This is a genomic window from Rhizobium zaerense (assembly GCF_051810725.1).
GTDB lineage: Bacteria > Pseudomonadota > Alphaproteobacteria > Rhizobiales > Rhizobiaceae > Rhizobium > Rhizobium leguminosarum_I.
This window is the reverse complement of the sequence record NZ_CM132690.1, coordinates 3,395,629-3,450,719: the sequence shown is the minus strand read 5'-3', so window position 1 is coordinate 3,450,719 and position 55,091 is coordinate 3,395,629. Positions and strand designations below refer to the sequence as shown.

At 60.6% G+C, this 55,091-nt stretch carries 60 protein-coding genes (2 of these 60 only partly in view); 50 read left to right on the top strand and 10 right to left on the bottom strand.

Features of this window, described 5'->3' with window-relative positions:
• Positions 1 to 4,018, top strand: partial view of a DNA-directed RNA polymerase subunit beta' gene (gene rpoC / locus ACS4RR_RS16835; RefSeq protein ID WP_260110652.1) — the 3' portion only. Its footprint begins 191 nt before the window's first position; the window shows 4,018 of its 4,209 coding nt (coding positions 192-4,209); its start codon lies beyond the left edge, outside the window; its stop codon occupies positions 4,016 to 4,018.
• Between the two features lie 122 nt (positions 4,019 to 4,140).
• Here the strand turns inward: rpoC and ACS4RR_RS16830 are convergent, their stop codons facing one another.
• Positions 4,141 to 4,434: a hypothetical protein gene (locus ACS4RR_RS16830; RefSeq protein WP_003547528.1), complete on the bottom strand. Its 294-nt coding sequence runs from the start codon at positions 4,432 to 4,434 to the stop codon at positions 4,141 to 4,143.
• Between the two features lie 497 nt (positions 4,435 to 4,931).
• Here ACS4RR_RS16830 and rpsL point away from each other — a divergent pair, with 497 nt between their 5' ends.
• From rpsL to ACS4RR_RS16670, 32 genes are all read left to right on the top strand, one after another.
• On the top strand, positions 4,932 to 5,303 hold the full coding sequence (gene rpsL / locus ACS4RR_RS16825; RefSeq protein ID WP_003547537.1) for a 30S ribosomal protein S12: 372 nt from the start codon (positions 4,932 to 4,934) through the stop codon (positions 5,301 to 5,303).
• A gap of 77 nt (positions 5,304 to 5,380) precedes the next feature.
• The gene (gene rpsG, locus ACS4RR_RS16820) at positions 5,381 to 5,851 is read left to right on the top strand and encodes a 30S ribosomal protein S7 (protein WP_011651422.1); all 471 of its coding nucleotides are present in this window, start codon (positions 5,381 to 5,383) and stop codon (positions 5,849 to 5,851) included.
• Positions 5,852 to 5,880: 29 nt separating this feature from the next.
• A complete protein-coding gene (gene fusA, locus ACS4RR_RS16815; protein ID WP_260110653.1) occupies positions 5,881 to 7,980 on the top strand; it encodes an elongation factor G in 2,100 nt (699 codons plus the stop codon).
• 68 nt (positions 7,981 to 8,048) lie between these two features.
• Positions 8,049 to 9,224 carry an elongation factor Tu gene (gene tuf, locus ACS4RR_RS16810; RefSeq protein WP_017963897.1) on the top strand — a complete coding sequence of 392 codons (1,176 nt, stop codon included), beginning with the start codon at positions 8,049 to 8,051 and terminating at the stop codon, positions 9,222 to 9,224.
• Positions 9,225 to 9,378: 154 nt separating this feature from the next.
• Entirely contained in the window at positions 9,379 to 9,687 is a 309-nt protein-coding gene (gene rpsJ / locus ACS4RR_RS16805; protein ID WP_003547547.1) for a 30S ribosomal protein S10, read from the top strand.
• Between the two features lie 39 nt (positions 9,688 to 9,726).
• Positions 9,727 to 10,368 (top strand): 50S ribosomal protein L3, encoded by a 642-nt coding sequence (gene rplC, locus ACS4RR_RS16800; protein ID WP_003547548.1) that lies wholly within the window; start codon positions 9,727 to 9,729, stop codon positions 10,366 to 10,368.
• Between the two features lie 13 nt (positions 10,369 to 10,381).
• Positions 10,382 to 11,002 carry a 50S ribosomal protein L4 gene (gene rplD / locus ACS4RR_RS16795; RefSeq protein WP_017963906.1) on the top strand — a complete coding sequence of 207 codons (621 nt, stop codon included), beginning with the start codon at positions 10,382 to 10,384 and terminating at the stop codon, positions 11,000 to 11,002.
• Positions 10,999 to 11,292, top strand: coding sequence for a 50S ribosomal protein L23 (locus ACS4RR_RS16790; RefSeq protein WP_003547550.1), 294 nt, complete (start codon positions 10,999 to 11,001; stop codon positions 11,290 to 11,292). Before rplD ends, ACS4RR_RS16790 begins: the two co-directional genes overlap by 4 nt.
• Before the next feature lie 11 nt (positions 11,293 to 11,303).
• Complete coding sequence (rplB, locus tag ACS4RR_RS16785; RefSeq protein ID WP_003547551.1) at positions 11,304 to 12,140, top strand: 50S ribosomal protein L2; 837 nt, start codon at positions 11,304 to 11,306, stop codon at positions 12,138 to 12,140.
• Positions 12,141 to 12,155: 15 nt separating this feature from the next.
• Positions 12,156 to 12,434: a 30S ribosomal protein S19 gene (gene rpsS / locus ACS4RR_RS16780; protein WP_003547552.1), complete on the top strand. Its 279-nt coding sequence runs from the start codon at positions 12,156 to 12,158 to the stop codon at positions 12,432 to 12,434.
• Between the two features lie 2 nt (positions 12,435 to 12,436).
• Entirely contained in the window at positions 12,437 to 12,826 is a 390-nt protein-coding gene (rplV, locus tag ACS4RR_RS16775) for a 50S ribosomal protein L22 (RefSeq protein ID WP_003547553.1), read from the top strand.
• Positions 12,826 to 13,557, top strand: a complete 732-nt coding sequence (rpsC, locus tag ACS4RR_RS16770) for a 30S ribosomal protein S3 (protein WP_003547554.1) — start codon at positions 12,826 to 12,828, stop codon at positions 13,555 to 13,557. The genes rplV and rpsC overlap by 1 nt, the downstream gene beginning before the upstream one ends.
• A 36-nt stretch (positions 13,558 to 13,593) precedes the next feature.
• Positions 13,594 to 14,007 carry a 50S ribosomal protein L16 gene (gene rplP / locus ACS4RR_RS16765; protein ID WP_003547555.1) on the top strand — a complete coding sequence of 138 codons (414 nt, stop codon included), beginning with the start codon at positions 13,594 to 13,596 and terminating at the stop codon, positions 14,005 to 14,007.
• 12 nt (positions 14,008 to 14,019) lie between these two features.
• Positions 14,020 to 14,220, top strand: a complete 201-nt coding sequence (rpmC, locus tag ACS4RR_RS16760; protein WP_003558545.1) for a 50S ribosomal protein L29 — start codon at positions 14,020 to 14,022, stop codon at positions 14,218 to 14,220.
• Between the two features lie 12 nt (positions 14,221 to 14,232).
• A complete protein-coding gene (gene rpsQ / locus ACS4RR_RS16755; RefSeq protein WP_003547557.1) occupies positions 14,233 to 14,472 on the top strand; it encodes a 30S ribosomal protein S17 in 240 nt (79 codons plus the stop codon).
• 259 nt (positions 14,473 to 14,731) lie between these two features.
• Entirely contained in the window at positions 14,732 to 15,100 is a 369-nt protein-coding gene (rplN, locus tag ACS4RR_RS16750) for a 50S ribosomal protein L14 (RefSeq protein WP_003547558.1), read from the top strand.
• An 11-nt stretch (positions 15,101 to 15,111) separates the two neighbouring features.
• Entirely contained in the window at positions 15,112 to 15,420 is a 309-nt protein-coding gene (gene rplX / locus ACS4RR_RS16745) for a 50S ribosomal protein L24 (protein ID WP_003547559.1), read from the top strand.
• Positions 15,413 to 15,970 carry a 50S ribosomal protein L5 gene (rplE, locus tag ACS4RR_RS16740; RefSeq protein WP_003547560.1) on the top strand — a complete coding sequence of 186 codons (558 nt, stop codon included), beginning with the start codon at positions 15,413 to 15,415 and terminating at the stop codon, positions 15,968 to 15,970. The genes rplX and rplE overlap by 8 nt, the downstream gene beginning before the upstream one ends.
• 32 nt (positions 15,971 to 16,002) lie before the next feature.
• Positions 16,003 to 16,308 (top strand): 30S ribosomal protein S14, encoded by a 306-nt coding sequence (rpsN, locus tag ACS4RR_RS16735; protein WP_003547561.1) that lies wholly within the window; start codon positions 16,003 to 16,005, stop codon positions 16,306 to 16,308.
• A gap of 12 nt (positions 16,309 to 16,320) precedes the next feature.
• Positions 16,321 to 16,719 (top strand): 30S ribosomal protein S8, encoded by a 399-nt coding sequence (gene rpsH / locus ACS4RR_RS16730; protein ID WP_003547562.1) that lies wholly within the window; start codon positions 16,321 to 16,323, stop codon positions 16,717 to 16,719.
• 42 nt (positions 16,720 to 16,761) lie between these two features.
• Positions 16,762 to 17,295: a 50S ribosomal protein L6 gene (gene rplF / locus ACS4RR_RS16725; RefSeq protein ID WP_017963907.1), complete on the top strand. Its 534-nt coding sequence runs from the start codon at positions 16,762 to 16,764 to the stop codon at positions 17,293 to 17,295.
• A gap of 12 nt (positions 17,296 to 17,307) precedes the next feature.
• A complete protein-coding gene (gene rplR / locus ACS4RR_RS16720; RefSeq protein ID WP_003547564.1) occupies positions 17,308 to 17,670 on the top strand; it encodes a 50S ribosomal protein L18 in 363 nt (120 codons plus the stop codon).
• 131 nt (positions 17,671 to 17,801) lie between these two features.
• Complete coding sequence (gene rpsE, locus ACS4RR_RS16715) at positions 17,802 to 18,371, top strand: 30S ribosomal protein S5 (RefSeq protein WP_017963908.1); 570 nt, start codon at positions 17,802 to 17,804, stop codon at positions 18,369 to 18,371.
• Between the two features lie 14 nt (positions 18,372 to 18,385).
• Positions 18,386 to 18,595, top strand: coding sequence for a 50S ribosomal protein L30 (rpmD, locus tag ACS4RR_RS16710; RefSeq protein WP_003547566.1), 210 nt, complete (start codon positions 18,386 to 18,388; stop codon positions 18,593 to 18,595).
• Between the two features lie 16 nt (positions 18,596 to 18,611).
• A complete protein-coding gene (rplO, locus tag ACS4RR_RS16705; RefSeq protein ID WP_003547567.1) occupies positions 18,612 to 19,088 on the top strand; it encodes a 50S ribosomal protein L15 in 477 nt (158 codons plus the stop codon).
• A gap of 234 nt (positions 19,089 to 19,322) precedes the next feature.
• Positions 19,323 to 20,663, top strand: coding sequence for a preprotein translocase subunit SecY (gene secY, locus ACS4RR_RS16700; protein ID WP_018067985.1), 1,341 nt, complete (start codon positions 19,323 to 19,325; stop codon positions 20,661 to 20,663).
• On the top strand, positions 20,660 to 21,310 hold the full coding sequence (locus ACS4RR_RS16695) for an adenylate kinase (protein ID WP_017963910.1): 651 nt from the start codon (positions 20,660 to 20,662) through the stop codon (positions 21,308 to 21,310). Before secY ends, ACS4RR_RS16695 begins: the two co-directional genes overlap by 4 nt.
• Before the next feature lie 222 nt (positions 21,311 to 21,532).
• Positions 21,533 to 21,901: a 30S ribosomal protein S13 gene (gene rpsM / locus ACS4RR_RS16690; protein WP_003573772.1), complete on the top strand. Its 369-nt coding sequence runs from the start codon at positions 21,533 to 21,535 to the stop codon at positions 21,899 to 21,901.
• 133 nt (positions 21,902 to 22,034) lie between these two features.
• The gene (gene rpsK / locus ACS4RR_RS16685) at positions 22,035 to 22,424 is read left to right on the top strand and encodes a 30S ribosomal protein S11 (RefSeq protein WP_003547577.1); all 390 of its coding nucleotides are present in this window, start codon (positions 22,035 to 22,037) and stop codon (positions 22,422 to 22,424) included.
• Positions 22,425 to 22,521: 97 nt separating this feature from the next.
• A complete protein-coding gene (locus ACS4RR_RS16680) occupies positions 22,522 to 23,532 on the top strand; it encodes a DNA-directed RNA polymerase subunit alpha (protein WP_003547579.1) in 1,011 nt (336 codons plus the stop codon).
• A 177-nt stretch (positions 23,533 to 23,709) separates the two neighbouring features.
• On the top strand, positions 23,710 to 24,132 hold the full coding sequence (gene rplQ, locus ACS4RR_RS16675; protein WP_003558556.1) for a 50S ribosomal protein L17: 423 nt from the start codon (positions 23,710 to 23,712) through the stop codon (positions 24,130 to 24,132).
• An 84-nt stretch (positions 24,133 to 24,216) separates the two neighbouring features.
• Positions 24,217 to 24,633, top strand: coding sequence for a ribosomal maturation YjgA family protein (locus tag ACS4RR_RS16670; protein ID WP_260110654.1), 417 nt, complete (start codon positions 24,217 to 24,219; stop codon positions 24,631 to 24,633).
• Between the two features lie 113 nt (positions 24,634 to 24,746).
• On the opposite strand, the gene msrQ is transcribed toward ACS4RR_RS16670, so the two are convergent.
• Entirely contained in the window at positions 24,747 to 25,403 is a 657-nt protein-coding gene (gene msrQ, locus ACS4RR_RS16665; protein ID WP_222384792.1) for a protein-methionine-sulfoxide reductase heme-binding subunit MsrQ, read from the bottom strand.
• Positions 25,403 to 26,350 (bottom strand): protein-methionine-sulfoxide reductase catalytic subunit MsrP, encoded by a 948-nt coding sequence (msrP, locus tag ACS4RR_RS16660; RefSeq protein ID WP_222384793.1) that lies wholly within the window; start codon positions 26,348 to 26,350, stop codon positions 25,403 to 25,405. Before msrP ends, msrQ begins: the two co-directional genes overlap by 1 nt.
• Before the next feature lie 431 nt (positions 26,351 to 26,781).
• Between msrP and ilvD the strand changes: the two genes are divergently transcribed.
• On the top strand, positions 26,782 to 28,620 hold the full coding sequence (gene ilvD, locus ACS4RR_RS16655; RefSeq protein ID WP_260110656.1) for a dihydroxy-acid dehydratase: 1,839 nt from the start codon (positions 26,782 to 26,784) through the stop codon (positions 28,618 to 28,620).
• Positions 28,621 to 28,676: 56 nt separating this feature from the next.
• Here the strand turns inward: ilvD and ACS4RR_RS16650 are convergent, their stop codons facing one another.
• Together ACS4RR_RS16650 and ACS4RR_RS16645 are read right to left on the bottom strand one after the other, a co-directional pair.
• Positions 28,677 to 29,030 (bottom strand): lysozyme inhibitor LprI family protein, encoded by a 354-nt coding sequence (locus tag ACS4RR_RS16650; RefSeq protein ID WP_222384795.1) that lies wholly within the window; start codon positions 29,028 to 29,030, stop codon positions 28,677 to 28,679.
• 23 nt (positions 29,031 to 29,053) lie between these two features.
• Entirely contained in the window at positions 29,054 to 29,434 is a 381-nt protein-coding gene (locus tag ACS4RR_RS16645; RefSeq protein ID WP_222384796.1) for a YkvA family protein, read from the bottom strand.
• Between the two features lie 146 nt (positions 29,435 to 29,580).
• Here ACS4RR_RS16645 and ACS4RR_RS16640 point away from each other — a divergent pair, with 146 nt between their 5' ends.
• Together ACS4RR_RS16640 and ACS4RR_RS16635 are read left to right on the top strand one after the other, a co-directional pair.
• Positions 29,581 to 30,984: a DegQ family serine endoprotease gene (locus tag ACS4RR_RS16640; protein ID WP_222384797.1), complete on the top strand. Its 1,404-nt coding sequence runs from the start codon at positions 29,581 to 29,583 to the stop codon at positions 30,982 to 30,984.
• The gene (locus ACS4RR_RS16635) at positions 30,981 to 32,297 is read left to right on the top strand and encodes a replication-associated recombination protein A (RefSeq protein WP_222384798.1); all 1,317 of its coding nucleotides are present in this window, start codon (positions 30,981 to 30,983) and stop codon (positions 32,295 to 32,297) included. Before ACS4RR_RS16640 ends, ACS4RR_RS16635 begins: the two co-directional genes overlap by 4 nt.
• Before the next feature lie 13 nt (positions 32,298 to 32,310).
• Here the strand turns inward: ACS4RR_RS16635 and ACS4RR_RS16630 are convergent, their stop codons facing one another.
• Positions 32,311 to 32,619, bottom strand: coding sequence for a DUF1883 domain-containing protein (locus ACS4RR_RS16630; protein ID WP_017963919.1), 309 nt, complete (start codon positions 32,617 to 32,619; stop codon positions 32,311 to 32,313).
• A gap of 396 nt (positions 32,620 to 33,015) precedes the next feature.
• Here ACS4RR_RS16630 and ACS4RR_RS16625 point away from each other — a divergent pair, with 396 nt between their 5' ends.
• Positions 33,016 to 34,011 carry an alpha/beta fold hydrolase gene (locus ACS4RR_RS16625; protein WP_222384799.1) on the top strand — a complete coding sequence of 332 codons (996 nt, stop codon included), beginning with the start codon at positions 33,016 to 33,018 and terminating at the stop codon, positions 34,009 to 34,011.
• Positions 34,012 to 34,054: 43 nt separating this feature from the next.
• Here the strand turns inward: ACS4RR_RS16625 and ACS4RR_RS16620 are convergent, their stop codons facing one another.
• Positions 34,055 to 35,059 (bottom strand): ketopantoate reductase family protein, encoded by a 1,005-nt coding sequence (locus tag ACS4RR_RS16620; RefSeq protein WP_260110658.1) that lies wholly within the window; start codon positions 35,057 to 35,059, stop codon positions 34,055 to 34,057.
• A gap of 349 nt (positions 35,060 to 35,408) precedes the next feature.
• Here ACS4RR_RS16620 and ACS4RR_RS16615 point away from each other — a divergent pair, with 349 nt between their 5' ends.
• Entirely contained in the window at positions 35,409 to 36,383 is a 975-nt protein-coding gene (locus ACS4RR_RS16615) for an alpha/beta hydrolase (protein ID WP_222384814.1), read from the top strand.
• A 70-nt stretch (positions 36,384 to 36,453) separates the two neighbouring features.
• Here ACS4RR_RS16615 and ACS4RR_RS16610 read toward each other — a convergent pair whose 3' ends face one another.
• From ACS4RR_RS16610 to ACS4RR_RS16600, 3 genes are all read right to left on the bottom strand, one after another.
• Positions 36,454 to 37,077: a carboxymuconolactone decarboxylase family protein gene (locus ACS4RR_RS16610; RefSeq protein WP_456189040.1), complete on the bottom strand. Its 624-nt coding sequence runs from the start codon at positions 37,075 to 37,077 to the stop codon at positions 36,454 to 36,456.
• 63 nt (positions 37,078 to 37,140) lie between these two features.
• Complete coding sequence (locus tag ACS4RR_RS16605) at positions 37,141 to 38,676, bottom strand: sensor histidine kinase (RefSeq protein WP_456189039.1); 1,536 nt, start codon at positions 38,674 to 38,676, stop codon at positions 37,141 to 37,143.
• Between the two features lie 252 nt (positions 38,677 to 38,928).
• Positions 38,929 to 39,333, bottom strand: a complete 405-nt coding sequence (locus ACS4RR_RS16600; protein WP_222384803.1) for an Imm6 family immunity protein — start codon at positions 39,331 to 39,333, stop codon at positions 38,929 to 38,931.
• A gap of 373 nt (positions 39,334 to 39,706) precedes the next feature.
• Here ACS4RR_RS16600 and ACS4RR_RS16595 point away from each other — a divergent pair, with 373 nt between their 5' ends.
• From ACS4RR_RS16595 to ACS4RR_RS16540, 12 genes are all read left to right on the top strand, one after another.
• The gene (locus ACS4RR_RS16595; protein ID WP_260110660.1) at positions 39,707 to 40,753 is read left to right on the top strand and encodes a LacI family DNA-binding transcriptional regulator; all 1,047 of its coding nucleotides are present in this window, start codon (positions 39,707 to 39,709) and stop codon (positions 40,751 to 40,753) included.
• 9 nt (positions 40,754 to 40,762) lie between these two features.
• A complete protein-coding gene (locus ACS4RR_RS16590; RefSeq protein ID WP_222384805.1) occupies positions 40,763 to 42,376 on the top strand; it encodes an acyl CoA:acetate/3-ketoacid CoA transferase in 1,614 nt (537 codons plus the stop codon).
• Complete coding sequence (locus tag ACS4RR_RS16585) at positions 42,369 to 43,148, top strand: enoyl-CoA hydratase/isomerase family protein (RefSeq protein ID WP_222384806.1); 780 nt, start codon at positions 42,369 to 42,371, stop codon at positions 43,146 to 43,148. Before ACS4RR_RS16590 ends, ACS4RR_RS16585 begins: the two co-directional genes overlap by 8 nt.
• Positions 43,148 to 44,674 (top strand): aldehyde dehydrogenase family protein, encoded by a 1,527-nt coding sequence (locus tag ACS4RR_RS16580; RefSeq protein ID WP_260110661.1) that lies wholly within the window; start codon positions 43,148 to 43,150, stop codon positions 44,672 to 44,674. The genes ACS4RR_RS16585 and ACS4RR_RS16580 overlap by 1 nt, the downstream gene beginning before the upstream one ends.
• 81 nt (positions 44,675 to 44,755) lie before the next feature.
• Positions 44,756 to 46,018: an ABC transporter substrate-binding protein gene (locus ACS4RR_RS16575; RefSeq protein WP_260110662.1), complete on the top strand. Its 1,263-nt coding sequence runs from the start codon at positions 44,756 to 44,758 to the stop codon at positions 46,016 to 46,018.
• 127 nt (positions 46,019 to 46,145) lie between these two features.
• Entirely contained in the window at positions 46,146 to 47,099 is a 954-nt protein-coding gene (locus ACS4RR_RS16570; protein ID WP_260109481.1) for a carbohydrate ABC transporter permease, read from the top strand.
• Positions 47,096 to 48,067, top strand: coding sequence for a carbohydrate ABC transporter permease (locus ACS4RR_RS16565; RefSeq protein ID WP_456189038.1), 972 nt, complete (start codon positions 47,096 to 47,098; stop codon positions 48,065 to 48,067). Before ACS4RR_RS16570 ends, ACS4RR_RS16565 begins: the two co-directional genes overlap by 4 nt.
• 3 nt (positions 48,068 to 48,070) lie before the next feature.
• Entirely contained in the window at positions 48,071 to 49,186 is a 1,116-nt protein-coding gene (locus ACS4RR_RS16560) for an ABC transporter ATP-binding protein (protein WP_260110664.1), read from the top strand.
• Positions 49,187 to 49,201: 15 nt separating this feature from the next.
• Positions 49,202 to 50,740, top strand: coding sequence for a GMC oxidoreductase (locus ACS4RR_RS16555; protein ID WP_222383744.1), 1,539 nt, complete (start codon positions 49,202 to 49,204; stop codon positions 50,738 to 50,740).
• Between the two features lie 9 nt (positions 50,741 to 50,749).
• A complete protein-coding gene (locus ACS4RR_RS16550) occupies positions 50,750 to 52,405 on the top strand; it encodes a GMC family oxidoreductase (protein WP_222383745.1) in 1,656 nt (551 codons plus the stop codon).
• Positions 52,406 to 52,429: 24 nt separating this feature from the next.
• Positions 52,430 to 53,599 (top strand): Gfo/Idh/MocA family protein, encoded by a 1,170-nt coding sequence (locus ACS4RR_RS16545; RefSeq protein ID WP_222383746.1) that lies wholly within the window; start codon positions 52,430 to 52,432, stop codon positions 53,597 to 53,599.
• Between the two features lie 6 nt (positions 53,600 to 53,605).
• Positions 53,606 to 55,091: the 5' portion of an FAD-dependent oxidoreductase gene (locus ACS4RR_RS16540; protein WP_170277886.1), read on the top strand. It continues 599 nt past the right edge of the window; only the first 1,486 of its 2,085 coding nucleotides appear in the window; its start codon is at positions 53,606 to 53,608; its stop codon lies beyond the right edge, outside the window.

The window sequence follows — 55,091 nt, the reverse complement described above, 5'->3', positions numbered from 1 at the left end:
GCCGATCAAGGACTACGAATGCTTGTGCGGCAAGTACAAGCGTATGAAGTACAAGGGCATCATCTGCGAAAAGTGCGGCGTCGAAGTCACGCTGTCGCGCGTTCGCCGTGAGCGCATGGGCCATATCGAGCTCGCAGCTCCCGTTGCCCACATTTGGTTCCTGAAGTCGCTGCCATCACGCATTTCGACGCTGCTCGACATGACGCTGAAGGATGTCGAGCGCGTCCTCTACTTCGAAAACTACATCGTCACCGAGCCGGGCCTGACCGCCTTGAAGGAGCACCAGCTCCTCTCGGAAGAAGAGTACATGCTCGCTGTCGACGAATACGGCGAAGACCAGTTCACCGCGATGATCGGCGCTGAGGCGATCTACGAGATGCTGGCGTCGATGAACCTCGAAAAGATCGCTGGCGACCTGCGCGCAGAGCTTGCCGACACCACGTCGGATCTCAAGCAGAAGAAGCTGATGAAGCGCCTGAAGATCGTCGAGAACTTCATGGAGTCGGGAAACCGTCCGGAATGGATGATCATGAAGGTCGTTCCGGTCATCCCGCCGGATCTGCGCCCGCTGGTTCCGCTCGACGGCGGCCGTTTCGCGACGTCGGATCTGAATGATCTCTACCGCCGCGTCATCAACCGTAACAACCGTCTGAAGCGTCTGATCGAGCTTCGTGCGCCTGGCATCATCATCCGCAACGAAAAGCGCATGCTGCAGGAATCCGTTGACGCGCTGTTCGACAACGGCCGTCGCGGCCGTGTCATCACCGGCGCCAACAAGCGTCCGCTGAAGTCGCTCTCCGACATGCTGAAGGGCAAGCAGGGCCGCTTCCGTCAAAACCTGCTCGGCAAGCGCGTCGACTATTCCGGCCGTTCCGTTATCGTCACCGGTCCGGAACTGAAGTTGCATCAGTGCGGCCTGCCGAAGAAGATGGCGCTCGAGCTCTTCAAGCCGTTCATCTATGCCCGCCTTGACGCCAAGGGTTACTCCTCGACCGTCAAGCAGGCCAAGAAGCTGGTCGAGAAGGAAAAGCCGGAAGTCTGGGATATCCTCGACGAGGTCATCCGCGAGCATCCGGTTCTCTTGAACCGCGCACCGACGCTGCACCGCCTGGGTATCCAGGCCTTCGAACCTATCCTGGTCGAAGGCAAGGCGATCCAGCTGCATCCGCTCGTCTGCACGGCCTTCAACGCCGACTTCGACGGCGACCAGATGGCCGTTCACGTGCCGCTGTCGCTCGAAGCTCAGCTCGAAGCCCGCGTGCTGATGATGTCGACCAACAACATCTTGCATCCGGCCAACGGCGCGCCGATCATCGTTCCCTCGCAGGACATGGTTCTCGGCCTCTACTATCTGTCGATCCTCAATCAGAACGAGCCGGGCGAAGGCATGGCCTTCTCTGATCTCGGCGAGCTGCATCACGCCCTCGAAAGCAAGGTCGTGACGCTGCACACCAAGATCCGTGGCCGCTTCAAGTCGATCGACGAGGATGGCAAGCCTTACTCGAAGATCTATGAGACGACGCCTGGCCGTCTGCTCATCGGCGAACTGCTGCCGAAAAACGGCAAGGTGCCCTTCGATATCTGCAACCAGGAAATGACCAAGAAGAACATCTCGAAGATGATCGACACGGTCTATCGCCATTGCGGCCAGAAGGACACGGTCATTTTCTGCGACCGCATCATGCAGCTCGGCTTCGCCCACGCCTGCCGCGCCGGCATTTCGTTCGGCAAGGACGACATGGTCATTCCGGACGCCAAGGCCAAGATCGTTGCCGACACCGAAAACCTGGTGAAGGAATACGAGCAGCAGTACAATGACGGCCTCATCACCCAGGGCGAAAAGTACAACAAGGTTGTCGACGCCTGGGGCAAGGCGACCGAAAAGGTCGCCGAAGAGATGATGGCCCGCATTAAGGCGGTCGAATTCGACGAGAAGACCGGTCGCCAGAAGCCGATGAACTCGATCTACATGATGAGCCACTCCGGTGCCCGCGGTTCTCCGAACCAGATGCGCCAGCTGGGCGGCATGCGTGGCCTCATGGCCAAGCCGTCGGGCGAAATCATCGAGACCCCGATCATCTCGAACTTCAAGGAAGGCCTGACCGTCAACGAGTATTTCAACTCGACCCACGGCGCCCGCAAGGGTCTGGCAGACACCGCCCTGAAGACCGCCAACTCCGGCTACCTGACCCGCCGTCTCGTCGACGTCGCTCAGGATTGCATCGTCACGCACGTCGATTGTGGAACGCAGACGGGCCTCACCATGACCGCCATCGTCGATGCCGGCCAGGTGGTTGCCTCGATCGGCGCCCGTATCCTCGGCCGCACGGCGCTCGACGACATCGATCATCCGGTCACGGGTGAGCGGATCGTCGATGCGGGCAGGATGATTCTCGAGCCCGACGTCGTCGAAATCGAGAAGGCCGGCATCCAGTCGATCCGCATCCGCTCGGCGCTGACCTGCGAAATCCAGACGGGCGTCTGCTCGGTCTGCTACGGCCGCGACCTCGCGCGCGGTACGCCGGTCAATATGGGCGAAGCCGTCGGCGTCATCGCTGCTCAGTCGATCGGCGAGCCGGGTACCCAGCTCACCATGCGTACCTTCCACCTTGGCGGTACGGCAACCGTGGTCGACCAGTCGTTCCTCGAAGCCTCGTACGAAGGTACGGTGCAGATCAAGAACCGCAACATCCTGCGCAATTCCGATGGCAACCTCGTTGCCATGGGCCGCAACATGACCGTCCAGATCCTGGACGAACGTGGTGTCGAGCGGTCGTCGCAGCGTGTGGCCTACGGTTCGAAACTGCATGTCGACGAAGGCGACAAGGTCAAGCGCGGCCAGCGCCTGGCAGAGTGGGACCCCTACACCCGTCCGATGATGACGGAAGTGGCCGGTACCGTTCAGTTTGAAGATCTGGTCGACGGTCTCTCCGTTCTGGAAGCGACCGACGAATCGACCGGCATCACCAAGCGTCAGGTTATCGATTGGCGTTCGACCCCGCGCGGCTCGGACCTCAAGCCGGCGATCGTCATCAAGGATGCTAGCGGCAATATCGCGAAGCTGTCCCGTGGTGGTGACGCCCGCTTCTTCCTCTCGGTCGATGCGATTCTGTCGGTCGAGCCGGGCACGAAGGTCTCCCAGGGTGACGTTCTCGCCCGTTCGCCGCTCGAAAGCGCCAAGACCAAGGACATCACCGGCGGTCTGCCGCGTGTTGCCGAGCTGTTCGAAGCCCGCCGTCCGAAGGACCACGCCATCATCGCAGAGATCGATGGTACGATCCGCCTCGGCCGCGACTACAAGAACAAGCGTCGCGTCATCATCGAGCCGGCGGAAGACGGTGTCGAGCCTGTCGAATACCTGATCCCGAAGGGCAAGCCCTTCCACCTTCAGGAAGGCGACTATATCGAAAAGGGTGACTACATCCTCGACGGTAACCCGGCTCCGCACGACATCCTGGCGATCAAGGGTGTGGAGGCTCTGGCCTCCTACCTCGTCAACGAGATCCAGGAAGTCTACCGCCTGCAGGGTGTCGTCATCAACGACAAGCACATCGAGGTGATTGTCCGTCAGATGCTGCAGAAGGTGGAAATCACCGATGCAGGCGACTCGACCTATATCGTCGGCGACAATGTCGACCGGATCGAGCTCGAAGACGTCAACGATCACCTGATCGAGCAGGGCAAGAAGCCAGCCTATGGCGATCCGGTTCTTCTCGGCATCACCAAGGCGTCGCTGCAGACCCCGTCCTTCATCTCGGCCGCGTCCTTCCAGGAAACGACGAAGGTGCTGACGGAAGCTGCGATCGCCGGCAAGACCGACGGCCTGCAGGGTCTGAAGGAAAACGTCATCGTTGGCCGCCTCATCCCGGCCGGTACCGGCGGCACCATGACCCAGATCCGCCGCATCGCCACGTCGCGCGACGAGATGATCCTCGAAGAGCGCCGCAAGGGCACGGGTGCTGCCGTCGCCACGCCGATGCTGCAGGACATGGCCGAAAAGGCTCCGGCTGCGGAATAACCCGCGGCTGAAGTCGACGAATTGAAAAACCGCCCGGAGCGATCCGGGCGGTTTTTCATTTTTTGGTTGCTCTGAGGCTGCTTCCGCTTATGCTGCCTTGAAAGCGCCAGCGGCGGCTCCGTTCAGTTGAACCGGATGATCGCGACTTCGCCTTCGACGGCTCCCTGGTAGGCAGATGCGTGCGGCTCTTCGGCCGGGACCTCGGTCAGCATGCCGATCTGGTCGAGATCGGCCTCGATGAAGCCTTCCTCGGCAAGGGCGTTCAAGGCCTCGCGTACGGCAGTGTCGTCGTCAGGCGCCTTCAGCATGATGTGCAGGTCGATACCTTCGCTGGCGTCGGACTCGTAGCCCTTGCCGATGATGATGAAGATCATCGGGCCGTCGAAATTATTGTCGTTATCAGGTGTCGTGATCATCGCCTGTCCTTCGGCTCTTTGACGATTCGGTCGCTCGAATCCCGCTGTGAGGGCCGAACGTCGCAATTGCTGATTCCTTAACTGCTTTTGCTGCAATGCCCAAGTTTTTATGTTCGAGCACGGCCGTGATTTCGTCTAGAAGAATGAAACAGGGCGTTCGGCCGGCATATCAAGGCGATACGGCGAGTTTATTTCTTAACCGGCCTTGACGAGACGGGTGGAAACCAGTAGTACCCCGGCCATCAGATCCCATGTGAGGCTTGGCTGTTCGGGGCGACTCGCCCTGAAGTTCACCTCAAACAAGGTTCTAAACGCACGTTGAAGTCATGATGCTGCACGCACGACGCATGTTCTATGCGTCCTCTGCTCCTTGTGGTCCATCTGCGGAAGCGGATCGGGCCATATTTTGCGCATTGACGGAAAGCGTACGTCACTGCCGGAGACGGCGCGAGTTCAAGCCCGCAAGGGTACTGAGATAAAACGTAAGGGATGGTTGAATGCCTACCGTAAACCAGCTGATCCGCAAGCCTCGCCAGGCGAACGTAAAGCGTAACAAGGTTCCTGCACTCCAGGAGAACCCGCAGAAGCGCGGCGTTTGCACGCGCGTCTACACGACGACGCCGAAGAAGCCGAACTCGGCTCTGCGTAAGGTCGCAAAGATCCGCCTGACCAACGGCTTCGAAGTCATTGGTTACATCCCCGGCGAAGGTCACAACCTTCAGGAACACTCTGTCGTCATGATCCGTGGCGGCCGCGTCAAGGACCTTCCGGGTGTCCGTTATCATATCATCCGCGGCGTTCTCGATACCCAGGGTGTCAAGAACCGCAAGCAGCGCCGCTCCAAGTACGGCGCGAAGCGTCCGAAGTAATTCGGGTTTTGAATAATCCGGCGCTGCGCGAGGTCCTCCGCGTCATGAAGCGCCTTAACGGTTGAAGAGACAAAAGTATGTCCAGACGTCATAAAGCAGAAAAGCGCGAGATCAATCCGGACCCGAAGTTCGGCGATCTCGTCGTCACCAAGTTCATGAATGCCATCATGCTCGACGGCAAGAAGTCCGTTGCTGAAAACATCGTCTACGGTGCGTTCGACGTTGTCCAGGGCAAGGCCAAGCAGGAGCCGCTCACGGTTTTCCATTCTGCGCTTGAGAACATTGCCCCGCACGTTGAAGTTCGCTCGCGTCGTGTCGGTGGTGCGACCTATCAGGTCCCCGTCGATGTTCGTCCGGAGCGCCGCCAGGCTCTTGCTATTCGCTGGCTGATCGCTGCTGCCCGCAAGCGCAATGAAACGACTATGGTTGACCGCCTTTCCGGCGAGCTGCTCGATGCGTCCAACAACCGCGGCTCCGCCGTCAAGAAGCGCGAAGACACGCACAAGATGGCTGACGCCAACCGCGCGTTCTCGCACTATCGCTGGTAATTCCGAACGGTATCGAAAGGCAGTCCACCATGGCTCGCGAATATAAAATCGAAGACTACCGCAATTTCGGTATCATGGCGCATATCGACGCCGGCAAGACCACGACCACCGAGCGTATTCTTTATTACACCGGCAAGTCGCACAAGATCGGCGAAGTCCACGACGGCGCAGCCACCATGGACTGGATGGAGCAGGAGCAGGAGCGTGGCATCACGATCACCTCTGCTGCCACCACGACCTACTGGAAGGGCCGTGACGGCAAAATGCGCCGTTTCAACATCATCGACACTCCCGGCCACGTCGACTTCACCATTGAAGTCGAGCGTTCGCTGCGCGTTCTCGACGGCGCCATCGCGCTGCTCGACGCTAACGCCGGTGTTGAGCCGCAGACGGAAACCGTCTGGCGTCAGGCCGAGAAGTACAATGTCCCGCGGATGATCTTCTGCAACAAGATGGACAAGACCGGTGCGGACTTCTACCGCTCCGTCGAGATGATCAAGACCCGTCTCGGTGCAACGGCTGTTGTTATGCAGCTGCCGATCGGTGCGGAGACCGAATTCAAGGGCGTCATCGACCTGGTCGAGATGAACGCACTCATCTGGCGCGACGAGTCGCTCGGCGCCCAGTGGGATGTCGTCGAGATCCCCGAGGACATGAAGGCCAAGGCTGAGGAATATCGCGAAAAGCTGATCGAGACGGTCGTCGACATCGACGAAGCCGCCACCGAAGCTTACCTCGAAGGCATTCTGCCGAACAACGATCAGATCCGTGCGCTGGTTCGCCGCGGCACGATCGACGTCAAGTTCCACCCGATGTTCTGCGGCACCGCCTTCAAGAACAAGGGCGTGCAGCCGCTGCTCGACGCCGTCGTCGACTACCTGCCGTCGCCGATGGACATCCCGGCGATCAAGGGCATCGACTTCAAGACGGAAGCCGAAATCGAGCGTCATGCCGACGACAGCGAGCCGCTTTCCATGCTCGCCTTCAAGATCATGAACGACCCCTTCGTCGGTTCGCTGACCTTCGCCCGCATCTACTCCGGCAAGCTCGAAAAGGGCGCCTCGGTCATCAACACGGTCAAGGACAAGCGCGAGCGCGTCGGCCGCATGCTGCAGATGCACTCCAACTCGCGCGAAGACATTGAAGAAGCCTTCGCAGGTGACATCGTGGCTCTCGCCGGCCTCAAGGAAACCACGACGGGCGACACGCTCTGCGATCCGCTGAAGCCGGTTATCCTCGAGCGCATGGAATTCCCGGAGCCGGTCATCCAGATCGCCATCGAGCCGAAGACCAAGGGCGACCAGGAAAAGATGGGCCTTGCGCTCAACCGCCTGGCTGCTGAAGATCCGTCCTTCCGTGTCAAGACCGACCAGGAATCAGGCCAGACCATCATCGCCGGCATGGGCGAACTGCATCTCGACATCATCGTCGACCGCATGCGTCGTGAATTCAAGGTCGAAGCAACCGTTGGCGCGCCGCAGGTTGCCTACCGTGAAACCATCACCCGGAAGCATGAAGAAGACTACACCCACAAGAAGCAGTCCGGTGGTACCGGCCAGTTCGCGCGCGTCAAGATCGTCTTCGAACCGAACCCGGAAGGCGACGAATTCAAGTTCGAATCCAAGATCGTCGGCGGTTCCGTTCCGAAGGAATACATCCCCGGCGTTCAGAAGGGCATCGAAAGCGTTCTGTCTTCGGGTCCGCTCGCAGGCTTCCCGATGCTCGGCGTCAAGGCAACCCTCATCGATGGCGCCTTCCACGACGTCGACTCTTCGGTTCTCGCCTTCGAAATCGCATCGCGTGCTTGCTTCCGTGAAGCAGCCAAAAAGGCCGGCGCTCAGCTGCTCGAGCCGATGATGAGGGTCGAAGTCGTCACCCCGGAAGATTATGTCGGCGACGTTATCGGCGACCTGAACTCCCGTCGCGGTCAGATCCAGGGCCAGGAAAGCCGCGGTATCGCCGTTGTCATCAATGCGAACGTTCCTCTCGCGAACATGTTCAAGTACGTCGACAACCTGCGCTCCATGTCCCAGGGCCGCGCCCAGTACACGATGACCTTCGATCACTATTCGCCGGTACCGTCGAACGTCGCAACTGAAATCCAGGCAAAGTATTCCGGTCAGAAGTGACCGGAATACCAATTGACCGATAACAAGAATTAGATCCCTTCGGGGACTAGCAAAACGGAGACCCGAAAATGGGAAAGAGTAAGTTTGAGCGCAACAAGCCGCACGTCAACATTGGCACGATTGGCCACGTTGACCACGGCAAGACGTCTCTGACGGCAGCGATCACGAAGTACTTCGGTGAGTACAAGGCGTACGACCAGATCGACGCGGCTCCGGAAGAAAAGGCCCGCGGCATCACGATTTCGACGGCGCACGTCGAGTATGAGACGCCGGCGCGCCACTATGCGCACGTCGACTGCCCCGGCCACGCCGACTACGTCAAGAACATGATCACCGGTGCTGCCCAGATGGACGGCGCGATCCTGGTGTGCTCGGCCGCTGACGGCCCGATGCCGCAGACGCGCGAACACATTCTGCTGGCCCGCCAGGTCGGCGTTCCGGCAATCGTGGTGTTCCTGAACAAGGTCGACCAGGTTGACGACGCCGAGCTCCTCGAACTGGTCGAGCTCGAAGTTCGCGAACTGCTGTCGTCCTACGACTTCCCGGGCGACGAAATCCCGATCGTCAAGGGTTCGGCGCTGGCTGCTCTTGAAGATTCCGACAAGAAGATCGGCGAAGACGCGATCCGCGAGCTGATGGCTGCGGTCGACGCCTACATCCCGACGCCTGAGCGTCCGATCAACCTGCCGTTCCTGCTGCCGATCGAAGACGTGTTCTCGATCTCTGGCCGCGGCACGGTTGTGACCGGCCGCGTCGAGCGTGGCATCGTCAAGGTTGGCGAAGAAGTCGAGATCGTCGGCATCCGCCCGACGACGAAGACGACGGTGACCGGCGTTGAAATGTTCCGCAAGCTGCTCGACCAGGGCCAGGCTGGCGACAACATCGGCGCGCTGATCCGCGGCGTTACCCGTGACGGCGTTGAGCGTGGCCAGATTCTGTGCAAGCCGGGTTCGGTCAAGCCGCACAAGAAGTTCATGGCTGAAGCCTACATCCTGACGAAGGAAGAGGGTGGCCGTCATACGCCGTTCTTCACCAACTACCGTCCGCAGTTCTACTTCCGCACGACCGATGTGACCGGCATCGTGACGCTGCCGGAAGGCACCGAGATGGTGATGCCGGGCGACAACGTCACGGTATCGGTCGAGCTGATCGTTCCGATCGCGATGGAAGAAAAGCTGCGCTTCGCCATCCGCGAAGGCGGCCGCACCGTCGGCGCCGGTATCGTCGCCTCCATCGTCGAGTAATTAGCGGCTGGGCCACCTGGCCCAAGGAAAGGATAGGGACGCCGATCTCGGTGTCCCTCTCGATCTTTGAAACCGGTGGCCCGCTAACGTAACTGAAGGTAAGTCGTGTCCCTAAGTGGTGACACGCGGATAACAGACACAAGGATAAAGTCGAATGAACGGCCAGAATATCCGCATCCGCCTGAAGGCGTTCGATCACCGGATTCTCGATGCCTCCACGCGCGAGATCGTATCGACGGCTAAGCGCACCGGTGCAAGCGTCCGGGGCCCCGTTCCGCTTCCGACCCGCATCGAGAAGTTTACGGTCAACCGGTCCCCGCACATCGACAAGAAGAGCCGCGAACAGTTCGAGATGCGCACGCATAAGCGCCTTCTCGATATCGTTGACCCGACCCCGCAGACGGTAGACGCGCTGATGAAGCTCGATCTCGCCGCCGGTGTCGATGTTGAGATCAAGCTCTGAGACCTCGGGTCTTCGGGCTGAGTGAGAAGGATTGAACCGATGCGTTCAGGTGTGATTGCACAGAAGGTGGGAATGACCCGCGTCTATAACGACGCCGGCGAGCATGTCCCGGTAACGGTACTGCGTATGGAAGGCTGCCAGGTCGTAGCCACGCGCACTGTCGAAAAGAATGGCTATACCGCAGTTCAGCTCGGTGCCGGCCAGGCGAAGGTGAAGAACACGTCGAAGGCGATGCGCGGCAACTTTGCCATCGCCAACGTCGAGCCGAAGGCCAAGCTGACGGAATTCCGCGTGTCGGAAGATCAGCTGCTCGAGGTCGGCACTGAGATCAAGGCGGGTCACTTTGCAGCCGGTCAGCTCGTCGACGTGACGGGCACGACGATCGGTAAGGGTTTTGCCGGCGCCATGAAGCGCCACGGTTTCGGCGGTCTGCGTGCCACGCACGGTGTGTCGGTGTCTCACCGTTCGCACGGTTCGACCGGCTCGCGCCAGGATCCGGGCAAGGTTTTCAAGAACAAGAAGATGGCTGGTCACATGGGCCAGACGCGCGTCACGACGCAGAACCTGGAAGTGGTTTCGACCGACGAAGATCGTGGTCTGATCCTGATCAAGGGTGCTGTTCCTGGTTCCAAGGGTGCTTGGATCATCGTGCGCGACGCCGTCAAGTCGGCCGCGAAGTAAGGGAGCCAGATCAATGGAATTCAACGTCAAGACCCTCGAGGGAAAAGACGCCGGGAAGGTTTCCCTTTCGGACGCGATTTTCGGCCTCGAGCCCCGCGAAGACATTCTCGCCCGCGTCATCCGCTGGCAGCTTGCCAAGAAGCAGCAGGGCACGCACAAGGCTAAGGGCCGCGCGGAAGTTTCGCGCACCGGCGCCAAGATGTACAAGCAGAAGGGTACGGGCCGCGCCCGCCACCATTCGGCTCGCGCTCCGCAGTTCCGCGGCGGCGGCAAGGCTCATGGCCCGGTCGTCCGCAGCCACGAGCACGATCTTCCGAAGAAGGTTCGTGCACTCGGCCTTCGCCACGCCCTTTCGGCCAAGATCAAGGCCGATGACGTCATCGTCATCGACAACCTGATTGCCACCGAAGCCAAGACCAAGGCTCTCGCGTCCGTTTTCGAGACGCTCGGCCTGACCAACGCCCTCTTCATCGGCGGCGCAGAGCTTGACGGCAACTTCAAGCTCGCAGCTCAGAACATCCCAAACATCGATGTTCTGCCGATCCAGGGCATCAACGTTTACGACATCGTGCGCCGCGGCAAGCTCGTGCTTTCCAAGGCCGCGGTTGAAGCGCTAGAGGAGCGATTCAAGTGACCGATCTTCGCCACTACGATGTGATCGTCTCTCCGGCGATCACCGAAAAGTCCACGCTGGTATCCGAAAACAACCAGGTTGTTTTCAATGTCGCCAAGCAGGCGACGAAGCCGGAAATCAAGGCTGCGGTCGAGGCGCTGTTCGGCGTCAAGGTCACGGCTGTCAACACTCTGCTGCGCAAGGGCAAGACCAAGCGGTTCCGCGGTTTCGTCGGCAAGCAGAAGGACGTGAAGAAGGCTGTTGTGACGCTGGCTGAAGGCCAGACGATCGACGTCTCCACCGGTCTCTGAGGTATAAGAAAATGGCATTGAAAACTTTCAATCCGATCACCCCGAGCCAGCGCCAGCTGGTCATCGTCGACCGCTCGGCCCTCTACAAGGGCAAGCCGGTCAAGGCGCTGACGGAAGGTCTGACCAAGAGCGGCGGTCGTAACAACCTCGGCCGCATCACCGCCCGCTTCATCGGCGGTGGTCACAAGCGCACCTACCGTCTGATTGACTTCAAGCGTCGCAAGTTCGACGTCGAAGGCACGGTCGAGCGTATCGAATACGATCCGAACCGCACGGCTTTCATCGCGCTGGTGAACTATGCTGACGGCGAGAAGGCTTATATCCTCGCTCCCCAGCGTCTCGCTGCCGGTGACAAGGTTATCGCTTCCGAGAAGGCTGTCGACGTCAAGCCCGGCAACACCATGCCGCTGCAGTTCATCCCGGTCGGCTCCATCATCCACAACGTGGAAATGAAGCCGGGCAAGGGTGGTCAGATCGCTCGCTCCGCCGGTGGCTACGCACAGCTCGTCGGCCGCGACCAGGGCATGGCGATCCTTCGCCTGAACTCCGGTGAACAGCGTCTCGTTCATGGCTCCTGCCTTGCTTCGATCGGCGCCGTCTCCAACCCTGATCACGCCAACATCAACGACGGCAAGGCCGGTCGTACCGTTTGGCGCGGCAAGCGTCCGCATAACCGCGGTGTCGTCATGAACCCGGTCGACCATCCGCACGGCGGTGGCGAAGGCCGCACCTCCGGTGGTCGCCATCCGGTGACACCGTGGGGCAAGCCGACCAAGGGCAAGCGCACCCGGTCGAACAAGTCGACCGACAAGATGATCATGCGCTCGCGTCATCAGCGTAAGAAGTAAGAGAGGAAGTCTCCAATGGCTCGTTCAGTATGGAAAGGTCCGTTCGTTGACGGCTATCTTCTCAAGAAGGCTGAGAAGGTTCGTGAAGGCGGTCGCAGTGAAGTGATCAAGATCTGGAGCCGTCGCTCCACGATCCTGCCGCAGTTCGTCGGTCTCACCTTCGGCGTCTACAACGGCAGCAAGCATATCCCGGTCAGCGTCAATGAAGACATGGTCGGTCACAAATTCGGTGAATTCTCTCCGACCCGCACCTACTACGGTCACGGCGCGGACAAGAAGGCGAAGAGGAAGTAACAATGGGCAAGGCAAAAGCCGAACGCCGGCTGAAGGACAACGAGGCGCAAGCAGTCGCCCGCACGCTCCGCGTCAGCCCGCAGAAGCTCAACCTGGTTGCTGCGGCTATCCGCGGCAAGAAGGTCGAGCGCGCACTCGCTGAGCTGGAGTTCTCCCGCAAGCGCATCGCGGGCGCCGTCAAGAAGACGCTCGAATCTGCGATCGCCAACGCCGAGAACAACCACGATCTCGACGTCGACTCGCTGGTTGTCGCCGAGGCCTATGTCGGCAAGTCGATCGTCATGAAGCGTTTCCACGCTCGTGGCCGCGGTCGCGCGTCGCGCATTGAAAAGCCCTTCGCGCATTTGACGATCGTCGTTCGTGAAGTGCAGGCAGCAGAGGAGGCCGCATAATGGGTCAGAAAATCAATCCAATCGGTTTCCGTCTCGGAATCAACCGTACCTGGGATAGCCGCTGGTTTGCGGACAATGCCGAGTACGGCCAGCTGTTGCACGAAGACCTGAAGATGCGCAAGTTCGTCATGAGCGAACTGAAGCAGGCCGGGATCTCCAAGGTGGTCATCGAGCGTCCGCACAAGAAGTGCCGGGTCACGATCCACTCGGCACGTCCGGGCCTGATCATCGGCCGCAAGGGCGCAGACATCGACAAGCTCCGCAAGAAGCTGTCGGAGATGACGAATTCGGAGACGCACCTCAACATCGTCGAAGTGCGCAAGCCCGAAGTCGATGCGACGCTGGTCGCTCAGTCGATCGCCCAGCAGCTCGAGCGTCGCGTGGCTTTCCGCCGCGCCATGAAGCGCGCCGTCCAGTCGGCGATGCGTCTTGGCGCCGAAGGCATCAAGATCACCTGCGCCGGCCGTCTCGGCGGCGCTGAAATCGCCCGTACGGAATGGTACCGCGAAGGTCGTGTGCCGTTGCACACGCTGCGCGCCGACATCGACTACGGCACGGCTGAAGCAGAAACCGCATTCGGCATCTGCGGCATCAAGGTCTGGATCTTCAAGGGCGAAATCCTTGAGCATGATCCGATGGCTTCCGAGCGCCGCGCGATGGAAGGTGACGCCCAGGGTCCGGCAAGCCGTGATCGTGACCGCGACAGAGACCGTCGCCGCGACAACGCTTGATAGCGCGCGTGGCAGAGAAGTTCGGAGAATAAGAAAATGTTGCAGCCAAAGCGTACCAAGTACCGCAAGCAGTTCAAGGGCCGCATCAAGGGCGTCGCCAAGGGCGGTTCTGACCTGGCATTCGGCGAATTCGGCCTGAAGGCACAGGAACCCAACCGCGTCAATGCGCGTGAGATCGAAGCGGCCCGCCGCGCGATCACGCGTTATATGAAGCGCGCCGGCCGTGTATGGATCCGCGTGTTCCCGGACGTTCCGGTAACCAAAAAGCCGACCGAAGTCCGTATGGGTAAGGGTAAGGGCTCCGTTGAATACTGGGCATGCAAGGTCAAGCCCGGCCGTATGATGTTCGAGATCGACGGTGTCAGCGAAGAAATCGCCCGTGAGGCGCTTCGCCTCGGCTCTGCCAAGCTCTCGGTCAAGACGCGCTTCGTTCAGCGCATTGCAGAGTAAGGAATTGAGCTCATGAAAGCCTCAGATGTTCGCGCGTTCACCGCCGACCAACTCAAGGACGAGCTTGCCAAGCTGAAGAAGGAGCAGTTCAACCTGCGCTTTCAGAAGGCGACCGGCCAGCTCGAAAAGTCCTCGCGCATCAACGAAGTCCGCAAGGACATCGCCCGCGTGAAAACCATTGCCCGCCAGAAGGCGGCAGAAGTTAAGGCCTAAAGGAAGAAAAATATGCCGAAGCGCATCCTGCAGGGCGTCGTCGTTGGCGACAAGAACGAGAAGACGGTAGTGGTTCGCGTCGAGCGTCGTTTCGCTCACCCGCTGCTCCAGAAGACCGTTCGTCGTTCCAAGAAGTACAAGGCCCACGACGAGAATAACCAGTACAAGATCGGCGATACCGTATCCATCGAGGAATGCGCGCCGATCTCCAAGGACAAGCGCTGGACGGTGATTTCCGCCCAGGGCAAGTAACAGAATTTTGCGCGAGGCCTTGCGTCTCGCCGAAATATCTGTATGAAGCAGCGTCAGAACGCTCGAATGCCGGGCGTTCTTTTGCTTTGAGCGCACGGAAGGTCCCGTTCGGGAAACCACCCTGGCACGATCGACCCCGCGCTATTCAGCTATTGCCGCGTCAGTGCTGCCGTCACGGCAGCTCGGCCGGCGAAAATTTTCATAAGCCGGAGTAGGGGGCTAGCCCAACCATTCCGGTAAACCAAGAAGGCGACCTGATATGATTCAGATGCAAACAAACCTCGACGTCGCGGATAATTCCGGCGCACGTCGTGTCATGTGCATCAAGGTGCTGGGCGGCTCGAAGCGCAAGTATGCCTCGATCGGCGACGTCATCGTCGTTTCGATCAAGGAAGCGATCCCGCGCGGCCGCGTGAAGAAGGGTGACGTGATGAAGGCGGTTGTCGTTCGCACCGCCAAGGACATCCGTCGTGCAGATGGCTCCGTCATCCGCTTCGACACCAATGCAGCAGTCCTCATCGACAACAAGAAAGAGCCGATCGGCACCCGTATCTTCGGACCGGTTCCGCGCGAACTTCGCGCCAAGAACCACATGAAGATCATCTCGCTGGCTCCCGAAGTACTGTAAGGAGCGAAGCGATGCAGAAGATTCGTAAGGGCGACAAGGTCGTCATGCTCGCTGGCAAGGACAAGGGCCGTACTGGCGAAGTTGTTCAGGTCATGCCGAAGGAAGATCGTGCCGTTGTTCGTGGCGTCAACGTCGTCAAGCGCCACCAGCGCCAGACGCAGACCCAGGAAGCCGGCATCATCAACAAGGAAGCCCCGGTTCACCTGTCCAACGTTGCAATCATCGACAAGGACGGCAAGCCGACCCGCGTCGGTTTCAAGGTTGTTGACGGCAAGAAGGTCCGTGTGGCCAAGCGTTCTGGAGAAGTGATCGATGGCTGAGGCAAAATATGAGCCGCGGCTCAAGAAGGAATATGTCGAGCGCATCCGCAAGGCGTTGCAGGAGCAGTTCTCCTACGCCAACGAGATGATGATTCCGAAGCTCGACAAGATCGTGATCAACATGGGTGTCGGCGAAGCGACCGCTGACTCGAAGAAGCCGACGGTAGCTGCCGCCGACCTCGCAGCGATCGCCGGCCAGAAGCCGGTCATCACCCGCGCACGCAACTCTATCGCAGGCTTCAAGGTCCGCGAACAGATGCCGATCGGCGCGAAGGTTACCCTGCGCGGCGCCCGCATGTACGAGTTCATGGACCGTCTCGTGAACATCGCGCTCCCGCGCGTTCGCGACTTCCGCGGCCTGAACCCGAAAAGCTTTGACGGCCGTGGCAACTTCGCCATGGGCATCAAGGAGCACATTGTGTTCCCTGAGATCAACTACGACAAGGTTGATCAGATGTGGGGCATGGACATCATCGTTTGCACGACGGCGACGACCGACGACGAAGCACGGGCTCTTCTGAAAGAGTTCAGCTTCCCGTTCCGTCAATAACCGTAACGACGAGCGTAGAAAAGGAACCTGACATGGCGAAGACAAGCGCAGTTGAAAAGAACAAGCGCCGCCGTACTACGGTCGCTAACCAGGCCGCTAAGCGGGCTGGGTTGAAGGCGATCATCATGAACCAGGCTCTTCCGATCGAAGAGCGGTTCAAGGCCTCGATCAAGCTGGCATCCCTGCCGCGTGATGGATCGAAGACCCGTATTCGCAACCGTTGCGAAGTTTCGGGGCGTCCGCGCGCATATTACCGCAAACTGCGCATGTCGCGTATTGCGCTGCGTGAACTCGGCAATCTCGGCAAGGTGCCGGGTATCGTCAAGTCGAGCTGGTAAGGAGCAGGTTACATGACAATGACTGATCCGTTGGGCGATATGCTCACTCGCATCCGTAACGGCGCTTCCCGCCGCAAGTCGTCGGTCTCGACGCCTGCTTCGAAGCTCCGTGCACGTGTTCTCGATGTTCTGCAGTCCGAAGGCTACATCCGTGGCTACTCCGTTGTCGATTTCGGCAATGGCAAGTCGGAACTCAGCATCGAGCTGAAATATTATGAAGGCGCATCGGTGATCCGTGAGATCGGCCGTGTGTCCAAGCCGGGCCGCCGGGTTTATGTCTCGGTCAAGTCCATTCCGCAGGTCGCGAACGGTCTCGGCATCACTATCCTTTCGACTCCGAAGGGTGTGATGGCCGATCACCAGGCTCGCGAACAGAACGTTGGTGGCGAGGTTCTTTGCTCGGTCTTCTAAGATCGAGCAGGGATCTCCATAGCGAACAGACAGGATTGAAACATGTCTCGTATCGGTAAAAAGCCCGTTCAGGTGCCTGCTGGGATCACGGCTACGGTCGATGGCCAGAAGGTGACTGCAAAGGGCCCGAAGGGCGAGCTGTTTTTCGTTGCTAACGACGAAATCAGCCTCAAGCTTGAAAATAACGCCGTCGTCGTGACGCCGGTGAACCAGACCAAGGATGCGCGCGCAAAGTGGGGCATGTCCCGCACGATGATCGAAGGCATCTTCAAGGGCGTCAAGGACGGTTTCGAGCGCAAGCTTGAAATCAACGGCGTTGGTTACCGCGCCGCCATGCAGGGCAAGAACCTGCAGCTGGCCCTCGGTTTCAGCCATGACGTGATCTACGAGCCGCCGGTCGGTATCTCGATCGTTGTTCCGAAGCCGACGGAAATCGTCGTCAGCGGCATCAATAAGCAGCAGGTCGGTCAGGTTGCCGCCGAAATCCGCGAATATCGCGGTCCTGAGCCCTACAAGGGCAAGGGCGTCAAGTACGCTGACGAGCGGATCGTCCGCAAAGAAGGCAAGAAGAAGTAAGGATCACGCGAAATGGCTAGCAGGAAAGAAGCACTTGCACGTCGTGCCAACCGCGTGCGCCGTCATCTCAAGTCGGTGGCCAACGGCCGTCCGCGCCTGTCGGTTCATCGCTCCTCGAAGAACATCTACGCCCAGGTCATCGATGACGTGGCCGGCAAGACGCTTGCGTCTGCCTCCACCCTCGAGAAGGATCTGCGCGGTTCTCTGAAGACCGGTGCCGATACCGCCGCCGCTACCGTTGTGGGCAAGCTCCTCGCAGAGCGCGCCTCCAAGGCCGGTGTTACGGAAGTCGTGTTCGACCGTGGCGCCTTCATCTATCACGGCCGCATCAAGGCTCTCGCCGAAGCGGCCCGCGAAGGCGGTCTCACCTTCTGATCAGTTTCCGGCCGGATGCCTCAGGCGCCGGCCGGATTTTCGCCGGACCGCAGGCGCTCTCCGAAAGGGGAGGCTGATGCGGTCCACATTTGTTTGCCGATTGCACCCGGAAAAGAAAAAGGAAGAGGACAATGGCACAGGAAAGAAGGCCGCAGCGGGACGACCGCCAGAGCCGCGAAGAGCGCGATAGCGAATTCGTCGACAAGCTTGTCGCGATCAACCGCGTCGCCAAGGTCGTCAAGGGCGGCCGTCGTTTTGGTTTCGCAGCACTCGTCGTCGTTGGCGACCAGAAGGGCCGCGTCGGCTTCGGCCATGGCAAGGCACGTGAAGTGCCGGAAGCCATCCGCAAGGCAACCGAAGCCGCCAAGCGCGAACTGATCTTCGTACCGCTGCGTGACGGCCGTACGCTGCATCACGACGTCCATGGCCGCCATGGCGCCGGCAAGGTTCTGCTGCGCTCGGCCAAGGTTGGTACCGGCATCATCGCCGGTGGTCCGATGCGCGCCGTATTCGAGACGCTCGGCATGCATGACGTCGTCGCCAAGTCGACCGGTTCGTCGAACCCCTATAACATGGTTCGCGCCACCTTCGACGCTCTGAAGCACCAGGTTCACCCGAAGGACATCGCAGCTCAGCGCGGCATCAAGTATGCAACGCTGCAGGCTCGTCGTGGCGCCTCCGGCAACGCCTCTGAAGAATAAGAGGAGTTTGACAGATGGCCAAGGCTACTAAGAAGGCTGAAGCGAAGACTGTCACGATCGAACAGATCGGCAGCCCGATCCGCCGTCCGGATGTCCAGCAGCGCACGCTGATCGGTCTCGGACTGAACAAGATGCACCGTCGCCGCACGCTGGAGGATACCCCTTCCGTTCGTGGCATGATCCGTGCTGTCCAGCATCTCGTTCGCGTCGTCGACGAGAAGTGAGACGGAGGAAACGCTCATGAAACTCAATGAAATCAAGGACAATGAAGGCTCGACCCACAGCCGCAAGCGCCTCGGCCGCGGTATCGGCTCGGGCTCGGGCAAGACTGGTGGTCGCGGCGTGAAGGGTCAGAAGTCCCGTTCGGGCGTCGCCATCAATGGCTTCGAAGGCGGCCAGATGCCGATCTATCGTCGCCTGCCGAAGCGCGGTTTCAACAACATTTTCGCTTCCGATTTTGTTGTCGTGTCGCTGGCCCGTATCCAGACGGCGATCGACGCCGGCAAGCTCGATGCCAAGACGACCGTTGACGCAGCTGCCCTCAAGGCTGCTGGTGTCATCCGCCGCGTCAAGGATGGTGTTCGCGTTCTCGCCGACGGCGAGATCAAGGCCAAGATCACCATCGTCGTTGCAGGCGCCTCCAAGCCTGCCGTCGAGAAGATCGAAAAGGCCGGTGGCACAGTGACGCTGCTTTCGGCTCCGGCTGCAGCCGAATAATAATCTGATGATATATCGCCCGGGGTGCTTCACACCGGGCGATTTTGCTCCCATATGTGGGCCTCACAAAAACTTGGCTGGCGCGCCCGCGTCATGCCGGTAAGACTCGAAAACAAGGGTGAGGCATGGGGTTGCGCCGCAATCCGTCCTGAGCCCGGTTTTGAATAATTTCATACTGATTCCGGGTCCGGTCTGTCCCTCAGAGACGCCGGAATTGGTAGCGCGGAGAAACGCATGGCTTCTGCAGCGGAACAATTGGCATCCAACCTCAATTTTTCGACCTTCGCCAAAGCCGAGGATCTGAAGAAGCGCTTGTGGTTCACACTGGCCGCTCTCCTCGTCTACCGACTTGGCACGCATATTCCGCTTCCGGGTCTCAATCCCGAAGCCTATGCCCAGGCTTTCCGCGGCCAGGCAGGTGGCATTCTCGGCCTTTTCAACATGTTCTCGGGCGGCGCTGTTCAGCGCATGGCGATCTTCGCGCTCGGCATCATGCCCTATATCTCCGCTTCGATCATCGTGCAGCTCATGACCTCGGTCGTGCCGGCGCTCGAAAACCTCAAGAAGGAAGGCGAGCAGGGCCGTAAGATCATCAACCAGTATACCCGCTATGGTACCGTCATCCTCGGTGCGCTCCAGGCCTATGGCATTGCCGCCGGCCTTGAGAGTGGCCAGGGCCTCGTCGTCGAGCCGGGCTGGTTCTTCCGTGTTTCCACCGTTCTGACGCTGCTCGGCGGCACGATGTTCCTGATGTGGCTCGGCGAGCAGATCACCTCGCGCGGCATCGGCAACGGCATCTCGCTGATCATTTTCGCCGGCATTGCCGCCGGCCTTCCGACTGCCCTTGCCGGCACGCTCGAACTCGGCCGCACCGGTGCGCTGTCGACCTTCCTCATCCTGCTCGTCATCATCGTCGCGATCGCCGTCATCGGCATCATCGTCTTCGTCGAGCGCGCCCAGCGCCGGCTGCTGATTCAGTATCCGAAGCGTCAGGTTGGCAATCGGATGTTCCAGGGCGATACTTCGCACCTGCCGCTCAAGCTCAACACATCGGGTGTCATTCCGGCGATCTTCGCATCGTCGCTGCTGCTGCTGCCGGCAACGGTCGCGGGTTTCGCCAACACCTCGGCAATGCCCTCCTGGGTGACATCGATCGTCGCGGCTCTCGGCCATGGTCAGCCTCTCTACATGGTGCTGTACGGCGCGCTGATCGCCTTCTTCGCCTTCTTCTATACGGCCATCGTCTTCAATCCGAAGGACACGGCCGACAATCTGAAGAAGCATGGCGGCTTCATTCCCGGCATCCGTCCGGGCGAGCGCACCGCCGAATATATCGACTACGTGCTGACCCGCATCACGGTGATCGGCGCAATCTATCTCGTCTTCGTCTGCATCCTTCCGGAGATCTTGGTGTCGCAAACCGGCATCCCGTTATCCCTTGGTGGGACTTCGCTTTTGATCGTGGTTAGCGTAACTCTTGATACGGTTGCACAGATCCAGGGTCACCTGATCGCGCAGCAATACGAAGGCCTGATCAAGAAATCGAAGTTGCGTGGAGGAAAGAGGGGGCGATGAGACTTATCCTTTTGGGGCCGCCGGGCGCGGGTAAGGGAACCCAGGCCCAGCGGATCGTGGAAAAGCACGGCATTCCGCAGCTTTCCACGGGGGACATGCTGCGTGCAGCGGTTAACGCCGGCACGGATGTCGGCAAGCGCGCGAAGGCGGTCATGGACGCCGGCAAGCTCGTCTCGGATGAGATCGTCATTGCCATCGTTTCCGAGCGTATCGATCAACCCGATTGCGCCAACGGCTTCATTCTCGACGGCTTCCCCAGGACGCTCGTCCAGGCTGATGCTACCGAGGCGATGCTGAAGGCAAAGGGTCTCGGCCTCTCCGTCGTCATTGAATTCCGTGTCGATGATGATGAGTTGATTCGACGTGTTGCCGGTCGCTACTCCTGTGCACAGTGTGGCAGCGTCTATCACGATACCGATAAGGTTCCGGCTGCTGAGGGCGTGTGCGACAAGTGCGGTTCGACGCACTTCAAGCGCCGTCCTGATGACACTCCGGAGACCATGACGGCCCGGCTGCAGGTCTACTACAAGGAAACTTCGCCGCTGATCGGCTATTACCATGCCAAGGGCAAACTGAAGTCCGTGGACGGCATGGCCGAGATCGATCAGGTGACGGCCGAGGTCGAAAGCATTCTTTCCAAGCTTTAAGGCTTTGAAAATAAACTTGGCGGAACGGTTGCTTTTCAGCAGTGATTCCGCTAAACACCGCGCCAACTCGCGACATTCCATGCGATCGGCGCGGATTTCCCAAGGAAGTCCGGGTGCGGTCGTTTTGACATGTTACGGACGTAAATCTGAACGGGCGGTTCTCAAGAGCCGCATAACGAAGCCCACTTGCCGGATGGCAACTGGAATGCAAGGAGAACAGGCGTGGCACGTATCGCTGGCGTCAACATCCCGACTGCGAAGCGCGTTGTTATTGCGCTGACCTACATTCACGGGATTGGTCCGAAATTCGCACAGGAAATCGTCGAAAAGGTCGGTATCCCGGCCGAACGTCGTGTGCATCAGCTGACGGACGCAGAAGTCCTTCAGATCCGCGAAGCCATCGACCGCGACTATCAGGTCGAAGGCGATCTTCGTCGCGATACCGCGATGAACATCAAGCGCCTGATGGACCTCGGCTGCTACCGCGGCCTGCGTCATCGCCGCGGCCTTCCGGTCCGCGGTCAGCGCACGCACACCAATGCCCGCACCCGCAAGGGCCCGGCAAAGGCAATCGCTGGCAAGAAGAAGTAATTTCCGGGAAACCGGGGTAGGGAGGCTGGTGGTCTGCGCCGGCCTCTTTTGAGTTTGGAGCGGGACCATATAGGCGCCGTTCCGGTGTAGCCGCTGGCATTACGGCGGTGAAGAGATCAACGAAAGGAATACCATGGCTAAGGAAGCCGTCCGCGTTCGCCGTCGCGAGCGCAAGAATATCTCGTCGGGTGTCGCTCACGTCAACTCGACCTTCAACAACACGATGATCACCATCACCGATGCGCAGGGCAATGCGATCGCCTGGTCGTCGGCTGGCGCCAAGGGCTTCAAGGGCTCGCGCAAGTCGACCCCGTTCGCTGCCCAGATCGCTGCCGAAGACTGCGCCAAGAAGGCCCAGGAGCACGGCATGAAGTCGCTGGAAGTCGAAGTCTGCGGTCCGGGTTCGGGTCGTGAATCGGCTCTGCGCGCGCTCCAGGCTGCAGGTTTCATGATCACGTCCATCCGCGACGTGACCCCGATCCCGCACAATGGCTGCCGTCCGCGCAAGAAGCGCCGCGTCTGATCATCGCTCTCGTCACCGGTGAGCGCTTGCGCGTTCCCGGTGGTTTTCAAGCTCGGTTGCCACGATTGGATGGTGGCAACGAACGGAAGGCAAACTCATGATTCAGAAGAACTGGCAGGAACTGATCAAGCCGAACAAGGTGGAGTTCTCCTCGAGCTCGCGCACCAGGGCGACGCTTGTTGCCGAACCGCTGGAGCGCGGCTTCGGCCTCACCCTCGGCAACGCGCTTCGTCGCGTTCTGCTCTCCTCGCTGCGCGGTGCTGCCGTCACGGCGGTGCAGATCGATGGCGTGCTGCATGAATTCTCCTCGATTCCGGGCGTCCGCGAAGACGTGACGGACATCGTGCTCAACATCAAGGAAATCGCCATCAAGATGGATGGCGACGACGCGAAGCGCATGGTCGTGCGTAAGCAGGGCCCGGGCGTTGTCACGGCTGGCGACATTCAGACGGTCGGCGATATCGAAATCCTCAACCCCGAGCATGTCATTTGCACGCTCGACGAGGGTGCCGAGATCCGCATGGAATTCACCGTCAACAACGGCAAGGGCTACGTTCCGGCCGAACGCAATCGTGCGGAAGATGCTCCGATCGGTCTCATCCCGGTCGACAGCCTCTATTCGCCGGTCAAGAAGGTGTCCTACAAGGTTGAAAATACCCGCGAAGGACAGGTTCTCGACTACGACAAGCTGAACATGACCATCGAAACCGATGGCTCGATCACCGGCGAAGACGCCGTCGCTTTTGCGGCGCGCATCCTCCAGGATCAGCTTGGCGTCTTCGTCAACTTCGACGAGCCGCAGAAGGAAACCGAAGAGGAAGCAGTCACCGAACTCGCTTTCAACCCGGCTCTCCTGAAGAAGGTGGACGAACTCGAACTGTCGGTCCGTTCGGCAAACTGCCTGAAGAACGACAACATCGTCTACATCGGCGACCTCATTCAGAAGACCGAAGCAGAAATGCTCCGCACGCCGAATTTTGGTCGCAAGTCGCTGAACGAAATCAAGGAAGTTCTCGCTTCCATGGGCCTGCACCTCGGCATGGAAGTGCCGGCATGGCCGCCCGAGAACATCGAAGATCTCGCCAAGCGTTACGAAGACCAGTACTGAGCGGCGTGAGGAAAAGTGTAAAGCGGTTTTCCGCCCGCACGCCGATCGCAAGAACATAACAAAAGGCAGGCTCTTTCGGCTGCCTTTCCCCGTCAAACAGCAGGCCGATCGCCTGCATGTGCCAGGAAACGGCAGGCCCACTTAGTGTAAGGGCACCTGCATTAAAGGAGAATAGCAATGCGCCATGGTAAAGCCGGCCGCAAGCTGAATAGAACTGCAAGCCACCGCAAGGCGATGTTCGCCAACATGGCGGCTTCGCTGATTACCCACGAGCAGATCGTCACGACCCTGCCGAAGGCCAAGGAAATCCGTCCGATCGTCGAGAAGCTCGTCACGCTCGGCAAGCGCGGCGACCTGCATGCTCGCCGTCAGGCGATCTCGCAGATCCGCGATGCGGCCGTCGTTTCGAAGCTGTTCGACACGATCGCAACCCGCTACGCCACCCGCAACGGGGGCTACCTGCGCATCATGAAGGCGGGCTTCCGCCAGGGCGACAATGCCGCCATGGCTGTGATCGAATTCGTTGACCGCGATGCCTATGCCAAGGGCGCAGCCGACAAGGCCCGCGTCGCTGCCGAAGAGCAGGCCGTCGCTGCTTAAGTCTTCCGCTTCGGCGGAAACAAAACAGCCGGGCTGCAAAGCCCGGCTGTTTTTGTTTCTGATATAGTGACGGGACCGGCTCCATTGCGCAAAATCATTCAGGCTCGCTCACCGCAGTTCCTTCGTCTCGCCGCCCTGTTTCTCGTCATCGTTCTCGGGCTGGTGCTCCGCTGGTTTGGCTATGCAGCCGATCTGCCCTTCACCGTCGTCAAATATGGTGGATCCGCACTCTGGGGAGCGATGGTCTATTTGCTCGTGGCGCTCTTTGTCGCAAGGTTACGGCCGGCAGCAATTGCTGTCACGGCTCTGTTCACAGCAATCTCAGTTGAATTGTTCCGGCTCTATCACACGCCCTGGCTCGGCGCGTTTCGGCTGACCACGGCCGGTGCGCTGCTGCTTGGCCGAGTCTTTTCGCTTTGGAACATGCTGGCTTATGCAATCGGCATAGCTGCGGCCTGCGCCTTGGATCCGGCGCGCCGGACTGCGTTGCGTCCTCGTTAGAGCGCCGCGCGTCTTTTCAGACGCGCTAAGGACGCTCTATCGCTTTGAAACAGCGCATAACCCTTCCCGAAAATCGATTCCGATTTTCGGGGTTATGCGCCAAACCTGCCGTCTCACGAAGCCGACGCCATTGCGCGATTGCGCGTCCGCCCTTTGCCCTTCTGCCTGTTGCGTGCGATTGGCCGGTAGGAGCGATAGAGGATGAGCGCGATGATCAGCCCGACATAGATATATTGCTCGAGGTCGAGGATCTTGGTCGAGAGAGCGAAGTGCAGCGCCCCGCAGGCGGCGATGATGTAGACGAGGCGGTGCAGCCAGATCCAGTTCTTGCCGAGGCGGCGGATCGAGAGATTGTTGGATGTCACCGCCAGCGGAATGAGCATCGCAAGCCCGGCCATGCCGAACATGATGAAGGGGCGCTTCAGCACGTCGTTGATGACGGCGGAAATATCCATCGCCTGATCGAGGACCATGTAGACGGTGAAATGCATCAGCGCGTAATAGAAGGCCAGCAGGCCAAGCGCGCGGCGATAGCGGAGATAGTTCCAGCCGAAGAGCTCACGGGCAGGGGAAACGGCAAGTGTTGCGATCAGGAAACGGATCGTCCAGAGCCCAAGAAAACGCTCGAAGGTCTTGACCGGATCGGCGCCGAGCTGATCGGTTGCGCCGAGATAGAACGTCCACGCCGCAGGCAAGAGCCCAACGACATAAAGCAGCCAGACGGAGGCGGGTTGCCAGCGCTTCGGGATGGCGAGCGACAGTTCCGCCATCAGAAATTCGCCTTCAGGTCCATGCCGGCATAAAGGCTTGCCACTTCGTCGGCATAGCCGTTGAAGGGCAGGGTGGGATGGCGGCTCGCGCCGAAGAAGCCGCTCTCGCCGATGCGCCGTTCGCTGGCCTGGCTCCAACGCGGATGGTCGACCTCAGGGTTGACGTTGGCGTAGAAGCCATACTCCTGCGCGTTGGTGACCTGCCAGGTATTCTTCGGCTGCTGGTCGGTGAGTGTGATCCTGATGATCGACTTGATGCCCTTGAAACCGTATTTCCACGGCACGACGAGCCGGATCGGCGCGCCGTTCTGGTTCGGCAGCGTTTCGCCATAGAGCCCGACAGCCAGCAGTGTCAGCGGATGGCGCGCCTCATCCAGGCGCAGACCCTCGACATAGGGCCAGTCGAGTGACTGGAAGAAACCCTTCTGCCCAGGCATCTCCTCCGGCCGCACCACGGTTTCGAAGGCGACGTATTTGGCGCTGCCCAGCGGCTCGACCTTGTCGAGCAGCGATGCCAGCGGAAAGCCGTCCCAGGGGATGACCATCGACCAGGCCTCGACGCAGCGCATGCGATAGGTGCGCTCCTCGATCGGGAATTCTTTTATGAGCGCCTCGAGGTCGAAGGTGCCTGGCTTGTTGACCATGCCGTCGACCTTGATCGTCCAGGGCAGCGGCTTGAAATCGCCGGAAAGAGCTGCTGGATCGCCCTTGTCGAGGCCGAACTCGTAGAAATTATTGTAGGTTGTGACGTCCTTGATCGGCGTCGCCTTCTCGTCGACCTTGTACTTGCTCTCAACGGCGGAGAGCGCCGCAGCGCTTGCCTTGCCAGCGCCGTAGAGCGCCATGGCGCCAAGCGCTGCCGCGCCCAGGAATTCACGGCGGCGCACATAGATCTGGCGCGGCGTGATCTCCGACGACGCGATCTTCGGTGGGCAATAGTTTGGCATGTCGAAACCTCCTCGGCGGATATCCTGAAATATAGCCCTTAAACGAACCGCCGGCATGTCTATATTGCTGCATAATTCCTAATCAGAATCGATTTAGGAATTATGCAGCAATTCAACGTGCTACTGCGTCCTGTGCGCATCTGAAACGACGTGCGGCGCTATAGTGTCTAAGCCTTGAAGATTGCTGACGGGAAGCCAATTTTTTGTGTTCGGTCGTGATGGAATAGGCTGTAACAAAACGCCGTGTCGAAGCGTATATGATCGATGGGTCTCATGGCGCTTCTCCCCGGCGTACCGGATTTGGGCTTCCCGGTAGTGACAGCCCCTGTCGATTGGATTAGGACAATCCCAAAAAGCAGCGTTTGCCCGGCCCGCAGGCTCCATGCCGCCCGGCTTCGCCTGATAATTCCGACACGTTGAGGAAGACACCGATGCCAGCTTACCGTTCCAGAACCACGACCCATGGCCGCAACATGGCAGGCGCCCGCGGCCTTTGGCGCGCCACGGGCATGAAGGATTCGGATTTCGGCAAGCCGATCATCGCCGTGGTGAATTCCTTCACCCAGTTCGTGCCCGGCCACGTGCACCTGAAGGACCTTGGCCAGCTCGTTGCCCGCGAAATCGAGGCGGCCGGCGGTGTCGCCAAGGAATTCAACACGATCGCCGTTGATGACGGCATCGCCATGGGCCATGACGGCATGCTTTATTCGCTGCCCTCGCGTGAGCTCATCGCCGACAGCGTCGAATACATGGTCAATGCCCATTGCGCCGACGCCATGGTCTGCATCTCCAACTGCGACAAGATCACCCCTGGCATGTTGATGGCGTCGCTGCGCCTTAATATCCCGACCGTCTTCGTTTCGGGCGGTCCGATGGAAGCCGGCAAGGTCGTGCTGCACGGCAAGACGCATGCGCTCGACCTCGTCGATGCCATGGTCGCCGCAGCCGATGACAAGATCAGCGACGAGGACGTCCAGACCATCGAACGCTCTGCCTGTCCGACCTGCGGCTCCTGCTCCGGCATGTTCACCGCCAATTCGATGAACTGCCTGACGGAAGCGCTTGGCCTGTCGCTGCCTGGCAACGGCTCGACGCTTGCCACCCACGCCGACCGCAAGCGCCTCTTCGTCGAGGCCGGCCATCTGATCGTCGATCTCGCCCGCCGTTACTACGAGCAGGACGACGTCAAGGCGCTGCCGCGCACCATCGCCTCCAAGCAGGCCTTCGAGAATGCCATGGCGCTCGACATCGCCATGGGCGGCTCGACCAATACGGTCCTGCACATCCTTGCTGCCGCCCATGAAGGCGAGATCGATTTCACCATGACTGATATCGATGCGCTGTCGCGCCGGGTGCCATGCCTGTCGAAGGTCGCACCCGCCAAGAGCGATGTTCACATGGAAGACGTCCACCGCGCCGGCGGCATCATGTCGATCCTCGGCGAACTAGACAAGGGCGGTCTCTTGAACCGCGATTGCCCGACCGTCCATGCCGAGACGCTGGGCGATGCGATCGATCGCTGGGATATCACCCGCACCAACAGCGAGACCGTGCGCAACTTTTATCGCGCCGCTCCCGGTGGCATCCCGACCCAGGTCGCCTTCAGTCAGGAGGCCCGCTGGGATGAACTCGACACCGACCGCGAAAACGGCGTCATCCGCTCGGTCGAGCATCCCTTCTCCAAGGATGGTGGCCTTGCCGTGCTCAAGGGCAACCTTGCGATTGACGGCTGCATCGTCAAGACCGCCGGCGTCGATGAATCGATCCTGAAATTCTCCGGCCCCGCCCGCGTCTTCGAAAGCCAGGATGCGTCGGTCAAGGCGATCCTTGCCAACGAGGTGAACGCCGGCGACGTCGTCGTCATCCGCTACGAAGGTCCGAAGGGCGGCCCGGGCATGCAGGAAATGCTCTATCCGACGAGCTATCTGAAGTCGAAGGGCCTCGGCAAGGCTTGTGCGCTCATCACCGACGGCCGCTTCTCCGGCGGCACTTCCGGCCTCTCGATCGGCCACGCCTCGCCGGAAGCGGCAAATGGCGGCACGATCGGCCTGGTGCGCGAAGGCGACATGATCGACATCGACATCCCCAACCGCACGATCGGCCTGCGTGTCAGCGACACCGAACTCGCCGCCCGCCGCGCCGAGCAGGATGCCAAGGGCTGGTATCCCACAGAAGTCCGCAAGCGCAACGTCACCACCGCCCTGAAGGCCTATGCGGCCTTCGCAACGAGCGCCGATCGCGGCGCTGTGCGGGATCTGAACGCGCGGTAGGTCATCCACCTACGACCCGCTGATGAAGAGTCAGTTGCTCTTCCAATCGGTCGCTTTCAAAGCGGCCGGTTGATGTTTTTATAGGTCTCGCCAAGCTGCTTCAGCCGCTCGTCATAGGCTGCCTTGATACAGACGGCATCCGCCCCGCATTCCTGCCGTTTCTTCAGCCAGGCCGTCTGTTCGTCCTGCAATGTTCCGCGCGAACCCATCGCCAGCAGGCCGGAGAGCAGCTCGAAGGTCGTCACCATCTTCACGTCGGCATCGTTGAGCGCGCGGTTGTCGCAGATCGCTTTTTCATCCGGCTTCAATTCTTTCGCATCGCAATCGAAGCTTGCTGCCTGCGCCAGGTCCGATGCGATGAGCAGGATCACAAAGCCGAGGGCCACTATCGTCGTTCGTGTCGTGATCATTCCTATGTTCCTGTTGCCGCCGATCAGGCGAGCTTGCGCAGTGCCAGAGCCAGGAAGATGATGCAGATCAGCCAGACGGCAAGGATGAAGATCAATCCGACCCGGCTGGAGGGGCGCTCGATGCGCCTTGTCGCCTCCATACGAAGCTCGTTCATCACCTCTACTGGCACGAGCTGGATCGCCAGCATGATGCCGAGCGGAACGATCAGGAGATCGTCGAGATAGCCGAGGATGGGGATGAAATCGGGGATGAGATCGATAGGCGACAGCGCGTAGGCGGCAACGCCGCCGGCCACCGCTTTGGCATACCACGGCACGCGCGGATCGCGCGCGGCAAGCCACAGGGCCACGATGTCACGCTTCAGTGACTTCGCCCAGATTTTGGCTTTTGATATCAGTTGCATGGCCGTACTTCCTGAATCAAATTCGCAATCGCTTTAAGTGGCACTTCCGCGACGTTCCGTTGCCTTATTCTTCCATGCTTCCGCCCTCTTTCCTTTCTAGCGTCGGGCGCTACAACGTTCCTCAAGAGGATTCAAAAGGAATACCCATGCAAGGCTTTTTTAAGCGCGCCTTCGTCTCGCTGTTCGCTCTGATGCTCGTACTGCCGGCTGTCGCCCATGCGCAGACGGCAAAGACAGTGCCCGAAAGCCAGATGCAGATGCAGCTCTCCTTCGCGCCGCTCGTCAAACAGACGGCAGGCGCCATCGTCAATGTCTATGCGGAGAAGACCGTCCAGCGCCAGTCGCCCTTTGCCGGCGACCCCTTCTTCGAGCAGTTTTTCGGCCAGCAGATGCCGAACCGTTCGGAAAAGCAGTCTTCGCTCGGTTCCGGCGTCATCGTCGAGGCGAACGGCACTGTCGTGACCAACAATCACGTCATCGAGGGCGCCGACGACATCAAGATAGCGCTGTCGGATGGCCGCGAATTCCCCTGCAAGGTGGTGCTGCGCGATGATCGCGTCGATCTTGCCGTCCTGAAGATCGATACCAAGGAGAGCTTCCCGACGCTACCGATCGGCAATTCCGACACGGTTGAGGTCGGCGATCTCGTGCTGGCGGTCGGCAATCCCTTCGGCGTCGGCCAGACGGTGACCAGCGGCATCGTCTCCGCACTTGCTCGCAACCAGGTGGTCAGGAACGAGTTCGGCTTCTTCATCCAGACCGACGCCTCGATCAATCCCGGCAATTCCGGCGGCGCGCTGATGAACATGAAGGGCGAGCTGATCGGCATCAACACGGCGATCTTCTCACGCGGCGGCGGCTCGAACGGCATCGGCTTTGCCATCCCCGCCAATCTGGTCAAGGTCTTCCTCACTTCCGCCGATGCCGGCGTCAAATCCTTCGAGCGGCCCTATGTCGGCGCGAGCTTCGATGCCGTGACATCGGAGGTGGCCGAAGCGCTCGGCTTGAACAAGGCTCGCGGCGCCCTCGTCGTCAAGGTTTCGGAAGGCGGGCCGGCGGCCAAGGCCGGGCTGAAGGCTGGCGAGATCGTCACCGCCGTCGACGGAATTTCCGTCGAGCATCCGGATGCGCTGCTCTACCGCTTGACGACGGCCGGTCTCGGCAACTCGGTCAAGCTCACCGTCGTCGAGAATGGCCGCGAGCAGCAATTGCCGCTGGTGCTTGCCCGAGCCCCGGAAACCTCGCCACGCGACCAGCGCACGATCGGCGGACACACACCGTTTACCGGCGCCGTCGTCGAGAACCTGTCGCCGCGGGTCGCCGACGAACTGCGCATGCCACCGGAATCGGCAGGCGTCGTCGTATCCGAGGTGAAGGACGATTCGCCTGCTGCCCGTCTCGGTTTCGAACCGAAGGATATCATCGTTTCGATCAATGGCACGGACGTGAAGTCGACCAGCGAACTGTCCGAGATCGCCGATAGCGACCCCGGCCTCTGGCGGGTCGAGATAGAGCGCAACGGCCAGCGCATCCGGCAATTCTTCCGATGAGCAACGATCTCTTCGCGCCGCGTGTTCCGGAGGAGGTCGCTGCCAGGCGGCCGCTTGCCGACCGGCTGCGGCCGAAGACGCTTGCCGATGTCACCGGTCAGGAACACCTGACTGGTGAGGATGGCGTGCTGAAAAGGATGATCGAAAGCGGCTCGCTCGGCTCGATGATCTTCTGGGGTCCGCCCGGCACCGGCAAAACGACGGTGGCACGGCTGCTTTCGGGCGAGGCGGGCCTCGCCTTCGAGCAGATATCGGCGATCTTCTCCGGCGTCGCCGATCTGAAGAAGGTGTTCGAGACTGCCCGCTTGCGGCGTATGGACGGCCGTCAGACGCTGCTCTTCGTCGACGAGATCCATCGTTTCAACCGCGCCCAGCAGGACAGTTTCCTGCCCGTCATGGAGGATGGCACCGTCATCCTCGTCGGCGCCACCACCGAGAACCCATCCTTTGAGCTCAACGCCGCTCTGCTGTCGCGGGCCCGTGTGCTGACCTTCAAGTCGCATGACGAGGAGAGCCTTGAGGAACTGCTGAAGCGTGCTGAGGCGATCGAGCAGAAGCCGCTGCCGCTGGCGGAGGATGCCCGCGTCAGCCTGATCCGCATGGCCGACGGCGACGGCCGCGCGGTGCTGACGCTCGCCGAAGAAGTCTGGCGGGCGGCGCGCGAAGGCGAGAGCTTCGATACCGAAGGCCTGACACGCATCGTCCAGCGCCGTGCCCCGGTCTACGACAAGGCGCAGGACGGCCACTACAACCTGATCTCGGCGCTGCATAAATCCGTACGCGGCTCGGATCCCGATGCCGCGCTCTATTATCTCGCCCGCATGTTCGATGCCGGCGAGGACCCGCTCTATCTCGGCCGGCGGCTGGTGCGCATGGCGGTGGAGGATATCGGTCTTGCGGATCCGCAGGCGCTGGTGATCTGTAACGCCGCCAAGGATGCCTATGAGTATCTCGGCTCGCCGGAAGGCGAGCTGGCGCTGGCGCAGGCCTGCGTCTATCTCGCCACCGCCCCGAAATCGAATGCCGTCTACACCGCCTTCAAGGCGGCAAGCCAGGCGGCAAAGCAGAACGGCTCGCTGTTGCCGCCGAAGCATATCCTCAACGCGCCGACCAAGCTGATGAAGGGCGAGGGTTACGGCGACGGCTACCGATACGACCACGACGAGCCGGATGCCTTTTCCGGCCAGGACTATTTCCCGGAGAAGATGGGTCGCCAGATCTTCTACGATCCGCCGGAGCGCGGCTTCGAGCGCGATATCCGCAAGCGGCTGGAGTGGTGGGCAAAGCTTCGCAAGGAGCGCAATCCGCGCTGAAGCCCGGCGAACCTCAGGAGGCGCGCGGCGTCTTTTGATTTGCCGGCGCGGCGATCACTTTGACGGACGATTCCGCAAGCCCGTGATGCCCTTCCATATCGACGATGACATGCCAGTGGCCGCTTTCCGGAACGGCGATCTTGATCGGCGATTTGCGCGCCACGCCGCCGATATATTTGAAATCGAGAACCTCGGTGAACCGCTGGAAATTCGGCGCCGTCATCAGGCGGACATTGTTCACCGCATTCAACGACACCTCGATGATCGTTCCGGCGCGTTGTTCCTTAAGATCGTAATGGGTGAAGCGGAAATTCGGTTTCATCGGTCTCGTGGCGTCTGAAGTCTCTGCGACGCGATTTTACCAGTATGTCGGTTAAGGAAAAGTTGGAACTCGGCTTTTCAGCTCGTGTCTTCGCGCTCCGCCTCAGAGCACGCCGAAAATGACGTAGAGTTCGACACAGGCGAGCACTACGCCAAAGACGAGCAGCGCCTGGGCGGTGCGTTTCTCGCGCATCTGCTTACTGCCGCGAGTCATCCTGTGTGGGCGAGGGAACTGAAAACCTGAGGACATGACATTTCGCATGGCATTTGACCTTTGCAGTGATGGCGAAAGTCTACTGCTGCGGCCGATAGGAAATCCATTCGGAGCGGGGCATGAAAATATAGGAATGGCATAAAGGCCGAAGCGAGAAATCTCGAAGCGTGATGTCGGAAAGGCATGAGCACCGCCGTCCTTGCGGTATCGATGCAAACATGGAGCAAGGACATGTCGAAGATGACGCTGATTTCGATGATCGCAACCACTGCCGCATTCTTGGCCGCGCCCGATATGGCGGGTGCCGGCGGTGCCGCGCCTGTCACCGAGGAGAAGAAGGCCGCCGCGCCGATCGTCAGGAAAGGCAGCGTGCCGGTCAACGGTATCGACTATTATTACGAGATCCGTGGCGAGGGTGAACCGCTGCTGCTGCTGCACGGCGGCCTCGGGCAGATCGAGATGTTCGCGCCGGTCATGCCTGTTTTCACCGACCACCGGCAGGTGATCGCCGTCGATCTGCAGGGCCATGGCCGCACGCCCCTCGGCAAGCGGCCGATCGAGCTTCCGGCCATCGGCGCCGATCTCGCGATCCTGGTGAAGCAGCTCGGTTACGACAGGGTCGACGTCTTCGGCTATTCATTCGGCGGCGGGGTAGCGTTGAACATGGCGGCGAACGCGCCCGACCAGGTGCGTCGGCTGGTGATACTGTCGGCGCCTTATGCGCAGAACGGCTTCTTCCCGGAAATGCTGCCGCAGCAGGCGGCCGTCGGCGCCGGTATGGCCGACATGATGAAGGACACGCCGATGTTCCTCTCCTACAAGGCGGTAGCACCTGACGTTTCCGAATTTCCGAAGCTGCTCGATGCCATGGGCGCCCTGATGCGCGAACCTATCGACTATAGCGATGCCGTCGCCAAGCTCACCATGCCGGTTATGCTGATCTACGGCGATGCCGACATGATCCGGCCCGAGCATATGATCGACTTCTACCACAAGCTCGGCGGCGGTCTGCGCGATGCGGGCTGGATGCGGGAAAACATGTCGAAGAACCGGCTGGCGATCCTGCCCGATCTCACTCACTACGAGACCTTCGCCTCTCCCCTGATGGCGAATATGGCAGTGACCTTCCTCGATGGCGGCGGCAAGGCGCCGAACTGGGCCGAGCAGGTCGGAAAGTAAGGGAAGACGGCCGGGCTCTCCCCGGCCGCCCTTTCCTCTGCGATCAGTTACCGCGCTGGTTTTCCCGATCCAATTGCGTCACCAGCGCCAGGATCGTTTCCGAGACCGGGGTCGGCACGGCAGCGAGGCGTCCGAGCGCCACCACCATACCGACCAGCGGCGTGATTTCGAGCGCCTTGCCCCCGATCAGATCCTGCAGCATCGACGTGCGCACGGCGCCGATATGGCGCGATTGTTCGAGCCGCTGCTCGACGGTCATGCTGAAACGCGCGCCTAAGGCCTCGCCGACGGCGCGGACCTCGTTCATCACCGTGCCGACTGTGGTCGAAAGTGCTGGATCTGCCATGATGTCGGTCATCAGCGCCCTGGTCAGCGCACTGATCGGGTTGAAGGCGGTATTGCCCATCAGCTTGCTCCAGATCTCGTCGCGAATAACAGGCGTCGTCGTGATGTTGAGGCCGGCGTCGGTCAGCACCGCGGCGATCGCCTCGAGATCGGGCGAGATTTCGCCCGAGGGCTCGCCGAGCACGAAGCGGCCGTTGTTGGCAAGCTGGATCTCGCCGGGATTGATCACCTCTGCGCCCTGATAAGCGACGCAGCCGATGACGCGTTCCGGCCCGATCAGCCGCCAGAGCCTGCCGCCGGGATCGAGCTCGTCGAACTGCAGCTCGGCATGCCGGCTCTGGGTATCGCGGTGAAAATACCACCACGGAATGCCGTTGAGGATCATGACGACGCGGGTACCTTCCTTGAGGAGGCTTGCAATGCCTTCGGCAGCGGGTGCCAGCTGATGCCCCTTGAGGCCGGTGATGACGAGATCCTGCGGTGGCAATGTGCTGGGATCGTCGGTCGCAGTCAGGCGGACATTGAGCGGCCTTTCTGCATCGGCTTCGCGCAGGCTGAGACCGTTGTCGCGGATGGCGTCGAGGTGCGCTCCACGCGCGACGACGGAGATGGTGGCGTCGTTTGCGGCTTGGCTTGCAAGCTTGACGGCGATAGCGCCGCCGAGTGCGCCAGCGCCATAGATGCAGATGGACTTGATGGACATGCTCGCCTCTTTGCGGTGATGATCGAACCTAGATCTAGGTCATTCCAGACGTGAGGCGAATGCTAATTTGCCGCATGATGCGCTTTCCTGCGGTCACAGCGGCGCTGCCCGCCGGATCCCCGAGATATGGGATGCGACGGGTAATGCCCGGTCTTCAGGCCGAGGTCGTTGCATCGCTCGGAAAATCGGGATTCGTATCCGTCATCCTTTTGACTCCGACGCGTGAACTGGCCAAAGATGCCGCCATGGCCACCACAGCCAACATCATCGGGAGAGGTTGATGAACCGTCGGATTTTGCCAACTGCCAATCGAAGAGGACCAAAGTGGCCCAGCGGTCTGTTTTCCGCGTTGGCCGTGCTGATGCTGCTCGCCTCGGCTGCGGTCGGGCGGGACATTGGACCGCAAAGCCCAGCCTCGCACGAGCAGGTCGAAAAACTCGTCGGCCTCTGGAAAGATCACTTTGCCGGCGCCGATAGCCTGCAGGAGCGGCGGACTGCTTTCAGGGCGCTGATGGAGGCGACGCCGGGGCCGACGCGCATCCAGGTTCGGCAGGTCGATGCCGACGGCGTCGATGCCGAGTTGATGTGGCCCGCTCGTCTTCATCATCCGATCGGCCAAAGGGTGATCCTCTATATTCATGGCGGCGGCTTTTCCAGCGGCTCGATCCGCACGCACAGCCTGCTTGCCGGCTCGCTCGCCAAAGCCGCATCCAGCGACGTTTTTCTCATCAACTATCGGCTGATGCCCGAATATGGCTATCCCGCGCAGATCAACGACGCGCTGACGGCCTATCGCTGGCTTCTCGATAATGGCTATCGCAGCGAGAACGTGGTCGTGGCGGGTGACGGCGCCGGCGGCAATATCGCGATCGAGACGGTTCTACGGCAGATGCAGGCGGCAAAGCCGTTGCCGGCAGCTGTGATTGCTCTCAGCCCCATCACCGATCTTGCCGCGACGGGCGGATCGATGACAACAAATGCCGAAAGCGATCCGCTGGTCGACAAGGCCTGGATCGAGACCTTGCGCAAGACCTATCTCGGCAGCCGGTCTCCGGCCGATCCCCGGGTGTCTCCGCTCTATGCCGACATGACCGGCTTTCCACCGCTGCTGCTGCAGGTCGGCTCCGGTGAAGTCCTGCTGGACGACACGCTGCGGCTTGCCGACAAGGCGCGCCAGGCGGGCGTGGATGTCACCACCGAGGTCTGGCCGGGCATGCCCCATCAGTGGCAGCTGTTTCCATCGCTGCTCGACGATGCCGATCGGTCGAGCCAGAATATCGCCGAGTTTGCAATCCGGCATTTTGCGGACAAACCGCAGGAGTAGAGGCCGCAGGAATGGGGCCTGGAGGAGTTGGAGCCGCAAAAGAGCAGATGCGACGTCCTCAGGCATCACATCATTGCTGTGTGCCACGGGACGGTGAGGGCGCCAGAGGCCGCTCGACCTCCCGGCCGACGCTGAGCGCCTTTCGCACGTTCGGCTCCAGCCGCTCGATATAGGCGTGGTCGGGTGCAGCGCCCAGCGCATCCAGCATTTTCGAGAAGAAACACCGGGCCGCTGCCGCTGCCGTGACGTCGAAGATCTCGGCATCGCTCAGGCCGTGTTTCTTCAGCCCGTCTATATCCTGCTGCGTGACCGATGTCGCATCGCGCGCCACCTTGGCGCCAAAAGCCATGATCGCGCGTTCGCCGGCATCGATCGGCGCCTTCTCCGTCTCGTTGACAACAGCCGTCAAACTATCGCCGGTGAAACCCTCGCGCAACAGCACCGAGCCGTGCGCCAGCATGCAATATGAGGATTTCAGCTCCTTGGCCGCGGCCAGCGTCACCAGTTCGTAGCGCCGCAGGCTCATATGGCCGCGAATGCTCGAAAGCAGCGCCGCCCAGCTCTCCATCACCTCAGGTCGATGGCCGAAGGCTCGATACATGTTCGGCAGATAACCATAATTCGCCTCGGCCGACGCATACATCGACGTCGTCTTCTCGCTGGCGGGTGCATTGGGGGTGTGAATGAAAGCCATGGCATGATCCTCCTCTATTGTAAGAAGGATAGGGTAGATATGCAGGACAGCAATCCTGAAACATCAAGCGGCGTTATTGGCCGCGGAAGCGTCGCCGTTTCTCTTGATTGGAAGCGTTACGGTGAATGTCGATCCGCATCCTCTTGCGCTTCGAACCTCTATCGAGCCGTTGTGCATTTCGATGATCTGCTTCACCAGATTGAGGCCGATACCGGTTCCGGCAATCCCGGTCGAAGTCCGGGCCCGAAAATAGCGCTGGAAGAGCCGCGGCACGTCTTCGGCATCGATCCCCACTCCATCATCGCTGATCGAAACTTTGACGTTTCCCGTCTCTGCCCATGCCGTGACGCGAATTTCGGAGGTTCCGGGCGCGTATTTGACAGCATTGGAAAGCAGGTTGGTAAAGACCTGTGCCAACGTCCGAGGATCGGCATCGATGAACTCCGGCAGCCCATCGATATCCAACACAAACCTATGCGACTTTGCAATCGTCGACTGCCGCTCGCAACAGGTGTTTATCAATGATTTCAATGCGCAGGCGTCGTAATTGATATCGATCTTGCCGGTATCGAGGCGTCCGGCTGACAGGATGCTCTCCATGAGATCGACAATTCGGGTCACTGATGCGCGGATTTGATCGACCTTGTCGCTGAGAAATTCGGGCTCGACCGCCCCTCTTTTTCGCAGCAGCCGCTGGGCAGCAGCGTCGATGATTGCAAGCGGCGTCCTGAATTCATGGGATGCCATCGCCACGAACTGCCGCTGCAGTTCGTTGATGTTTCGCTCCTGCGCCAGCATTCGCTTGAGTTCGCGCGCCTGCCGCTCGACTTCCGCCGTGCGGCTCTTCACCGTCGCTTCGAGCTGATCGTGATGCCGGCGCAGCTCTTCCGCCAGCCGGACGGTCTTGGTGACGTCCTCATGGGGGGCCACGTATCCACCGTTTTGCATCGGATTGTGGGTGATCTTGATAATGCGCCCATCGGCCAGGACGATGTTCTGGCTGGCCGGCGCACCGCGGGTTGTCGCTTCGAAGACTACATCAAAATAGGTCGTGGTATCGGCCGGGCCATTTCCCTCGCGGCTGCGATAGGCCAGGATATCCACAAGTGGCGTTCCCGGTTGCGTCAGAAGGTCCGGCAGATTGTACATCCGTGCATAGGAGGCGTTGCACAGGATGAGATTCTTTGTCGAATCGAACATGCACAGCCCATGCGGCATATTGCTGAAGGCTGCGCCGAACCGGCGATGTTGCTCGGTCAGGCTGTCTTCGACGCGAATGAGAGTCGAGATGTCTTCATAGCTGAGGATCCAGCCTCCATCCCTCGACGGGGCACAGGTCAGTGAGACCATCCCTCCGTCGGAAAGGGCAAACTGAGACGTGGGCGGTCCACCGACCATCGACCGGCGGGATGCCACTGCACGGCAGTCTGCAGTGCCCGGCAATCCGTCGATATTCATGCCTTCGCGGATAGCTCCTTGCGGAAGGCCGAGAATGTCTAACGTGCGTGAATTGAAAGCCGTCACTGTACCGGCAGGATCAAGCAGAACTATGCCCTGAGGCAGGCTCTCCAGAATGGATTCAAACGAGTGTGACATCATCCGGCCCTGCTTCAGATCTGGCGCGTTGCACGTATCCGTAGCATTCGTCACAAACGATAAAGTTTCGCTAATGGCTATCGTCGGGAATTCCTCGACGGAATCCTGGAGACCCTCCTATCGTTTTGCGATAGGCGAACCAGCGTTCCGGGATGTTCGAGCTCGCATCGAGAGGCGTGGGATGACCCCCTCCCGACATGTCAACGAATTCGTGTAAAAGCCGATGTGTTTCGAGAGGGGATCGCGCGCTTGGTTTTAGCCGAGTTTGGCCAGTCGCTTGTCCAGAAGGTCAAGGCTGTCCTCTCCGACCTCGTTGACGTCACTCGGCATGGGCTCGCCGGTCTCCTGGTAAACAAGCCAGGCGACATACATGGTTGCCGTCGTCAGGGCGTTCCAGCCGTCTTCGCTGGGTTTTCCGGCTGCCTCGGAGAGCCGACGGAGCGTCCCGCGCTCATCGTCACTGTAGATAAGATCCGAGAAGTATCGGCCCATCAGGTGTGCGCCATCACCCCAAGTGCGGATTGCCCCCAAGGCGGCTTCGGCTTCGGGCGCGTGGGGTTCGGTGCGCTCGATTTGTGCGACCAAGGACGCGGCGACGGCTGCCAAGCGCCGTGCTTGTTCGCGTGGTGGCAGAACGGTCAACTCGGCGCGCAGTTTCATGTCGCCATGTCCTCCACTGGGTTTGTCGCAAAGTTTATCAACACAGAATAGAAGCCCCCCTGCTTTTCTCAGAAGGTCTTGTCGCTTTGACGGAAATAACGGACGAGCCCGAATTTTCCACATTTTTGCAGCCAACGCATCTGTCGGTCGTGCGCCACCTACGATTTTCCAGTCAAAAAACATCGACATAGGCTTCTCAGCCAAGGTCAATATTTAGATCGTTCCAATTTCTACGATGGGATTCCGGCGGTAGGAGAAGGCCAAAATTTGCCAAGGAATAGCTAGTTAATAACAATCCGTACAAATTTCTCTTGACAGAATTGGAACGTTCCAAATATCTAATGATCAGTCGACGTTGGCGTCGGGAGGGGAAATGACAAAGGCGCGGGTAACCGTCATCGACATTGCGAAAGCCGCAGGCGTCTCGAAATCGACGGTTTCGCTGGTGCTTCAGGGTTCCTCCCTGGTCAATGAGGGGACGCGTTCCAAGGTCAATGCGGTGATGCGCGAGCTGGGCTATGTCTACAATCGCGGCGCCGCCAATCTTCGGCAGGCCAGTGCCAAGTCGAGGATCATCGGGGTCGTCGTCAACGACCTGACGAACAGCTTCTTCGCGGAGCTGGCAGTCGGCGTCGATATGGTCGTTCAGTCGGCCGGATTCGTGCAGTTCCTGTCGAACACCAGCGAGAGCATCGATAGGCAGCGCGAGGTTGTCGCGTCGATGCGGGAACATGGCATTTCGGGGCTCATCGTGTCGCCGGCGCGCGCCACCGATGCCGCAGACTTCAAGCCGCTTGTCGCAGCAGGGATTCCGGTGGTGGTCGTCGTGCGAAACCTGCCTGGCGCCAAGGTCTCGTCCGTCGTCTCCGACAACCAGGCGGGCATGATGTCCGCGGTCAAGCACCTGGCGGAGCTCGGTCACCAGCGCATCGCTTTTCTCGGCGGCTTCCTAGATACCGCCGTCTTCGACGACCGCCTTGCCGGTTACCGAAGCGGCATGGAGGCAGCCGGGCTCGGCTATCACCAAGAGCTTGTCATCTCGTCCGCGCCTTCGCGAGCCGGCGGGGTAGAGGCGATCGGAAAAGCACTCGTTCTTGCCGACAAACCCACGGCAGCCGTCTGCTTCAACGATGCCGTCGCCTTCGGTGTTTGCGACGGATTGCGCGCGCGCCATCTGGAACCCGGCTCCGACTTCGCGGTCGTGGGTTTCGACGACGTCATAGAGGCTCAGGCGGCGGTTCCCGCGCTCACGACGGTCTCGGTCGATCCGCAGGGCATCGGGCGCCGAGGTGCGCAGCTGCTTCTGAAGCAGATCAACGCGGGAAAGGCCGAGGCGGAGGCGGTGACGACGGCGGTTCGGCTGGTTGTTCGCGAGAGCTGCGGAGCCCGCAGGAGCGTAAAAATTGAAACAGGACTCTGAGTAGCGCTGATGAAGAAGCATCTCACCCCCACCGAAGCGGCCGCGCTGATCCCGGATGGCGCTGTTGTAACGGTGTCTTCCTCGAGCGGTCTCGGCTGCCCGGACCTCATGCTGAAGGCGATTGGCGAACGTTTCGATGCGACCGGCCATCCCCGTGATATTACGACCCTTCATCCTATCGCTGCCGGCGACATGAGCGGCATCAAGGGCGTCGACCATATCGCCAAGAAGGGTCTGCTCAAGCGCATCATCGGTGGTTCCTATCCGTCCGGTCCGTCATCGTCAGAGCCGCCGCTGATCTGGAAAATGATCACCAACAACGAAATCCCGGCCTACAACATTCCGTCCGGCATCATGTTCGACATCCATCGCGAAGCCGCCGCGAAGCGGCCGGGTGTCCTGACCAAGATCGGCATCGACACATTCGTCGATCCAGAGCGGCAGGGTTGCGCGATGAACGGGCTGGCTTCGGAGCATCCGGTGGTCAAGCGCGTGCGTTTCGAGGGCGACGACTGGCTGTTCTTTCCCTCGATCGTCCCTGAGGTCGCCATCATCCGCGCCACCACCGCCGACGTGCGCGGCAACCTGACATACGAACATGAAGGCGCCTATCTCGGCGGCCTCGATCAGGCGCTGGCCGCACGCAACAACGGCGGCATCGTCATCGCACAGGTCAAACGGATCACCAAGGAAGGCTCGCTGAAGCCCCATGACGTCCGGGTGCCTGGAATGCTGGTCGATTATGTGGTCGTCGACCCGGAACAGAAGCAGACGACGCAAACGGGGTACGATCCGGCAATTTCCGGGGAGATCTTCCGTCCGCTCGATAGCTTCAGCGTTCCGGAATTCAATGTCCAAAAAGTCATCGCGCGTCGCGTCGCGCAGGAACTGCAAGCGGGAAGCTGCGTCAATCTCGGCTTCGGCATATCCGCCAACGTGCCGCGCATCCTGCTGGAGGAAGGGCTTCACGGGGCGGTCACCTGGGTCATCGAGCAGGGCGCGGTCGGTGGCGTGCCGCTACTCGACTTCGCCTTTGGCTGCGCCTCCAACGCCGACGCCTATATGCCGTCTCCCTATCAGTTCACCTATTTCCAGGGTGCAGGTTTCGATGCATCGCTGCTGTCCTTCCTCGAGATCGGCAAAGACGGTTCGGTCAACGTCTCCAAGCTCTCCTTCCGGCCGCATGTGACGGCCGGCGCCGGAGGTTTCGTCGACATCACGGCGCGGGCAAAGAAGATCGTCTTCTCCGGCATGTTCAACGCCGGAGCAATGCTTTCGATCGCCGATGGAGCTCTTCTGATTGAGAAGGAAGGCAAGCTGAAGAAGCTCGTGAATGAGGTCGAACATGTCACCTTCAGCGGCAGGCGCGCGATCGAGCAGGGGCAGGAGATCACCTATGTCACCGAGCGGTGCGTGATGAAGCTGACGCCTGGTGGTATCGTCCTCACCGAGATTGCGCCCGGCGTCGATCTCCAGTTCCACATCCTGGATCAGTCGGAGTTTCCGCTGATCGTGGCGCCCGACCTGAAGGTCATGGACGCGGCGCTCTTTGCGGAGGCAAACATCGGCCTGTCGCTTCCAGAAAAAAAGACACGGACGCTGGAGGGCAGCTTCCATGGCTAGCGGAACGGTCAGAATTGACGTCGATGGACATGTTGCGACGCTGACGATTTCTCGTCCGGAGAAGCTGAACGCGCTCGACCTGGACATGCTGAAAGCGCTGGCAGATGCAGCCGACGAGGTGGAGGCGAACGCCAATGTGCGCGCTGCCATTCTCACCGGCGAAGGAAAGGGCTTTTCCGCCGGCGGCGATATCAAGGCCTGGGGCGGAATGTTGCCTCAGGAGTTCGGTCATCTCTGGGTTCGCCACGGCCACCGTATCTTCGAAAGACTGGCGACGCTCCGGATGCCGCTGATCGCGGCTCTGAATGGCCATGCCCTCGGGGGAGGGCTTGAACTTGCAGGGGTCGCTGACATTCGCCTCGCAGAGGAACAGATTAAGATCGGTCTGCCGGAAACCGGCCTTGGAATGGTGCCGGGCTGGTCCGGAACCCAGCGTCTTGTCCGCCGGTTCGGGGCGCAGACCGTCCGGCGAATGGCCTTGGGCGGCGAGATATTCACCGCCGAGGAGGCACGCCTTCTCGGGATCGTCGACGCGGTTGTTCCCACAGGGAACGCGCTCGCCGCCGCCAGGGAATATGCTGGGCGGATTGCTGCAAGGGGGCCGGCTGCCATTGAGATCGCGAAGTTGATGATCGCATCGGCAAACGGCGAAGACAATGGAACCGCGGTCGAAGCCCTGGGCTCGATCCTCGCCGCCAAGACCGGCGATCTGAAGGAGGGCGTCGCATCATTCAGCGAGAAGCGCCCGGCAACGTTCAAGGGAGAATGGTAATGACGGTTCTCGTCAACCCCACCGCGCTCAGCGACCACAAAGCGCGTGATTTCAAGATGCTCATCGATGGTAAATGGGAGGCTGGTTCCTCCGATCCGATCGAGCGTGTCGCTCCAAGCCATGGTGTCGTGGTCAGCCGGTTTCCGACCGGCAGCAAGAGGGACGCCGAGCGTGCGATCGCTTCGGCACGCAAGGCGTTCGACCTCGGGCCGTGGCCCCGAATGACCGCTTCCGAACGTTCCGCCATCCTGCTCAAGGCTGCCGATTTGATCGCGGCACGTGCAGAGGAGCTGGCATATCTCGATGCGATCGAGGCGGGAAAGCCGATCACACAGGTGCGGGGAGAAATTGCAGGCTCCGTTGACATATGGCGCTACGCGGCGGCGCTTGCCCGTGACCTCCACGGAGAGAGCTACAACACGCTGGGCGACGGCACGCTTGGCGTCGTGCTGCGCGAAGCGATCGGCGTGGTGTCGATCATCACGCCTTGGAATTTTCCGTTCCTGATCGTCGGCCAGAAGCTGCCATTCGCCTTGGCGGCCGGTTGCACGACCGTCGTCAAGCCTTCGGAGCTGACCTCAGGATCGACGCTGGTGCTGGGAGAGATCCTGCAGGAGGCAGGCATTCCGGATGGCGTCGTCAACATTGTCACCGGTACGGGACCAGAGGTCGGCGCGATCACGACGTCGCATCCCGACGTCGACATGGTGTCCTTCACCGGCTCGACCGGCGTCGGCAAGCTGACGATGTCGAATGCCGCACAGACGCTGAAGAAGGTCTCGTTGGAACTGGGCGGGAAGAACCCGCAGATCGTGTTGCCGGATGCCGATCTCGATGCCTTCATCGATGCCGCGGTCTTCGGCGCATATTTCAATGCCGGCGAGTGCTGCAATGCCGGCTCACGGTTGATCCTTCACAAATCAATCGCTTCCGATGTCGTCAAGCGGATTGCCGAATTGTCGAAGGCAGTCAAGGTCGGCGACCCGCTCGATCCTTCGACGCAGGTCGGCGCGATCATCACGCCTGAGCATCTGGAGAAAATATCAGGATACGTTGCCGGCGCGAGGAGCAGCGGTGCCCGGGTCGCGCATGGCGGCGAGACGCTGGATCTCGGCATGGGGCAGTTCATGTCGCCGACGATCCTCGAAGCGGTCACCCCCGATATGGCCGTGGCGCGCGAGGAAGTCTTTGGGCCGGTGCTTTCGGTCCTGACATTCGAGACGTCAGCCGAAGCCATCAGGATTGCGAATTCCATCGACTACGGCCTGTCGGCCGGTGTCTGGAGCCGCGATTTCGACACGTGCCTGACGATCGGCCGGTCGGTGCGGGCGGGAACAGTCTGGATGAACACCTTCATGGACGGCGCCTCGGAACTTCCCTTCGGCGGTTACAAGCAAAGCGGCCTCGGCCGCGAGCTCGGCCGCCATGCGGTTGAGGATTACACCGAGACCAAGACACTCAACATGCATATCGGCAAGCGCACCAGCTGGTGGATGCCGCAGACGGAAAGCCGGCTTAGCCGGTAATCAAACTACGCCTGAGGAGGGCGGGTGATCGGTGCGGGAATAGGTCCCGCATCTTCCAAGATGGAACTGGGAGGTTCTTCGATGAATAGGTTTCTGACTACGACTGCCGTAATCGCATTGGCTCTGGCCGGCGCTGGTGTGTCCGCCCACGCCGCCGACGTCAAGGAAGTGCAGATGCTGCACTGGTGGACGTCAGGCGGCGAGGCAGCGGCGCTGAACGTCTTGAAGCAGGATCTTTCGAAGGAAGGTTTTGCCTGGAAGGACGTGCCGGTTGCCGGCGGTGGCGGCGATGCGGCGATGACGGCGCTGAAGGCGATGGTGGCGGCGGGTACTTATCCGACGGCCTCGCAGATGCTCGGTTATACCGTGCTCGATTATGCCCAGGCCGGCGTCATGGGCGATCTGACGGAGACGGCGAAGAAGGAAGGCTGGGACAAGTCGGTTCCGGCAGCCCTGCAGAAGTTCTCGGTCTATGACGGCAAGTGGGTCGCAGCCCCGGTCAACGTCCACTCGGTCAACTGGCTGTGGATCAACAAGGCGGTGATGGACAAGATCGGCGGCACCCAGCCGAAGACCTTCGACGAGCTGATCGCGCTGCTCGACAAGGCCAAGGCCGCCGGCGTCATCCCGCTGGCGCTTGGCGGCCAGAATTGGCAGGAAGCGACGATGTTCGATTCCATCGTGCTGTCGACCGGCGGGCCGGAGTTCTACAAGAAGGCCTTCAACGACCTCGACGAGGAATCGCTGAAGTCCGACACGATGAAGAAGTCGTTCGATAACCTCGCCACGATCATCAAGTATGTCGACCCGAACTTCTCGGGCCGCGACTGGAACCTGGCGACCGCCATGGTCATCAAGGGCGATGCGCTGGTGCAGGTGATGGGCGACTGGGCCAAGGGCGAATTCGTCGCCGCCAAGAAGACGCCTGACACCGACTTCCTGTGCTACCGCTTCCCCGGCACCGACGGCAGCGTGGTCTACAACTCCGACATGTTCGGCATGTTCAACGTTCCCGATGACCGCAAGGCGGCCCAGGTGGCGCTGGCGAAGGCAACGCTGTCGAAGAGCTTCCAGTCGGCCTTCAACGTCGTCAAGGGTTCGGTGCCGGCTCGTACCGACGTTCCCGATACCGACTTCGACGCTTGCGGCAAGAAGGGCATCGCCGATCTGAAGGCAGCCAACGAGGGCGGCACGCTGTTCGGTTCGCTGGCGCAAGGCTACGGCGCCCCGCCGGCGATTGCCAATGCCTACAAGGATGTCGTCTCGAAGTTCGTCCACGGCCAGATCAAGACCTCCGACGAAGCCGTCAAGCAGCTCGTCCAGGCGATCGACGACGCCCGCTGAGACCACGTGTGATGACAAATGCTTCCCCGCATGCTCGCGGGGAAGCTTCAGGCTCCGCGCCGATCATGCGGGATGATCATGCAGGGCGGATTGCCCGGACGATTATGCAGGGAGGAGATGATATTCCATGAGCACCGTTGCGACCACCGATCCGGTTCTGACGCCGCGGCAATCGACGGCGATCTCGTTGCGGGGCCGGCTGCAGGATGCGCTGCCGAAGATCGTCTTGGCGCCGAGCTTCGTCATCACCATCATCTTCGTCTACGGCTTCATCGTCTGGACGGCCTATCTCTCCTTCACCAATTCCAAGACCTTTCCCTCCTATGCGCTGACCGGGCCACGCGCCTATCAGCGGCTGTGGCGCTGGACCTTCGAGAGCGATCCGCCGTCCTCCTGGTATACTTCGATCACCAACATGGCGATCTTCGGCTTCCTCTATATCGGCATCTGCCTGGCGCTCGGCCTGCTCCTCGCCATCCTGCTCGATCAGAAGATCCGCGGCGAGGGTCTGCTCCGGCCGATCTTCCTCTACCCGATGGCGCTGTCGTTCATCGTCACCGGCGTTGCCTGGAAATGGTTCCTCGATCCCGGCCTCGGGCTGGAACAGACGCTGCACCATTTTGGCTGGACCAGCTTCCACTTCGACTGGATCAAGAACAAGGACTTCGTCATCTACACCGTCGTCATTGCCGGCGTCTGGCAGGCGTCGGGCTTCGTCATGGCGATGTTCCTGGCGGGCCTGCGCGGCATCGACGGCGAGATCATGAAGGCCGCCCAGATCGACGGCGCCTCGCCATTCCAGCTCTATCGGCGCATCGTCATTCCGCTGCTGCGGCCGATCTTCCTCTCCGCCTTCATCGTGCTCGCCCATATGGCAATCAAGTCCTACGACCTGGTGGTGGCGTTGACCTCCGGCGGCCCCGGCGGCTCGGCCTGGCTGCCGTCCAACTTCATGTATGAATACACCTTCAAGCGCAACGAAATGGCCGTCGGCTCGGCCAGCGCCATCATCATGCTGATGACGATCTCGGCGATCATCGTTCCCTATCTCTATTCCGAACTGAAGGAGAAGGCCCGATGAGCAGCGTGACCTCTTCAACCCAGACCTTGGCCGCAGCTTTGCCGCAGGGTGGCGATAACAGGACCAACAACACCCGCTGGATCGGCCGCACCGTCATCTATGGCCTGCTGCTGATCTTTGCCGTCCTTTATCTGATGCCGCTCTTCGTCATGCTGACGACCTCGTTCAAGACCATGGACGAGATCCAGAACGGCAACATGCTGGCGCTGCCGCAAGCGCCGACCTTCGATCCCTGGATCAAGGCCTGGGGCGAGACCTGCGTCGGGCTGACCTGCGCCGGCATCAAGGGCTACTTCTGGAACTCGATCAAGATGGTGGTGCCGGCCGTCGCAATCTCCACCATCATGGGGGCGCTGAACGGTTATGTGCTGACCAAATGGCGCTTTCCCGGCCATACGCTGGTGTTCGGGCTGATGCTGTTTGCCTGCTTCATCCCGTTCCAGTCGGTGCTGCTGCCGATGGCAACGATCCTCGGCTCGCTCGGCCGCTTCGGCGCCACACTGCAGAATTCCACGGGTTTGAGCTTCGGCTTCGGCAATCCGACGGTCAATCTGGTCTTCGTGCATGTCGTCTATGGCTTGGGCTTCACGACGCTGTTCTTCCGCAATTTCTACGAGGCCTTTCCGACCGAGCTGGTCAGGGCCGCCCAGGTCGATGGCGCCAGCTTCTTCCAGATCTTCCGCCGCATCATGCTGCCGAACTCGCTGCCGATCATCGTCGTCACGGTGATCTACCAGTTCACCAATATCTGGAACGACTTCCTGTTTGCCTCGGCCTATGCCGGCACCGGTGAATCCATGCCGATGACGGTGGCGCTGAACAATGTCGTCAACACCTCGACGGGCGTCGTCGAATACAATGTCAACATGGCGGCGGCGATGATCGCCGCCGTGCCGACGCTCATCGTCTATATCCTCGCCGGCCGCTACTTCGTGCGCGGTCTGATGGCGGGCGCTGTCAAAGGGTAATCCATGGCCTTCCTCGAAATCTCCGGTCTCAAAAAGCGTTTCGGCGCCGTCGACATTCTCAAGGGGATCGACCTCGAACTCGAAAAGGGCGGCTTTCTCGTGCTGGTCGGCCCGTCCGGCTGCGGCAAGTCGACCCTGCTCAACACCATTGCCGGGCTGGAGACGATCACCTCTGGCGATATCAGGATCGACGGGCGCGACATCAGCGGTCTGCATCCTTCCAAGCGCGACATTGCCATGGTGTTCCAGTCCTATGCGCTCTATCCGAACATGACGGTGGCGGGCAACATCGCCTTCGGCATGGAGATCCGCGGCGTGCCGAAGGAGGAGCGCGCCAAGGCGATCGCCCAGGTCTCCGACATGCTGCAGATCGGCCATCTGCTCGATCGCAAGCCGAGCCAGCTGTCCGGCGGCCAGCGCCAGCGTGTCGCCATGGGCCGGGCGCTGGTGCGCAATCCGCAGGTCTTCCTGTTCGACGAACCGCTCTCCAATCTCGACGCCAAGCTGCGCGTCGACATGCGCACCGAGATCAAGCGGCTGCATCAGCGCATGGGCACCACCTTCGTCTATGTCACCCATGACCAGATCGAGGCGATGACGCTGGCGACCAAGATCGCCGTGCTGAAGGATGGCGTGCTGCAGCAGTTCGGCACGCCGGCCGAGATCTATAACAGCCCCTCCAACATCTTCGTCGCCGACTTCATGGGATCGCCGGCGATGAACCTCTTGACCGCCACCGTCGAAAACGGCGCCGGCGGCCTCGAAGTCTCGCTGGAGCGGCCGAATGCCGCTCCGCTCAGGCTCCCGGTCATCTCAGGCAATCACGGCCTGACTGCCTATACCGGCAGACAGGTGATCTTCGGCATCCGCCCCGAGGCGCTGACCGATCCCGATGGCGCCGACCGCAAGGCGCGCTCGCTGACCGAGGGCGATTGCCTGATCGAGGTGGTCGAACCGGCCGGCTCCGACACCTTCGCCGTCACCAAGCTCGGCGGCAAATCCGTCGTCGCCCGCCTGCGCGCCGATACCGGCATCGCTCCAGGACAACAAACCCGCCTTGCCTTCAATCTCGATAAGGCCGTGTTCTTCGATCCAGCGAGCCAGGTCCGGATTGGGTGAGGGTCAGGCGCTAAGATGAGCAATTCACCGGACATCGTCATCATCGGTTCAGGCGTCGGCGGCGCCACGGTCGCGGCCGGCCTGGCCGCGACCGGCGCCCAGATATTGATCCTCGAAGCCGGCGATCATATCGCCGATCTCCCCGTCAATCGCGACCAGCGAGCCATCTTCCAGCGCGGACATTTCCGACCGAAAGAAATCTGGTACGAGGCGAACGGTAGGGCCTTCAACCCCGGCAATTATTACAATGTCGGCGGCAATTCGAAATTCTACGGCGCCGTCTTGTCGCGCTATCGCAAGGAAGATTTCGATGTCATCGAACATCGGGAAGGCGTGTCGCCGGCCTGGCCCTTTCCCTATGAAGAGCTGGAGCCATGGTATTCGAAGGCGGAGCTGATGTATCAAGTCCGCGGCAGTCTTGGCGAAGATCCGACCGAACCGTATCACTCGGTTGCCTACCAATTCCCGCCCGTGCCCGACGAGGCGCCGATCGCCGAAGTCAGGGCACGCCTCAAGGCGAAAGGCCTGTATCCTTTTTCGCTGCCGCTCGGCCTGGATCTCGACGCTTGGCTCTCCAAGGCGAGCACGCCCTGGGATGCTCATCCGAATTCACGGGACGGCAAGATGGATGCCGAGACCGCAGCGCTCGCGGTGGCGCTGAAGCACGAGAACGTGCGGCTCGAAACCAATGCGCGCGTGACGAGGCTCGACACGGGAGCGGCGAGCCGGATCGACCGGGTGACCTATGTCAAGAATGGGCAGACGGTGACTGTTTCACCTGAGATCGTGATCCTTTCTGCCGGGGCGGTCCAATCGTCCGTGCTTTTGCTGCGTTCGAAAAACGACCGCTTCCCAAGGGGCCTGGCGAATTCTTCCGACCAGGTGGGCCGCAACTTCATGAACCACAATGCTTCCGCCGTCATCGGGGTCTCGCCGCGATTCAGGAACACCTCCATCTACCAGAAGACCTTTGCCTTTAACGATTTCTATCTCTCCGACGGGGAGGGAGGGCCGCCCCTCGGCAACGTGCAGCTCCTGGGGCGCATCTCCGAAAAGGTTCTCAAGGGCTCTCTGCCGCGGGCTCCGGAGTGGCTTCTCCGTTTCATGACGGACCATGCCATCGACTTCTACGCGATGAGCGAGGACGTTCCCAATCCCGAAAGCCGGGTCATGGTCGATGACGATAGAATCGTTCTCAAATGGCAGCGAACCAACTGGGACGCTCATCTCGCACTTGTCGCCCGACTGAAGACTATCCTGCGATCGATTGGATTTCCGGTTGTGCTGTCGAGGCCGTTCGACAAACGCACGCCCTCTCATCAGTGCGGAACGATCCGCATCGGAAACGATCCCGCGACTGCGCCGTTGGACCCGTACTGCCGTTCCTACGATCACGAAAACCTCTTCGTCGTCGACGCCAGTTTCCTCGCTACATCGGCCGCGGTCAATCCTGCGCTCACCGTCGCCGCCCAGGCGCTGAGAGTGGCAGATCACATCGCGTCGAAGGATTTGCATGCATCAGGCGCGCGCTGGCGGACCGAACGGACAAAATAGGACAGAAAAATGGGTTTCGACTATATCATAACCGGCGCCGGGCCTGCAGGATGCGTGCTGGCAAATCGGCTGAGCGAAGATCCTGACGTCGGCGTGCTCCTGCTTGAGGCGGGCGGAGGCGACTGGAATCCGCTTTTTCACATGCCCGCGGGCTTCGCCAAGATGACCAAAGGCGTCGCCAGTTGGGGATGGGAAACCGTTCCCCAGAAACACATGAAAGGCCGGGTGCTTCGTTATACACAAGCGAAAGTCATCGGTGGCGGCTCGTCCATCAACGCGCAGCTCTACACGCGCGGAAACGCGGTGGATTATGACCTTTGGGCGCGTGAAGACGGTTGCGAGGGCTGGGACTACCGTTCGATCCTTCCCTATTTCAAACGCGCGGAGGACAATCAGCGCTTCGCTGACGACTATCACTCATATGGCGGTCCGCTTGGTGTCTCGATGCCTGCTGCACCGTTACCGATTTGCGACGCCTATATCCGTGCAGGGCAGGAGCTCGGCATTCCCTATAATCACGACTTCAACGGACGCCAGCAGGCGGGGGTCGGATTTTATCAGCTGACGCAGCGCAACCGCCGCCGGTCGTCGGCATCGCTCGCTTATCTCTCGCCGATCAAAGACCGGAAGAACCTGACGGTGCGGACCGGCGCGCGCGTCGCGCGTGTCATCGTGGAAGGAAGCCGTGCGACAGGCGTCGAGATCGTGACCTCGCACGGTTCCGAGATCGTTCGCGCCGACCGCGAAGTATTGGTTTCCTCCGGCGCCATCGGATCGCCGAAGCTGCTTTTGCAGTCCGGCATAGGACCGGCTGACCATCTCAAGTCGGTGGGCGTCAAGGTGCTCCACGATCTGCCGGGTGTCGGCGGCAACCTCCAGGATCATCTGGATCTTTTCGTCATTGCCGAATGCACCGGCGATCACACTTATGACGGCGTTGCAAAACTCCACCGCACGCTTTGGGCCGGGATACAATATGTCCTGTTCCGCACAGGACCGGTCGCCTCGTCGCTCTTCGAGACCGGCGGCTTCTGGTATGCCGATCCCGAGGCTCGTTCTCCTGATATCCAGTTCCACCTCGGCCTCGGATCGGGCATCGAAGCGGGTGTCGAGCGGCTCAAGAATGCCGGCGTGACCCTTAACTCCGCCTATCTGCATCCACGCTCGCGGGGGACAGTGCGTCTGTCATCCTCCGACTCGGCTGCCGCTCCATTGATCGATCCCAACTACTGGTCCGATCCCCATGACCGGACGATGTCCCTGGAAGGGCTGAAGATCGCGCGCGAGATCATGCAGCAGGCGGCACTGAAGCCTTATGTCATGGCCGAAAGGCTTCCCGGACCGAAGGTCATGACCGACGATCAGCTTTTCGACTACGGCTGCGCCAACGCAAAGACCGACCATCATCCGGTGGGCACCTGCAAGATGGGGATAGGGCCAAACGCGGTTGTCGGGCTTGATCTCAAGGTCCATGGCCTGGAAGGCCTTAGGGTCTGCGATTCATCCGTCATGCCGCGCGTGCCGTCATGCAATACCAACGCGCCGACGATCATGGTCGGCGAAAAAGGCTCGGACCTCGTTCGGGGCTTGCCGGCACTTGCCCCCACCATCTTCGCCTACGAACGCAACGATGCGAGGCCCAGGGCCCGCGCCGAAATCCGGTAAACCGTATCGAGAGGAGGGACGACAATGTCTGAAGTCAGAGTTGCAGTGCTTGGCGCCTCGGGCTGGATGGGAAAGGTCCACACGATGGCCTATCAGACCTTTCCGCATTTCTTTGGAGTGTCGGACGGAACGGCGCGGATCGTCGCTCTCGTCGAAGGCAATCCTAAGGTAGCCGAGGATCTTTCGCAGAGAGCGCCGGGCGCCAGGATTCTTCAGGACTGGAACCTCGCGGTCGCTGATCCTGGCGTCGATCTGATCGATATCTGCCTGCCCGACCATCTTCACTACCCCGTGGCCAAGGCGGCCTTGCTGGCCGGCAAACATGTCTACTGTGAGAAGCCATTGGCAAACACCGCCGCCGAAGCGCGGGAACTGGCCGAGATCGCCAGGGAAAAGGGTGTCATTACCCGCGTCGGACACGCCTTTCCGCGGAATCCCGTCCATGATCTGGCGAAAGACATCATTCAATCCGGCGAAATCGGCGAGATCAAGCTGTTCCGCGGCTGCCAGCACGTCGACATGTATGGCGATCCGAACGCGCCCTTCATGTGGCGAGCGGATGGAAAGCTCGCGCCGACCGGGATCGTCGGTGATACCGGCTCGCACATCTTCAGCTTCATGGATTTCCTGGTTGGCCGCGTCAGCTCCCTGATCGCCGACAATCTCATTGTTACGCCGCGCCGGCCTGTCGTCGAGGGCCTTGCCTATGGCGAGCAGGTGAAACTGTCAGGTAATGAGTCCTGGGCTGATATCACCAACCCCGATGCGACGAACCTGCTGTGCCGGTTCGAGAACGGTGCCGGCGGGATCGTCGATTTCAGCCGTGTCGCGACCGGCCGCAAGTTCATGCAGACCTACGAAATCTATGGAACGAAAGGCAGCATCGCCTATACCTATGACGAGATAAACCGGCTGCGCTTCTACTCCGACGACGACCGGACGGGGCGGCGCGGCTTTCGCGAGATCGACGTGGGTCCTGAGAACCCCACTTTCAGGGCTTTCCTTCCTCTGCCAAATTTCGGCCTGGGCTACAATGAAAGCAAGATCATCGAGGTAGCCGAGGTGATCCGCTCGATCGTTACCAACAGACCGATGTGGCCGACATTCGATACCGGCCACCATATCTGCCAGATCGTCGACGCGTGCATGGAGTCCTCCCGCCAGAAGCGCTGGGTCGACATCCCGCTGGATTGAACGCCGATGGCCATAGATGTTCCCCAGGAAATTCTTGACGCGCTGACCGATATCGACATGCCACGGCTCCCACCTGAGGCCGCCCCCTCGGAAGTGATCGGGCTCGCCGGCGTCGAGGTGCCGATCTATCGATCCGGCTGCGTCGTCGTCGGATCCGGCGCGGCGGGTCTGCGGGCGGCAGTGGAATTGAAGCGGCGCGGTGATGACGTCGTCATCATCAGCCAGAGCGCCTGGGGCGGAACCTCGGCCTGTTCAGGATCGGACAAGCAGACCCTGCACACGGCAAACACGGCGGATCAGGGCGACAATTACAAGGCGATGGCGCGCGCCATCCGCAGCGGCGGCGCCATGGACGAGGACACGGCTTATGTCGAGGCGGTGGGCTCGTCACGGATGATGGCGTCGCTCCAGTTCTTAGGCCTGCCGCTGCCTCAGGATCCGCTCGGCGGGACGCTTAGATATCAGACCGATCACGACGAGGTCGGCCGCGCCACCAGTTGCGGACCGCGCACCTCGCGCCTGATGGTCAAGGTGCTGGCCGAGGAGGCGATCCGGCTCGGAGTGCCGTTTTACAACCAGACGATCGCGGTAAAGATCCTCACCGAGGGCGATGGCGCAGACGGCCACGTCGTCGGGATAGTCGCGATGCGCGCCAGTGACCGCAGGGAGGAGAACCCGCTGGGCATCGCGCTGTTCGTCAGTGGGGTGATCGTGCTCGCCGCCGGCGGGCCGGGCGAACTCTATCGCGACAGCGTTTATCCCAACGGCTGCTTCGGCTCTCTCGGATTGGCGCTGGAGGCCGGCGTCGAGCTCGTCAACCTGACCGAAAGCCAGTTTGGCATCGGAACACGCAGGGAAGGGTTCCCATGGAATCTGTCAGGCACATACGTCCAGGCGATCCCGCATATCTACTCACTCGATTCCGAAGGTGCCGAGCACCATTTCCTGGCAGAATACTACCGCAGCACGCAGGAGCTGGCTTCGAACGTCTTTCGCAAGGGCTATCAGTGGCCATTTCACGCGACGCGCATGCTCGATTTCGGCTCGAGCCTGGTCGATCTGGCCATCTTCAGGGAGACCGCCGAGGGACGGCGCGTCTTCATGGACTTCAATCGCAATCCGCTGCCTGTGCCGGGGGACCTTTCGTTCAGCCTGGAAAGACTGGATGACGACGTCCGTCTCTATCTCGGCAAGGCCGGCGCCGGCCAGGACATGCCGATCGATCGGTTGAAGCATATGAACCCGCTCGCGATCGAGCTCTACCGCCGCTACAAGATCGATATCGCCGAGGAGCCGCTGGAATTCGCCGTCAACAATCAGCACATGAACGGCGGCATCATGGTTGACATCTGGGGCCGTAGCAATCTTAAGGGCTGCTACGCGGTCGGAGAAGCAGCGGGCACACATGGCGTGACGAGGCCAGGCGGAGCAGCGCTCAATGCCGGGCAGGTCTTCGGCACCCGAGCGGCCGAGCACATCGGCGCGAGCGGTC

What these genes read in the sequence shown, in the direction of transcription:
- rplB (WP_003547551.1), top strand. Translation starts at nt 11,304, where the DNA reads ATGGCATTGAAAACTTTCAATCCGATCACCCCGAGCCAGCGCCAGCTG.
- rpsL (WP_003547537.1), top strand. Translation starts at nt 4,932, where the DNA reads ATGCCTACCGTAAACCAGCTGATCCGCAAGCCTCGCCAGGCGAACGTA.
- msrP (WP_222384793.1), bottom strand. Translation starts at nt 26,350, where the DNA reads ATGCCAAACTATTGCCCACCGAAGATCGCGTCGTCGGAGATCACGCCG.
- rplQ (WP_003558556.1), top strand. Translation starts at nt 23,710, where the DNA reads ATGCGCCATGGTAAAGCCGGCCGCAAGCTGAATAGAACTGCAAGCCAC.
- ACS4RR_RS16635 (WP_222384798.1), top strand. Translation starts at nt 30,981, where the DNA reads ATGAGCAACGATCTCTTCGCGCCGCGTGTTCCGGAGGAGGTCGCTGCC.
- ACS4RR_RS16580 (WP_260110661.1), top strand. Translation starts at nt 43,148, where the DNA reads ATGACGGTTCTCGTCAACCCCACCGCGCTCAGCGACCACAAAGCGCGT.
- ACS4RR_RS16560 (WP_260110664.1), top strand. Translation starts at nt 48,071, where the DNA reads ATGGCCTTCCTCGAAATCTCCGGTCTCAAAAAGCGTTTCGGCGCCGTC.
- ACS4RR_RS16610 (WP_456189040.1), bottom strand. Translation starts at nt 37,077, where the DNA reads ATGGCTTTCATTCACACCCCCAATGCACCCGCCAGCGAGAAGACGACG.
- ACS4RR_RS16620 (WP_260110658.1), bottom strand. Translation starts at nt 35,059, where the DNA reads ATGTCCATCAAGTCCATCTGCATCTATGGCGCTGGCGCACTCGGCGGC.
- rplR (WP_003547564.1), top strand. Translation starts at nt 17,308, where the DNA reads ATGGCTAGCAGGAAAGAAGCACTTGCACGTCGTGCCAACCGCGTGCGC.
- rpsH (WP_003547562.1), top strand. Translation starts at nt 16,321, where the DNA reads ATGACAATGACTGATCCGTTGGGCGATATGCTCACTCGCATCCGTAAC.
- rpmD (WP_003547566.1), top strand. Translation starts at nt 18,386, where the DNA reads ATGGCCAAGGCTACTAAGAAGGCTGAAGCGAAGACTGTCACGATCGAA.
- ACS4RR_RS16625 (WP_222384799.1), top strand. Translation starts at nt 33,016, where the DNA reads ATGAGCACCGCCGTCCTTGCGGTATCGATGCAAACATGGAGCAAGGAC.
- ACS4RR_RS16575 (WP_260110662.1), top strand. Translation starts at nt 44,756, where the DNA reads ATGAATAGGTTTCTGACTACGACTGCCGTAATCGCATTGGCTCTGGCC.
- rpsK (WP_003547577.1), top strand. Translation starts at nt 22,035, where the DNA reads ATGGCTAAGGAAGCCGTCCGCGTTCGCCGTCGCGAGCGCAAGAATATC.
- ACS4RR_RS16645 (WP_222384796.1), bottom strand. Translation starts at nt 29,434, where the DNA reads ATGCAACTGATATCAAAAGCCAAAATCTGGGCGAAGTCACTGAAGCGT.
- rpsG (WP_011651422.1), top strand. Translation starts at nt 5,381, where the DNA reads ATGTCCAGACGTCATAAAGCAGAAAAGCGCGAGATCAATCCGGACCCG.
- ACS4RR_RS16545 (WP_222383746.1), top strand. Translation starts at nt 52,430, where the DNA reads ATGTCTGAAGTCAGAGTTGCAGTGCTTGGCGCCTCGGGCTGGATGGGA.
- rplD (WP_017963906.1), top strand. Translation starts at nt 10,382, where the DNA reads ATGGAATTCAACGTCAAGACCCTCGAGGGAAAAGACGCCGGGAAGGTT.
- ilvD (WP_260110656.1), top strand. Translation starts at nt 26,782, where the DNA reads ATGCCAGCTTACCGTTCCAGAACCACGACCCATGGCCGCAACATGGCA.
- ACS4RR_RS16600 (WP_222384803.1), bottom strand. Translation starts at nt 39,333, where the DNA reads ATGAAACTGCGCGCCGAGTTGACCGTTCTGCCACCACGCGAACAAGCA.
- ACS4RR_RS16640 (WP_222384797.1), top strand. Translation starts at nt 29,581, where the DNA reads ATGCAAGGCTTTTTTAAGCGCGCCTTCGTCTCGCTGTTCGCTCTGATG.
- rpsC (WP_003547554.1), top strand. Translation starts at nt 12,826, where the DNA reads ATGGGTCAGAAAATCAATCCAATCGGTTTCCGTCTCGGAATCAACCGT.
- ACS4RR_RS16650 (WP_222384795.1), bottom strand. Translation starts at nt 29,030, where the DNA reads ATGATCACGACACGAACGACGATAGTGGCCCTCGGCTTTGTGATCCTG.
- fusA (WP_260110653.1), top strand. Translation starts at nt 5,881, where the DNA reads ATGGCTCGCGAATATAAAATCGAAGACTACCGCAATTTCGGTATCATG.
- ACS4RR_RS16680 (WP_003547579.1), top strand. Translation starts at nt 22,522, where the DNA reads ATGATTCAGAAGAACTGGCAGGAACTGATCAAGCCGAACAAGGTGGAG.
- ACS4RR_RS16590 (WP_222384805.1), top strand. Translation starts at nt 40,763, where the DNA reads ATGAAGAAGCATCTCACCCCCACCGAAGCGGCCGCGCTGATCCCGGAT.
- ACS4RR_RS16570 (WP_260109481.1), top strand. Translation starts at nt 46,146, where the DNA reads ATGAGCACCGTTGCGACCACCGATCCGGTTCTGACGCCGCGGCAATCG.
- ACS4RR_RS16605 (WP_456189039.1), bottom strand. Translation starts at nt 38,676, where the DNA reads ATGATGTCACACTCGTTTGAATCCATTCTGGAGAGCCTGCCTCAGGGC.
- rpsN (WP_003547561.1), top strand. Translation starts at nt 16,003, where the DNA reads ATGGCGAAGACAAGCGCAGTTGAAAAGAACAAGCGCCGCCGTACTACG.
- rpsQ (WP_003547557.1), top strand. Translation starts at nt 14,233, where the DNA reads ATGCCGAAGCGCATCCTGCAGGGCGTCGTCGTTGGCGACAAGAACGAG.
- rplN (WP_003547558.1), top strand. Translation starts at nt 14,732, where the DNA reads ATGATTCAGATGCAAACAAACCTCGACGTCGCGGATAATTCCGGCGCA.
- tuf (WP_017963897.1), top strand. Translation starts at nt 8,049, where the DNA reads ATGGGAAAGAGTAAGTTTGAGCGCAACAAGCCGCACGTCAACATTGGC.
- rpmC (WP_003558545.1), top strand. Translation starts at nt 14,020, where the DNA reads ATGAAAGCCTCAGATGTTCGCGCGTTCACCGCCGACCAACTCAAGGAC.
- rplO (WP_003547567.1), top strand. Translation starts at nt 18,612, where the DNA reads ATGAAACTCAATGAAATCAAGGACAATGAAGGCTCGACCCACAGCCGC.
- rplC (WP_003547548.1), top strand. Translation starts at nt 9,727, where the DNA reads ATGCGTTCAGGTGTGATTGCACAGAAGGTGGGAATGACCCGCGTCTAT.
- rplE (WP_003547560.1), top strand. Translation starts at nt 15,413, where the DNA reads ATGGCTGAGGCAAAATATGAGCCGCGGCTCAAGAAGGAATATGTCGAG.
- ACS4RR_RS16630 (WP_017963919.1), bottom strand. Translation starts at nt 32,619, where the DNA reads ATGAAACCGAATTTCCGCTTCACCCATTACGATCTTAAGGAACAACGC.
- ACS4RR_RS16565 (WP_456189038.1), top strand. Translation starts at nt 47,096, where the DNA reads ATGAGCAGCGTGACCTCTTCAACCCAGACCTTGGCCGCAGCTTTGCCG.
- rplP (WP_003547555.1), top strand. Translation starts at nt 13,594, where the DNA reads ATGTTGCAGCCAAAGCGTACCAAGTACCGCAAGCAGTTCAAGGGCCGC.
- rplF (WP_017963907.1), top strand. Translation starts at nt 16,762, where the DNA reads ATGTCTCGTATCGGTAAAAAGCCCGTTCAGGTGCCTGCTGGGATCACG.
- rpsJ (WP_003547547.1), top strand. Translation starts at nt 9,379, where the DNA reads ATGAACGGCCAGAATATCCGCATCCGCCTGAAGGCGTTCGATCACCGG.
- secY (WP_018067985.1), top strand. Translation starts at nt 19,323, where the DNA reads ATGGCTTCTGCAGCGGAACAATTGGCATCCAACCTCAATTTTTCGACC.
- rplX (WP_003547559.1), top strand. Translation starts at nt 15,112, where the DNA reads ATGCAGAAGATTCGTAAGGGCGACAAGGTCGTCATGCTCGCTGGCAAG.
- rpsE (WP_017963908.1), top strand. Translation starts at nt 17,802, where the DNA reads ATGGCACAGGAAAGAAGGCCGCAGCGGGACGACCGCCAGAGCCGCGAA.
- ACS4RR_RS16550 (WP_222383745.1), top strand. Translation starts at nt 50,750, where the DNA reads ATGGGTTTCGACTATATCATAACCGGCGCCGGGCCTGCAGGATGCGTG.
- rplV (WP_003547553.1), top strand. Translation starts at nt 12,437, where the DNA reads ATGGGCAAGGCAAAAGCCGAACGCCGGCTGAAGGACAACGAGGCGCAA.
- ACS4RR_RS16585 (WP_222384806.1), top strand. Translation starts at nt 42,369, where the DNA reads ATGGCTAGCGGAACGGTCAGAATTGACGTCGATGGACATGTTGCGACG.
- ACS4RR_RS16555 (WP_222383744.1), top strand. Translation starts at nt 49,202, where the DNA reads ATGAGCAATTCACCGGACATCGTCATCATCGGTTCAGGCGTCGGCGGC.
- ACS4RR_RS16695 (WP_017963910.1), top strand. Translation starts at nt 20,660, where the DNA reads ATGAGACTTATCCTTTTGGGGCCGCCGGGCGCGGGTAAGGGAACCCAG.
- ACS4RR_RS16595 (WP_260110660.1), top strand. Translation starts at nt 39,707, where the DNA reads ATGACAAAGGCGCGGGTAACCGTCATCGACATTGCGAAAGCCGCAGGC.
- ACS4RR_RS16830 (WP_003547528.1), bottom strand. Translation starts at nt 4,434, where the DNA reads ATGATCACGACACCTGATAACGACAATAATTTCGACGGCCCGATGATC.
- msrQ (WP_222384792.1), bottom strand. Translation starts at nt 25,403, where the DNA reads ATGGCGGAACTGTCGCTCGCCATCCCGAAGCGCTGGCAACCCGCCTCC.
- rpsS (WP_003547552.1), top strand. Translation starts at nt 12,156, where the DNA reads ATGGCTCGTTCAGTATGGAAAGGTCCGTTCGTTGACGGCTATCTTCTC.